A 56,743-nucleotide genomic window follows, 5' to 3' on the forward strand; every position below is an offset into this window, starting at 1 on the left:
GCTGCATGACCAACATCGGCCACTTCCGCGCTGCTGGAAAGGTCCTCGCCGGCAAGACCGACATCCCGACTCGGCTGTGGATCGCCCCGCCGACCAAGATGGACGCCATGATTCTCGCCGAAGAAGGCTACTACGCCGTACTCGGCAGCAGCGGCGCGCGCATGGAACCGCCGGGTTGCTCGCTGTGCATGGGCAACCAGGCGCAGATCAGGAAGGGGAGCACCGCGATCTCCACCTCGACACGCAACTTCCCGAACCGCCTGGGGCTGGAAACACAAGTGTTCCTGGGCTCGGCCGAACTGTCGGCGGTGTGTGCGCTGCTGGGCAAAATCCCGACCCCGGCCGAGTACATGGAGCGGGTCAGCGCCGTGAACGAGAAGGCCGCCGAGGTGTACCGCTACATGAACTTCGACCGGATTGCGGAGTTCAGCGAGGTGGCGGCGACGGTTTCGGTTTGAGGCTGGGACATGCGTGAAACAAAGCCCCCGGAAAATCCGGGGGTGTAAGCCTGTTTCCAGTGGCTTATTGGAGAGCGGCTGGTTTGGCTATCGCACGGTTCAGGATATCGAACGCGGGCAAAGCGAGGGCACGGTGAAGACCATGAACCAGATACTGGGAATTATCGGGCTGCGCCTTGGTGTCGTACCAAAACGCATCCCGAACCAGTCGGATAAAGAACCTGCCGACAATCCGTCATCCGCCAAAGGCCATTCTTGACCCGGTCATTAAACAGTCATGGGCCGCTTGGTGGTTGCAGGTTCTGCGCGAGCGCAAAGCCTATCGCAATGGCTACCGGGATTGATGCTGCACACTCGGCTGAGGTGCTGCATTTCGGCCAAAGCAGTCAGCTATATTCATGCGCAAAAATGGCGGATGTTCGTCTAGAAGCCGACATTGAGCTTCAGTCCATCACTCAGCAGTTCAACCGTGCCTGAGCATCAATTCCGAACGCCGAAACCGCAAAGTCTATGAAACTACGCAGTTTCGGTGTCATGCGCCGGTCGGGCGCGTAAAGGATATGGAAGGGGCGGGAAGGGACGGGGTATTCAGGCAGTACCTCGACCAGCCTGCCCGCAGCCAGATCATCTCTGACCAATTCACAGGGTTGTATCAACACCCCCATGCCTGCTCGTGCGGCCATCAGCAAAGCCTCTCCGCTATCGACCATCAACCTGCCGGAAACCGGCACAGTCATTTCGCCTTCCGGCCCTTCGAACGTCCAGCGAGTGCGCAACTCGGTATACGAAAATCCCAAGCATTCGTGCTGCGCCAGGTCGTTTGGATGCGTAATGGGCGGATGGCTTGCCAGATAGGATGGCGCTGCACACAGTCGCAGGCGATATGGCGCCAGCGCTCGGGCTATGAGTCCACTATCCGATAACTCCCCAACCCGGAAGGCGACATCGAAACCTTCGTCGACCAAGTCGACCAACCGATTAGATAGCGACATATCGACCGATACCTCCGGATAGGCCGCCATGTATTCAGGCAAGCGCTTCGACAAGGCATGAATGCCGAACGAGACCGGGGTGTTGATACGCAGCCGGCCCCGAGGCGTGCCGCCACTGATGGCGGCCATGCCTTCGGCTGCCTCGACTTCGGCAAGGATGATTTTTACGCGTTCGTAGAAGGCAAAGCCGGCCTCCGTCAGGTGGTGTCGTCGTGTGGTGCGGTTGATGAGACGCACCCCTAAGTGTTGCTCCAGCGTCTGGACGTGCTTGCCAACCAACTGCGAAGACATCCGCAAAACATCGCCTGCCGCCGAGAACGAACCCAACTCCACAGCCTTGGCGAAGACGCTCATGCTCAACAATCTATCCATTGCAAATATTCCGTTTCAAGTGATGGTCTATTTTCGCCATTTATCCGAATTGGTTTCAAGTTTTAAAGTAAGCGTACTCACAAACCAAACAGGAGAACACCATGAAAGTTGCAATCATCGGAACGGGCAATATGGGTGCAGGGCTGGCCGCAACGCTGGCCGGTGCGGGGCATGAAATCTGCATCGGCGCACGCGATCTGGTCAAGGCCGCTGCGTTGGCCGAAAAAATCGGTCGCGGCGCAATCGGGGGCGGGATTGCCGCCGCCGCCAAGCTGGCCGACGTTGTGATTCTGGCGCTGCCGTTCGGCGCGTCGGCAGAAGCCATCGAGCAAGCAGAAGACTTGACTGGCAAGGTGCTCGTCGACATTTCCAACCCCATCAGTCCGGACTACAAGGAACTCGTCATTGGCCACACCACTTCGGCCGCTGAGGAAATCCAGAAACTGGCCCCGCAAGCTCACGTGGTGAAAGCCTTCAACACGATTTTCGCCCAGTTGCTGGCGCCCGAGTCCCGTCAGGGCAAGACTCTGCAGGTTTTTGTGGCCAGTGACGATGCCGCAGCCAAAGCGTCTGTGAGTGAACTGGCAAAGTCCGCTGGTTTTGAGGCAGTCGATGCCGGCCCGCTCTCCAATAGCCGTTTTATCGAGCCTATCGGTGAGATGAACATTCACTTCGGCTATTTCCTCGGCAAGGGCCCGACCGTGGCTCCGGCTTGGGTTCAGGCATAAGTCGTTGGCTCCAAAGAAGTGGCTCGCTGCGAGCAGGCCACTTCCTCATCAAGGATGATCATGAAAACCTGCATCCGCACCGTGTTGTATTCATTGACGTTGTTCGTTTCCTCCGGCGTTGCCTGGGCAGCCCCTGCCATTGAAATACTGGGCAAGGACTACGCCTTTCCCAACAAGCTGGAAGGCCTGCCGGCCAGGCTGTCGGATTTCAAAGAGCTGCAGATCAACAGCTTCACCACCAGTGACGGTGTGAAGCTCAGTTATTGGGAAGCTGGCGCGGGCCAGCCACTGGTATTCATTCCTGGCTGGTCGGCCAATGGCGCCGAGTACATCAACGTGATGTACCTGCTCAGCAAGCATTACCACGTCTATGTGCTGGACCCCCGTAATCAGGGTCTGTCACAGCATGTCGATCACGGTAACCGCATCGCCCGTTTCTCTGCCGATCTCAAGGAATTTTCCGAGCATCTTGGACTGAAGTCGGCTGATTACGTGGGCTGGTCGATGGGCGCTGCTGTGCTGTGGGGCTATATAGATCTCTTCGGGACAAAAAGCATCCGCAAGGCCGTGTTCGTCGATGAGCCGGTGTCGATCTATTCGCACGCCAACTGGTCGGAGCAGGAGCGGCGCGAAGCGGGTGGCATGACGTCCTCGGCAGAGCGCATGGTCGCGGCATTTACCGAGGGCGTTCCGACGAACAGCTTGATTCTCGACATGAAGGTGGTTGAACGAGCGATGGCGAAAGATTCGCCGTACTACGTGAATTCGGAAGCCTTTGCCAATGCGTTTATAAAAACCGATCCGCAATACACCGCCAAAGTACTGTTCGACCACATCAGCAATGACTGGCGCGACGTGATTCGCCACAAAATCAATGTCCCCACCGCGATTTTCTCCGGCGAATACAGCAACAACCTGCCCAGCCAGCGCTGGATGGCTTCAGTCATCCCGAATGCAAGGCTGTATGCCTACAGCAAGGCCGAGCAGGGAGATCACTTCCTCATGTTCAAGAACCCGTTCAAGTTCGCGGCTGACCTGCGGGATTTTCTCGAACATTGATTTATCCATCTGAAGCCTGATGCAACAGCCCCCCTATTTTTCTAAGCAAGGAGATAAACATGCCCGTCGTACGCGTTACCTGGTTTGAAGGAAAAGACACCCCAACCAAGCAAGCGGTCGCCGCCGAAATTACCGAAAGCATCGTGCGCAATACCGGCACCGACCCGAAATACATCTATGTCATTTTCGAAGACGTAGCCCCATCGGATTGGGCAGGGGAAGGCAAGTTGTTTGGTGGTTAATGCCCGATATTTCGGGTGGATACCAAGCCGCTGAATAACTGTTCTGATTCACGAACCCGGCAGCCTGCACAAGGCTGCCGCTTGGAATAAGCATCATGACCACCACGATATTTGCAACCGTCGAAGCCAAATCAGAAGCCATCCAGCATGTGGAAGCGGCGCTGCGCGGGATGATCCAGCCAACGCGCAATGAGCCCGGTTGCGTTCGCTATGAGTTGTTCGCTTCGGAAGAAGCCCCAGGAACGTTCCACCTGTTGGAAACGTATGCCGATGACGATGCACTTAACCGTCATCACCAATCGCCGCACTTCGCCGAGCTGCTGGCGAGCCTTGCCAACAAACTTGCGCGAGACATTCAAATTTCGCGTTTCGTCTCAATTCTTGCTGAGTAAAACATCCGGTTAAACCAAACCAGCCACTCCAAGGAATCAACATGAATTCAATTCGATTTGCCTGCGCCTCCATTTTAATCGCCGCCACCCTGACTCCGTCCCTGGCCCATGCCAAGGATAGCGACGATGCCCAAGCGATCCGTCAGGTTCTTGCTCAATATGAACACGCGATTAACACTGCGGATACCAACACCATTGCCCAACTGTACACGGCGGATGGCGTTCAGATGGCCCCGGATGCACCTGCTGCAGTTGGTCGTGACTCTGTTGCTGCCGCTTACGTCGGCACATTCAAGGCGATTTCGCTCAATCTGAAGTTCACGGTCGATGAGATCAAAGTGCTGAGCAAGACCTCTGCGCTTTTGCGCAGCCACTCCATGGGCACGCTCAAGATCAATGGCACCGATCAACCCGCCGGCCCGGCTGCTTTCAAGGAACTCTTCATCCTGAACAAGCAGGCAAATGGTCAGTGGAAATTCTCGCACTACAGTTTTTCAACAGCTCCGCTTGCAAAGCGGTAACCCTGGAAGAGCATCATGAAGAAGCTAATATCTGCATTCATTGTTACATTGCTGATGGCGGGCACGGTCTCGGCTGAGACAATCAAATGGGAAGGGCGCGAGTTTTACGCAAAAAACGTTCATGCCTCTATTGTGAAATTGAATGGCGAGGAAGTACTCAAGGTTGAACGAAACCTCAAGGTTTTTCCATTCGATATCAATCGATTGAGCGAAACGGTAGATGAGCCTACCTATGTAAAGCTGAAAGATTTCGAATTCTCGGACGGAATTTTCGAGGTCAAAGTACTGGCTCGCGTACAACAACCAACGCCTTTCCCCGCATCGCAAGGGTTTATCGGCATACATTACAGGGTAAATGCGGACGATTCGGCCTTCGAATCCATTTACCTGCGCCCCAACGTCGGCCGTGCTGATAATCAAGCGTCCAGAAACCATGCCGTGCAGTATTTTGCCTATCCAGGTTATAAATTTGATCGGTTGCGCAAAGAGAGCAACGGTTTATATGAAACCTATGCGGATATTGGTCTGGATGAGTGGATTACCATGCGCATCCATGTAAAGGGCGAACGGGCTGAGCTGTACCTGAATAATGCAAAATATCCCTCGTTCATCGTTAACAAGATGAAAGGCACGTCGGCATCAGGCGGTATTGGCTTGTTTGTCGATATCGGCACGGAAGGCTATTTCAAGGACTTCAAGATTATCTCCTCCATGCATCCAAAGCTGAAAGGCGGGGCTTAGGAGTTGCTCAGTCATCGCAAATGACCCCGCGCCCCCATTCGCGTTGCCGCGCGCAGGGGCGCGGATATGCATTTTGGTATCCATGCAATCCTGTGCTGATTGACAGCTCTCCTGCCGATTACTCATTTGAACAAACACAGCAAGGGATGTGAATTCAGTTAATTTGATCAACCGGTGATTGAAGATTAATGCGCGATATCTGGAACCCTTGGCATGGCTGCCGAAAGATAAGCGAGGGGTGCAAGTACTGCTACATGTATGCGTTGGATGCGATGCGTGGCCGGCATGGTTCGGAAATCTATCGCACCAAAGATGGCTTTTCGTATCCCTTGCACCGGGATCGTCATGGCAACTACAAAATCAAAAGTGGCGAACAGATCCGCGTCTGCATGACATCAGATTTCTTCCTTGAGGAGGCGGATACGTGGCGCGATGAAGCCTGGTCCATCATTCGCATCCGGCGCGACGTGAAATTCTTTCTGTTGACCAAGCGCCCCCATCGAGTTGCTGCGTGCCTGCCTGCGGACTGGGGGGATGGCTGGGATAACGTCTTTTTCAATGTATCCTGCGAAAACCAGCAGCGAGCGGACGAACGGATTCCTTTTCTGCTTGATCTGCCATTCAAGCACAAGGGGATCATGACCGCGCCATTGATTGGGGCGATTGATCTTATCCCATATCTGCAATCCGGCCAGATCGAGCAAGTCATTGCTGGTGGTGAAAACTACGGTGGCATGCGGCCTTGCCATTTTGACTGGATTCTCGCTCTACGCATGGCTTGCAAACGGCACGGTGTGACGTTCTGCTTTATCGAAACGGGGGCCTATTTCGTCAAGGATGGAAAAAATTACCACTTGAAACAGAAGCAGCTCCAGAGTGAAATGGCTTGGAAATCCGGTGTCAGTTACCAAGGCCGACCCCAGCAGTTCAGATTAGTGGATGCCTTGGGTTTTGAGCTAACTGAGAAAGATTTACACCAACCAAGTTACCGCGAACACTGCGCATATTGTGGAAGCCGACCCATCTGTAATGGATGCAGTGCTTGTGGCCAATGCATAACGCTCTAAGCCCTGTCTCGCAGGTTCTACAAATATCAGCCCCCAATTCCCCATGAAGAATTCTCAGCCTCACCCTGTTCTAATGCTTGTCAGCCGCCAAGCCAAACTGGGCCATGAAGCCCGGTTCGAATGCTTGATGGCTGAATTCCTGGCCAAGGCAGATGCCTATCCCGGTTGCCTCGGCACCCAGTTAGTCCATCCTGGCGATGAAGAAGATGTCGACGACAAGCTCTATCACGCCTTGATCGCCTTTGAAAACGAAGCCTGCCGCCAAGCATGGCAAAGCTCACCTGAACGGGCGGCTAGCTTACTTGAAATTTCACCGTACATTGAAGGCAAAGCTTTCGTTCGTGGCATATCTGGTTTGGCGCACTGGTTCCTGCCGACACAATTGGCCAAGGCCGAACAGCCTCCCCGCTGGAAAGTGGCGATTGCGACATGGTTGGGGATATTCCCAACGGTTTACCTGTTGTTCGTTCTGCTGGGAGAACTACTTGCCCCATGGCCGTTGATTGGGCGTATTTTTCTGCTCACCATCCTCGTAGTCGCCATTATGACTTGGGGCGTCGCTCCGCGACTGACGCGACTTCTGAAACCTTGGTTGTACCCAAGTGAGTCGAACAAATAGTCCCACTGCGTTGCTTCGCTTCGATCGCCCAATTTGGTGCGGAATGGTCGTCCAGTTTCGGAGGATTATGCACATGGCAGCGCTGGCTGAGGATTTGCCTGCAGACCGTTATCATTAACGATCTCCGTTGTTGTATTTTGATTACCTACCATTAAACAAGTGTCAGTTCGAGGCGCTTGATGAGTATTGTGCTGCCCTGTGCATGTGAAGAACACGGCTGTTCGGGGCTCGCAGCCGGCTAACGACAGCAAATTGCACGACAGCAGCCATAGGAAGACTCCACCGTCAACGGCAGCAAAGGCCGAGAACCTGCCGCCAGTCCTAAACAACAAAAAGCCCACGGCATGCCGTGGGCTTCTTTGCGAACAAGGGCTTGCGTCGTGCCGGGATTACCAGTTCGTTTCGCGCTCCGGCGTGGCGGTGATCTGGTGGATCGAGAGGTCGGCGCCGTTGAATTCCTGTTCTTCGTCCAGGCGGATGCCGACGGTTTTCTTCAGGATGCCATAAACCGCGAAGCCGCCAGCCAGCGCGATGCCGACGCCCATCAGCGTGCCGACCAGTTGCGCGGTGAAGGTTACGCCGCCGATGCCGCCCAGCGCGGGCAGGCCGAAGATGCCGGCAGCGATGCCGCCCCAGGCACCGCACAGGCCGTGCAGCGGCCATACGCCGAGCACGTCGTCGATCTTCCAGCGGTTCTGCGTGATGGTGAACATCCAGACGAACAGGGCGCCAGCCACGCCGCCGACGACCAGTGCGCCAAGCGGGTGCATGATGTCCGAGCCGGCGCAAACGGCGACCAGGCCGGCCAGCGGGCCGTTGTGGATGAAGCCGGGGTCGTTCTTGCCGAGCTTCATGGCGACCAGCGTGCCGCCGACCATGGCCATCAGCGAATTCATCGCGACGAGGCCGGAAATGGCTTCGGTCTTCTGTGCGCTCATGACGTTGAAGCCGAACCAGCCGACGATCAGGATCCAGGCGCCCAGCGCCAGGAACGGGATGGATGACGGCGGGTGGGCGGCAACCGCGCCGTTTTTGCTGTAACGGCCGCGGCGCGCACCAAGAAGGAGCACGGCTGCCAGACCGATCCAGCCGCCGACGGCGTGCACGACGACCGAGCCGGCGAAATCATGGAATTCAGCGCCCAGCGCGGACTGGAACCAGGCCTGGATGCCATAGTTCTTGTTCCACATGATGCCTTCAAAGAAGGGATAGACCAGCGCAACCAGCAGGAAGGTGGCGATCGATTGCGGGTGGAACCTGGCGCGTTCGGCAATGCCGCCGGAAATGATGGCCGGGATCGCTGCGGCGAAAGTCAGCAGGAAGAAGAACTTGACCAGCTCGTAGCCACTCTTCTGGGCCAGTTCGGTTGCCGGGCCAAAAAAGTGCACGCCGTAGGCGAGGTAGTAGCCGACGAAGAAGTAGGCGATGGCGGAAACGGCGAAGTCGGTCAGGATCTTGACCAGTGCGTTCACCTGATTCTTCTTGCGAACCGTGCCCAGTTCCAGAAAGGCAAAGCCTGCATGCATGGCCAGAATCATGATGGCGCCGAGCAGGATAAACAGCGTATCACTGGCGATTTTGAATTGCTCCACGGGGTTCTCCGTTGCTTTGGGTGTTGATGGTGCCTGAAAAACGACCACGCACCGAAAGCAAGCAATGTGCCATTTGTTTTATGTTGTTGATATTAATGGATTAATATTTTTGCCGCGCTTTGTTTTGAAGCGATGCGATTCCAATGTTGTGCCAACGAGTGTGTTTTGTGCATTGTTGCGGTGCTTGATGTGCATCGATTGCCCTTGAATGGTGCGCGCGCCCGGCGTGGCAGAATTTGCGTGACTGAGTATCGGGCATGTTCCAGAATGCATTGATTGATGAAACTCATTCCGTGGGGTGTTGGCGATGGTTGCAAATGACCGCTTGGCGGTGTTGTCTGCGATGCTGGAGCAGGGGGTGATCCCGGTTTTTTACGATCCCGATCCGGAAGTTTGCGTGAACGTGATCCAGGCCTGCGTCAACGCGGGGGCGCGTTGCGTTGAATTTGCCAATCGCGGCGATTTCGCACCGCAGGTTTTCCTGGATGTGCGCCGGCACTTTGCCGGGCATGCCGTGCAGCCGTTGCTGGGTGTGGGGTCGGTGATCGATGCGCCGACGGCGGCCATGTACATCGCCCATGGTGCGAAGTTCGTCGTCGGTCCGCTGCTGAATGCCGATGTCGCGCGGCTGTGCAACCGCCGCATGGTGGCCTATATCCCCGGTTGTGCAACGACGACGGAAATTGGCAATGCCCAGGAGTTGGGCTGCGAGATCGTCAAGCTCTTTCCCGGCGGCGCGGTCGGCGGGCCGGAGTATGTCAAAAGCATCATGGCGCCGATGCCATGGACACGCCTGATGCCGACGGGCGACGTGGAGCCGACCGAAGCATCGCTGCGCGACTGGTTCGAATCCGGTATTGCCGTTTGCGGGATCGGCAGCAAGCTGATTTCGCGGGAACTGGTTCTGGCCAGGGATTATCGCGGCATCGAAGAAAAAGTCGGCCAGGCGTTGCAGCTTGCCAGAAGAATTCGTATGGAGCTGGCTGAGCAGAAGCGCTCCTGATCGGGTTGGGACATGACGGCGATGCTGATCGATACCCACTGCCACCTGGATGCGCCCGAATTCGCCGCCGACCGTGCGGCGGTGGCCGAACGTGCGCGAGCAGCCGGGGTGGGCGCTATCGTGAACCCGTCGATTGCGGCGCGCACCTTTGCCGATACGGTGGCTGTGCGCGAAGCGTTTGGCTGCCTGCCGGCATTCGGGATGCATCCCATGTATCTGGCCGAGCATCGCGATGAACACCTCGACCTGCTGCGCGAAACGCTGGTGCGTCAACAGGCTGTGGCGGTGGGTGAAATCGGGCTGGATTTCTTCGTGCCGGGGCTGGATGCCGAGCGCCAGATTGCCTTGCTCGATGCGCAACTGCGGATTGCGCGCGAACTCGACCTGCCGGTGCTGCTGCACGTGCGCCGGGCGGTGGATGCGGTGCTGAAATGTCTGCGCCGGCAGCGCGTCCGGGGCGGAATTGCCCACGCCTTCAACGGCAGCGCCCAGCAGGCGCAAGCCTTCATCGATCTCGGCTTCAAGCTGGGGTTCGGCGGGGCGATGACTTACCCGCGCGCGCTCAACCTGCGGCGGCTGGCGGCGGATTTGCCGCTGGAATCCATCGTGCTGGAAACCGATGCCCCGGACATGCCGCCGGAGTGGCTCAACAGGGGGCGCAACGAACCCGCCGAATTGCCGCGCATCGCCCGTTTGCTGGCGGATTTGCGCGGTTTGCCTTTTGAGGAAGTGGTGGCGGCTACGACCGCCAATGCTTTGTCGGTACTGAACATTCACCAATCTGAAAATCTTGGGGGAACCTCAGAGGCGCCGAGCCTGAGTCTCCCTCCACTTCTTCGGCGCTAGCCAAGGGGAAAGGAAGGTCGTCTGCCATGGTTGCGATGGCACTGGTTCTGCAGTTTTGTAGCCCCGGATGGAGGCTGCAGGCCGGAATCCGGGATCAGTATTTGCGAGGGACGTTGCCCCGGATTCCGCTTCTCTGCTCCGGGCTACTCGCTGAGGCTCAGTAACCCTTCCCATTTCCGCGCGTAGGCCGGACAAGCGCGCAGGCGCCATCCGACGCATAAACCGCAATCGTCGGAAGGCGCTTTGCTTTTCCGATTTACTAGGTTCTGTTGACGTTGGTTACAAAACTGCGTTTGGGGTAGTTCGAGATGGATTTCAAGGCGCAAAGCGCGCCGCAATACGGGTATTGCAAGCGGTTTGCAACGCAGAAAGCCGCTCGAAATACCCCAAACCCGAAGGGCTGGGCCGGAAAAACGCCATTCACCGCGTTATGCGCCTTGAAAATAACCGGTTATTGTCTGCGTCGCATGCCTTGTGACTGGCATTTTCCCGACCCAGCGCAGATTTGTAACCAACGTCAACAGAACCTAGCCTTAGCCGCCCTTCGCGGATTACATCCGCTCCCGCATATCCTCGCCATGGCAGACGACTTTTTTATCCCCTCTGCCAGCGCCGAGGAAGCGGAGCGAGACCCGGGCTCGCGACCGACCGAGGGTAGCCCGGAGGGCCGCAAGGCGGGGTCGCTTTCTTTTGGTTTCTTTTCTTGGTGAAGCAAGAAAAGAAACTCGGCCGCCGGGGCGAGCTCCCGGCATCAAGCACGACGCGCCGCAGGTGCTTAAACACAACCAAGCCGCTCATGCTTCGACAAACTCGGCACGAACGGTTTGATTTGACTTGTGTGCATGCAAGCCTTGTGAGGGAGAGGGGGCAACGGCAGTGTGGTAGCCTGCTCCCGAATATTCACATTCAAAAGCTTTTGTTTTGCTGGGTGAAGGCGAGTAGACTGGACAGTCTAGTCTATTTGGTTTTTGCAATGAGCGCTGATACCGGTTCCCCTCCCAGTTGTCTTGATCGCCTGCTTGCCGCTGCGCTGGACGTGTTTCGCGAGTCCGGCTACCGGGGCAGCATCGATGCGGTTGCCAAGCGCGCCGGTGTGGCGCGGCAAACGATCTACAATCATTTCGAAAGCAAGGATGCCTTGTTTCTGGCCGCGCTGGACCAGGCTGTGGGCGAGGTCTTTGCCCCGCTGGAATCCGAAGAGGGCGATTGCTGCTCCCGCCTGATGCAGTTCTCCCTGCTGTTCCGCGAGCGGGTCTTGTCCCCCGAGGCAATCAACCTGCATCGCGTACTGGTGGCCGAAGCGCCGCGCTTCCCCGAGTTGGCGCAGGCGTTTTACCAGCGCGTCATCATCCATTCCAGGCAACGTCTGGCCAGGATGATCGAAGCGGGCATGCAGGAAGGCTATCTTCGCCAAGACGATCCCATGGAAGCTGCCTCCCTGTATATCGATATTCTGGCGGCACCCGAACACGAGAGTTTGCTGTTCATGTCCGGAACCATCGACTCCGCCGAAGAAGAGAAGAAAGTGCAGCGTGTCATGGAGCTGTTTGGCCGCCTCTACGTCAACCCCGATTTGCCGTGTGCGTTGAAAAGCGCCACCCAAGAACAAAAAAACTGAAAGGATTTGATCATGCCAAAAATCAAGATGGTGTCTTTGATTGTGTCTTCCGCCTTGTTACTGGCGGCATGCGGCAAGGGCGACAAGCAGGGGCCAGGAGGCATGCAGATGCCGCCTTCCGAAGTCAGCGTGGTGACGGTGAGCAAGGATCAGGCTCCGGTCACGTTCGATCTTTCCGGTCGCGTGGTAGCCGTGCGTGCAGCGGAAGTTCGGGCGCGCGTGGAAGGCATTCTGGAAAAACGCCTGTTTGCCGAAGGCGGCGAGGTCAAGGCCGGGCAGTCACTGTTCCGTATCGACCCGCGCACGCTGGAAGCGAATTTGGCCTCGGCCAAGGCGGCGCTCGCCAAGGCCGAAGCCAATGCGCTGATCGCGAGCCAGACCGTGGCCCGCTACCGGGTGCTCGCCAAGGAGCAGGGCGTGTCGAAGCAGGAACTCGATCAGGCCGAAGCGCAGTTCAAGCAGACCGAGGCTGAAGTTGCCGCGCAGAAAGCGGCTGTCACCAACGCCAGCATCAACCTCTCGCATGCCAGCGTGATCGCTCCGATCTCCGGGCGTATCGGCCGGGCACTGGTGACCGAAGGCGCGCTGGTGGGCAAGGGCGAAGCCACCCATCTGGCGACCATCGAACAGCTCGATCCGATCCATGTGAACTTCACGCAGTCGAGCGGCGAATTGCTGAACCTCAAGCAGATGCTCAAGGCCGGCCAACTCAAGAAGGCCGATAGCGTTCCGGTGGAGCTGACGCTGGAAAACGGCACCGCCTACCCGCAGCGCGGCAAGTTGCTGTTCTCCGAGCAGACTGTCGATCCGGCTACCGGCACGGTCACGCTGCGCGCCGAGTTCCCGAACCCGGACCGCCTGCTGTTGCCAGGCATGTTCGCGACGATCCGCGTGGCGCTGGGCAAGGTGGAAAACGCCGTGCGCGTGCCGCAACGCGCCGTGACGCTGTCGCCGCAGGGCGCTTCGGTGTACGTGGTCGACAAGGAAGGCAAGGTCGCGCCCGTTGCGGTCAAGACAGGCGGATTGTCCGGCAAGGATTGGCTGGTGACCGGCGGGCTGGAAGGCGGCGAGCAGGTCGTGGTCGAAGGCTTGCAGAAAGTGCGCCCCGGCGCCGTGGTCAAGCCGGTTCCGTTCAATGCATCGGCTGCAGCGGCTTCGGCGCCCGCAGCCTCTGCGCCTGCTGCTTCGGCCGCATCTGCCGCAGCGGCTTCCAAGCCGGCAGCCAAGTAAGGAGAAGCATCCATGTTGCCCCGTTTTTTCATTGATCGCCCGATTTTTGCCTGGGTGATCGCCATCATCATCGTGCTGTCCGGCCTGATGGCCTTGCGGCAGTTGCCGGTGGCCCAGTATCCGGAAGTCGCGCCGCCGGCGCTGACCATTTCCACCAGCTATCCGGGCGCCAGCGCCAGCGTGGTGGAAGACAGCGTGACCAAGCTGATCGAACAGGAGATGAACGGCATCGAACATCTCCAGTACATGAGCGCCAGCAGCGACAGCAGCGGCAACATGTCGATCACGCTGACTTTTGCGCCGGGTACCAACCTCGACATCGCCTCCGTGGAAGCACAGAACCGCGTCAAGCGTGTGGAAACCCGCCTGCCCGATACCGTGCGCAGTCAGGGCGTGCAGGTGGTGAAGTCGCGCAGCAACTACCTGATGTTCATCATGCTCAACTCGCCGGAAGGCAGCTTCAACAGCGTCGACCTGGGGGCCTATGCCAACGCCAGCGTGCTCGATGCGATCCGTCGCGTTCCGGGCGTGGGCGAAGCCAACGTATTTGGTACCGACTACGCCATGCGGGTCTGGTTGAAGCCGGAAAAGCTTGTCGGGTTCAACATGACCCCGGCCGAAGCCGTGGCGGCGATCCAGGCGCAGAACGTGCTGCTTTCGACCGGCGAACTCGGTCAGCAACCAGCCAAACCCGGGCAGGAAATCGCCGCGACCGTGGTATCGCGCGGGCGGCTCAATACGCCGGAAGAGTTCGGCAATATTGTGCTGCGCAACGGCGGCAACGGCGCGATGGTACGGCTGCGCGACGTGGCGCGCATCGAGCTGGGGGGGAACGACTATCTGGTTTCTGCCCGGTTGAACGGCAAGCAGGCCGCGGGTATCGGTATCAAGCTCTCGCCGGACGGCAACGCCGTCAATACCGCGACGGCGATCCGCGCCAAGATGCAGGAACTCTCGCAGTTCTTCCCCAAGGGCGTGGGCTACGAGATTCCCTACGATACGTCCAAGTTCGTGAAGGTATCGATTTCCGAGGTGCTGCAGACGCTGGCTGAAGCCATCGTGCTGGTGTTCCTGGTGATGTATCTCTTCATGGAAAACTTCCGCGCCACGCTGATCCCGACCATCGTGGTGCCGATTGCACTGGTCGGCTCGTTGCTGGGGCTGTACCTGCTGGGATACTCGATCAATGTGCTGACGCTGTTCGCGATGGTGCTGGCGATCGGGATTCTGGTCGACGATGCCATCGTGGTCGTGGAGAACGTCGAACGTATCATGTCGGAAGAAGGTCTGGCCCCGCGTGAGGCCACGCAGAAAGCCATGGTGCAGATCACCGGCGCGGTGATTGCGATCACGCTGGTGCTGACGGCCGTGTTCATCCCGATGGCGTTCTTCAGCGGCTCGGTCGGCGCGATCTATCGTCAGTTCTCGGTCACGCTGATTCTGTCGATGGCGTTCTCGGCCTTGATGGCGCTGACCCTCACCCCTGCCTTGTGCGCTACGCTGCTCAAGCCGGTAAAAAAGGGCGAGCTGCACCACCAGACAGGTTTCTTCGGCTGGTTCAACCGTTTCTTCGCCGCAACAACCCATCGCTATGGTGAAGGCGTGACGCGCATACTGCGCAAGACTTCGCTGGTGATGGCGCTGTTCGGCGTGTTGCTGGTATTGACTGCGGGCTTGTTCACCAAGCTGCCGACCTCGTTCCTGCCTTCCGAAGACCAAGGCTATTTCATCTCGGTGGCGCAATTGCCGGCCGGGGCCAGCCGCGAGCGCACGATCAAGGTGCTGGAGCAGATCGAAGGCTATTACATGGCGCAACCGGCGGTAGATCGGGTGATCAGTATTGCCGGCTTCAGCTTCTTCGGTCGCGGGCAGAACAACGCGCTGATCTTCGTTCCGCTCAAGGACTGGAAGGAGCGCAAGCAGGCTCCAGTCGATTCGGTCGTGGGCAAGGCGCTGGGCTTCCTGTTCAGCCTGAAGGAGGCGTTTGCCTTCGCCACCAACGTGCCGCCGATTCCGGAACTGGGTGCGATGGGCGGTTTTGACTTCCGCCTGGAAGATCGGGGCGGCGTGGGGCGCGAGGCGCTGATCAACGCCCGCAACATGATGCTGGGCATGGCCGGGCAGAACAAGGCGCTGGCAGGGGTTCGTCCGGAAGGCCAGGAACCCGGCCCGCAACTCTTCCTCGACGTGGATCGCGTCAAGGCCAGCCAGTTGGGAATCGGTTCGGCCGAACTCAACAGCACCCTGCAGATCGCGCTGGGCTCGTCGTATGCCAACGACTTCGTGCGCAATGGCCGCGTGCTGCGTGTCTGGGCGCAGGCCGAGCCGGAAAGTCGCGGCACCCCCGAGGACATCCTGCGTCTGCAGGTGCGCAACGGCAAGGGCCAGATGGTGCCGCTGTCCGAAATCGCCACGGCAAGCTGGGTGGTCGGCGCGCCTGCGCTTGATCGCTACAACGGCTTTGCTGCGATGAAGATTTCCGGCAACCCGGCCCCGGGCCACAGCTCGGGCGAGGCGATGCAGGCCATGGAGGAAATGGCATCCAAACTGCCGCCGGGCATCGGTTTCGAATGGTCGGGTACGTCGTTCGAAGAGCGCGTATCGGGCAGCCAGGCGCCGATGCTGTTCGGTCTGTCGATCCTCGTCGTGTTCCTGTGTCTTGCTGCGCTGTATGAAAGCTGGTCGATCCCGTTCGCGGTGCTCTTGGTCGTTCCGCTCGGCGTGCTCGGTTCCACGGTGGCGATGTGGCTGCGTTTCTTGCCCAACGACGTGTACTTCAAGGTTGGCTTGATTGCGATCATCGGGCTGTCGGCCAAGAACGCGATTCTGATCATCGAGTTCGCCCGCGAGTTGCAGCAGCAGGGGCATGACCTGATCGAAGCGACCATTGGCGCATGCCGCCTGCGTTTCCGCCCGATCCTGATGACCTCGATTGCCTTCATCGCCGGGGTGTTTCCGCTGGTGATCAGTTCCGGCGCCGGGGCGGCCAGCCGCCATGCGCTGGGTACCGGTGTGGTTGGCGGCATGCTGGCCGCGACGGTGCTGGCGGTGTTCTTCGTCCCGGTGTTCTTCGTCGTGGTGCGGCGCCTGTTCCCGGAAAAGAACATCACGCGCACCGAAGCCGAACCTGCCGATGACCACCGCTGAGCCATGGAGAGAACAAGCATGAAACAAACTATCATCGCCGCTGCGCTGGCCGTCGTGTTCCTGTCCGGCTGCAGCCTGGCGCCTACCTTCAGCCGCCCGGCAGTACCCGTTCCAGCGACCGTCGGCGCGGCCTCTGCGCCGGCCGCCGCGGATTTCCGCTTGCCCGAGTGGCGCGCTTACTTTACTGATGCCGCGGTGCAGTCCGTGATCGACAAGGCGCTCGCCAACAACCGCGACATGCGCATTGCCATTGCGCGGGTCGAAGAAGCGCGCGCGCAGTACGGCGTGCAGCGGGCCGACCGCCTGCCCAACCTGAGCGCCAACGGCACAGGTAGCGTGAGCAAAATCCCGGCCGATCTTTCGTCAACCGGCAAGGAAGTCATTTCCCGCCGCTACGACGTGAACCTCGGCCTGCTGAGTTTCGAGCTGGATTTCTGGGGCCGGGTCAAGAGCCTTTCCGATGCAGCGCGGGCGAACTACCTCGCCAGCGAGGAAGCACAACGCTCGTTCCAGTTGTCCCTGATCGCCGAAGCCGCCAATGCCTGGTACAGCGCCCGCGCGCTCGACGAGCAGGCCGCTTTCAGTCGCAAGACGGTCAAGGCGCGCGAAGAGAACCTGCGTGTGGTCAACCGTCGCGTCGAAGCCGGCACTGCCGGCCGGCTGGAGCAGTTGCAGGCAGAAGCCGCGCTCGACAGTGCGCGTGCCGATGCCGCGAGCTATGCGCGCCGTGCCGAAAACGCCCGCAATGCGCTCAACCTGACAGTCGGCGAAACGGTGGTCTTGCCCGAAGCCAAGGGTGAGGCGCTGGCCGATCTGCCGCTGGCCCCGGCGTTACCGGAAGGCTTGCCGTCGAGCGTATTGCTCAACCGCCCGGACGTGCGCCAAGCCGAACAGACCCTGATTGCCGCCAATGCCAATATCGGCGCAGCGCGCGCGGCCTTCTTCCCGAAGATTTCCCTCGTGGGCAGCGCCGGCGTAGCCAGCAACGAGCTTGAAGGCATCTTCAGCGGCGGGCATCAAGCCTGGAGCTTCGCGCCGAGCATCTCGTTGCCGATCTTCCATGGCTGGCGCAACAAGTCCAACCTGGATCTGGCCGAAGCGCGCAAGAACATCGCCGTGGCGCAGTACGAAAAAACCATCCAGACCGCATTCCAGGATGTCGCCAACGTGCTCGCCGACCAGAAGTGGTTGACAGAGCAATACGCTGCGCAGGAAAAACTCGCAGCCCGCCAGTCCGAACGGCTGCGCCTGGCTGATCTGCGTTACCAGACCGGGCTGGTCGGCTATCTCGACCTGCTTGATGCCCAGCGCGAGCACTATGCCGCGCAGCTTGCGTTCATCGAAGCGAAGCGGGCGCGGCTGGCTGCCGCCGCGCAGGCCTTCAAGGCTTTGGGCGGGGCAGGGCAGTAAGTCCCTGGTTTGGGCAAGCATCCGCTGAAATGACAAAGGCCGGGGATCCCGGCCTTTGTCATTTCGATCATCCTGTAAATTACATGCGCGGTGTGACTTCCATGCGCACGTTTACCGGCAGTTGTTGGCCAGGGTCGTTCGGCAGAACGGTCTGGTAGGATTGCCCTTTGTATTCGTAGCGGACGTCGTAGCCAGAGAGGCGGCGCTCCAGATGGTTGCTTGTCTTGCAGCGCTCTACCGGACGGCGTGCCGGTTCTTGATAGTCATCGTTGCTGCCGGTTGTCTGTACACGGCTGCCGATGATGGCGCCTGCAATCGCTCCGCCCGCCGTTGCTACGGTTCGGCCGTTGCCCCCGCCTACCTGGTTGCCGAGCAGGCCGCCGACCACGCCGCCCACGATGGCGCCGCCGATGTTGTTGTCGCTGCCGCGGGTCTGCCGCTGCGGTACATCGCGGTATTCGGTCCAGCATTCGCGCTTGGGCGTATTCACTTCTTCGTACATCGGGGTGGAAGAGATGACGCGGGCATAATCGCTGTATTCGCGAGCGCTGGCGGCTCCGGCAACAAGCAGCAAACCTGCGATGATCAACTTCTTCATGGTAAAGCTCCTTTCTGTAAGTGCGCGATAATAACGCACCAGCTCGCAGGATGGATGACGACTTTTACCTGAGCAAACCTGCTGTTACACAAATGTACATGGGTCAAGCCGGGGGCAATCTGGTATCTTCGGGAAAAGGACAAGCATGCCGCGCGCATGCCGATTTTGCGAACAGGAGTTTTGCTGAGATGACACGGGTTTACAATTTTTCCGCCGGTCCGTCGGTGTTGCCGGAGTCGGTGTTGCACAAAGCCGCTGCCGAGATGCTCGATTATCAGGGAACCGGCATGTCGGTCATGGAGATGTCGCACCGCTCCAAGCCTTACGAGGGCATCATCTACGGGGCGGAAGCCTTGCTGCGCGAGATTCTCGGTATCTCGGACGATTACCATGTGCTGTTCCTGCAGGGCGGCGCCAGCCTGCAGTTCTACATGCTGCCGCTCAACTTCATGACCCTCAACAAGAAGGCCGATTTCACCCTGACCGGCAACTGGCCGGCGCGTGCAATCGAGCAGGCGCAAACGCTGGGGACGGTCAATATCGTCGGCTCGTCCAAGGACAAGAACTACTGGTACCTCCCAGAAATCAAGGGTGCGGACAAGGACGCCGACTACTTCCACATCTGTTACAACAATACCACCGAAGGTACCCAGTACCACCAGTTGCCGGACGTGGGCGACGTGCCGCTGATCGGCGACATTTCGTCGGGCATCCTGTCGGAACCGCTCGACGTGAACAAGTTCGCCGTGCTGTATGCCGGCGCGCAGAAGAACCTCGGCCCGGCTGGCGTGACGCTGGCGATCATCCGCAAGGACATGATGGAGCGCATTCCGGCCAACTTGCCGACCATGCTGAGCTATCGCACGCATGTCGAAGCCCGCTCCATGTACAACACCCCGACGTGCTACCCGATCTACGTCATGAAACTGGTGCTGGAATGGATCAAGGAAACGGGGCGCGAGAATCTCTTCAAGCGCAATGCCGAAAAGGCCGCGCTCCTTTACGATTGCCTCGACAGCTCTGCCATGTTCTACAACCCGGTGGAAAAGTCGGTGCGCTCCCTGATGAACGTGCCGTTCCTGCCGCGCGAAACCGACAAAACCAAGGCCGATGCCATCACGGACAAATTCGTGAAAGAGGCGGCTGCCGCCGGGTTGGTCAGTCTGGCCGGCCACCGCACCACGGGCGGCATGCGCGCCTCGATCTACAACGCCATGCCGGTCGAAGGCGTCAAGGCGCTGGTGGCGTTCATGAAGGATTTCGAAGCTAAAAACGCCTGATTGTCTCTCTTCAAAATTGTCAGTACGCGAAGACGAGCCGCAGACAGTGCAAATGCACGGCAAGGCGAAGTCGACAAAGTTACTGGCGATTTTGGAGTGGAATTAATCCTGCACCCCAGCCCGCATGACGCTACAATGCGGGCTGTTTTTCATGGGGCTTTTTTGCCATGCACACCGCCGATTTTGTTGAATGGTTCCGCCAAGCCTCGCCGTATATCCATGCCTTTCGCGGACGTACTTTCGTCATTGCGCTGGGTGGCGATGTGGTGCGCGACGGCAAGTTTTTCCAGTTGACCTATGACATCAACCTGCTGACAAGTCTGGGCGTACGGCTAGTCGTTGTGCATGGCGCGCGTCCGCAGATCGAAGCCCGCCTGGCCGAGAAAGGGCTGGACACGCGCTACCACCATGGCCTGCGCGTGACAGGCGCCGATGCGCTGGAATGCGTGATCCAGGCAGTGGGACAGGTGCGCGTCGAGATCGAGGCGCTGCTGTCGATGGGGATGCCCAATTCGCCGATGGCCAATGCGGACATCCGCGTTTCCGCGGGCAACTTCATCACCGCCCAGCCGATGGGGGTGCGCGAAGGCGTGGACATGATGTACACCGGCGAAGTGCGCAAGGTGGATACCACCGCCATCCGCTACCGCCTGGACGACGGCGAAATGGTGCTGCTGTCCACCATCGGCTATTCCCCGACCGGCGAGATTTTCAACCTCCCGCTGGAAGACGTGGCGACCAGTGCCGCCATCGCGCTCAAGGCTGACAAGCTCCTGTTCCTGCTCGACCAGCCTGGCGTGGTTTCGGAAGACGGCGAGTTGCTGACCGATCTGACGGCCCTGGAAGCCGAGCAGTTGCTGGCCAAACATTCACATCCGCATGAAGACATCAAACTCTACCTGCCGTGCGCGATCCGTTCCGTGCGCCAGGGGGTGAAGCGGGCGCATTTGATCAGTCACCATGTCGACGGTTCGCTGATGATGGAGCTGTTTACCCATGACGGGATCGGCACCATGATCTCGCACGAGTCGCTGGAAACCTTGCGCGAGGCGACCATCGACGATGTGGGCGGCATGCTGGCGCTGATCGAGCCGCTTGAAGACGAGGGCGTGTTGGTCAAGCGCGGTCGCGAGCTGATCGAACGCGAAATCCACCGTTATTCGGTGCTGGAATATGACAGCCGCATCATCGGTTGCGTGGCCATGCACCCGTTCCTGGAAAACAAGATGGCCGAGATGGCTTGCCTGGTGGTCGATCCTGCTTACCGGGAAGAAGACCGCGGCGAACAACTGCTCAAGCATATCGAGCAGCAGGCGCGCAGCCTGGGTGTGCGCAAGCTCTTTGCCCTGACCACCCGCACCGCGCACTGGTTCATTGAGCACGGCTTTGCTCCGGCAACAGTGGACGATCTGCCGATCGAGCGCAAGCAGCTCTACAACTACCAGCGGCGCTCCAAGGTGTTCATCAAGCAGATTGCAGTTTGAACGTGCATGCTCCAAAAAAATCGCCCGGCTTGATATCCGGGCGATTTTTTTGGAGCGGAGATTGCGATGAATTATTGAGCTTGTTGGCTTATCAATCTTTTGTAATTGGCACTTGCCTTGACTGTTTTTATGGCGGCGTTGATTTTTTTCAGTGTTTCTCCGCCAACCTCTTTGCTGCACAGAATATATCGCCGGTTTCCCGCTGGAGCATCGGCCACCTTGACGATCGATAGTTTTTCGGCAAATTCACGATTGTTGTTGATGACGTATTTTGCCTCTTCGGCGACGGCGAACATGTAGTCGATTCTGTCCCCGGCAATCATCTTGTGCATTCTTTCCGTATCGTCGCCGATATTGATTTTCTGCAATCTTGGTTTGTATCTGGCGATGCTTCCATCAAGCCAGCTTCCGTAGACATGGCCGTCGATGACGCCCAGCCTGAGTTCGCTCTCCAAGATCTGCCGTACGGTTGGATTCTCCGGCAAGAGGGTCTTTTTTTCGGACTGGATGATGATCCGGAATGGCTGATCCTGATAGATGAAATCGTCCGAATAGGCATACAGGGTTTCCCTTTCCGTTGTTTTCAAGGCGCCAATCGTGCAGGCGTATTCCCGTTCCTTGAGCGATTCCAGCAATCGCCTCACCGGAACTTCAACGTATTTGTGCCTGATCTTGGCTTGGTCAAATATCATTCTTGATATGTCAATCAAGATGCCGGCTTCCTTGCCGCTGTTGTTTCCGAAAAACGGCATTCTTTCGTAGTGGTATATCGTGAGCTCCGGGAGGGGCTCAGCGGAAAAAGTTGCATTTGACAGTGCCATCAGCACGAATGCCAATGAGTGGATTCTCATTTCTTTTTCCGGCGAAAAAATAAAACGGCGTTATAGAAATCGCGGGTTTGTGTCCGTGCTTATTAACTACTATAGACCGTTGAGCGACTGCCAAGTTCTGCAAATATTGCAAGCACAGCCGCAACGCAATCCGTGCAGCTACAGATGATGTCGAATCCTGGAAGCTGTATCGTCTGCCATCCATGAGACATCGCCCGGTCTGTGCCGGGCGATGTTGTTTGCTACGGGCATTGCAATCAGGCCAAGCGGGGTCGCAGCACAAACAAGCCCACCATCGACACCAGCAGCAGGCCGCCGAATCCCGCTACCATCTGTCCCGGTGTCAAGAGGGTGTTGGCACCGCCGTACAGGCTCGCGAGCAGGAACATGATCAGGTTCTCGGCGAAATTCTGTACCGCGATGGCGTGGCCCGCGCCGACAGAATGATGGCCGCGCTCCTGCAGGATGGCATTGAGCGGCACGACAAAGAAGCCGCCCGCTGCACCCATCACCACCAGCAATCCGGCGGCAATCCACAGATTGGTTACGCCCGCGAGCAACAGAACCGGTAGCCCCAGCAGCAGTCCACCGCCGAGCGCACGTCCGACCGTGTCGAGCGAAACCCATTTGGCCGCCAGTGCGGCGCCGACCACGATGCCGATGGAAACCGCGCCCATGAGGTTGCCCGGCGTCTGGGCATCGGTGTATCCGAGTGCAAACGGCACCCAGGCGAACAGCAAGAGGCGCAGCGTGGCGCCGCTACCCCAGAACAGGCTGGTGCCGATCAGCGACAGGCGCGCCCACGGTTCGCGGAACAGCGTGGCGAGCGCCTTGATGAAGTCATTCAGCAGGATGCCGGGGTTGAAGTGATCCAGCGGGTGTTCTGCCGGCAGCCTGGGGATCAGCAGGGTCAAGCCGGCAGCGATGGCATAACTCACGGTGATTGCAACCAGCGCGCCGGAAAGCGAGTGGTCGGCTAGCCACGCTCCGGCCAGCACCCCGGTAAGAATGGCGACGATGGTCGAGGCTTCCATCAGGCCGTTGGCCTTGACCAGCATTTGCGCACCGAACAGTTGGGTGAGAATGCCGTACTTGGCGGGGGAATAGATCGCGGCGCCCACGCCGGCCAGCGCATAGGCGGCCAGTACCATCCAGGCCGAAGCGCCGTTTTGCAGCGCGCAGCCAGCGATGACGAGCCCCGCGACGACCTTGACCGCATTGGCGATCAGCATCACGCGCCCTTTGGGCTGGCTGTCGGCAAACGGGCCGACCAGTGCGGCAAAGAGTACGAAGGGCAGTACGAAGCCGGCCTGCAGCCAGGGAACCATGTGGTCGGTTCCGGTCAGGGTTTTGACGAGTTGGATGGAGGCGATCAGCAGGGCATTGTCGGCAAACGCGGAGAGGAATTGCGCTGCGAGCACGGCCTGCATCGTCGGGGTGAGCAGCCGGGTTTCGGTTGTGGTTGAGGCGCTCATGCGGGAACTCCGGTCTCGGCCGGCTGTTCGGCCCATTTTTTGAGGGTGACGTAATCGGTCTTGCCGGTGCCCAGCAGCGGCAGTTCCTTGACCACGCGGATATCGCGCGGCGTGGCGAGCGGCGGCAGGCTTTGCTCGCGCGCGATGGCGGCAAGCCGGTCAAAGGTGAGCTGCGGGTTGGTGGTGAAGAGCACCAGCGCTTCGCCCTTCATGGCATCGGTGCGCGAGCTGCTGGCGTGCTGCCCGGCCGGGTCGGCCAGGAAGGCGAGCTTTTCGGCAGTTTCCAGCGAAACCATTTCCCCGGCAATCTTGGCAAAACGTTTGAGCCGGCCCTTGATCGTGACGAAGCCTTCGGTGTCGATGCTGACAATGTCGCCGGTCGAGTACCAGCCTTGGCCGTGTTCCGATGCCGTGATTTCCAGAATGCCGGGGTTATTGATGCGCAGGTAGCCGGCCATGACGTTCGGGCCTTTCACGTGCAGCAACCCGCCGTCCTCGATGCCCGGGACGGGCTCCAGCCACCATTCCACGCCGGGCAGGAACTGGCCGACGGTACCGGTCTTGTAGGCCATCGGCGTGTTGACTGCGAGCACCGGCGCGGTTTCGGTCGCGCCGTAACCTTCGAGCAGGCGGATGCCGAATTTCTCGACCCACAGATCGCGCACGGCCGACGACAGCCGCTCAGCCCCGGCGACCACATAACGGATGCGGTAGAAATCGTAGGGGTGGGCAAAGCGTGCATAGTTGGCCAGGAAGGTGCTGGTGCCGAACAGCACGGTGCAGTTGCGGTCGTAGGCCACTTCCGGGATCACGCGGTAGTGCAGCGGCGAGGGGTAGATGAAGAGTTTCGTGCCGGTCATGAGCGGCAGCAGTGCGCCCGCGGTCAGGCCGAAAGCGTGGAAGATCGGCAGGGCGTTGAGGAATTTGTCGGTCGCGGCGAAGTCGATCACGGCACGAATCTGCGCCATGTTGGTCAGGAGGTTCTGGTGGGTGAGGACCACGCCCTTGGGTACGCCTTCGGAACCCGATGTGAACAACACCACTGCCGGATCCTGCGGTCTGCCCTTGGGCACGAAAGCGCGCGGCTTGCTGAGTGCGGCCAGCAGCCAGAGCTTGTCGCCAAGGGTCAGGCCGGCGCGGAGGTCTTCGAGGTAGACCACCCGGTATTTTTCGGCGAGCCCGGTTACGACGCTGTCCAGTTGGGCCGCAGCCACGAACGCGCGCGAGGTGATGACGGTCTTGAGCGTGGCGACCTGACAGGCCGAATCCAGCCCCGCCAAGCCGGCCGTATAGTTGAGCATGGCCGGGATGCGGCGCTGCACGGTACAACCCAGCATCAGTGCCAGCGACGGTGCCATGTTTGGCATCAACAGGCCAACGCGCTCGCCTTCCGTGGTGATCTTGGCGACCAGCCGGCCCAGCGCCAGCGTCATCTTGAGAATGTCGCCGTAGGAGTATTCCTCCTGGCGCATGTCTTCAAGCAGCCGGTACGAGCGCCCCCAGACCGCCGCGGCATCGAGCAACGCGTCGAACAGCGTACCGATGGGGCGTGAGGCGAACAGCATGTGCTGCATGATCTTGCGCAGCGCCTCGCCCGCAAGCCGCCGCCGCTCGCGGGATTTACCGCCCTGCGGCATGGCGATGGTTTCCAGCGGCATGACCGTGAGCTGAATCTCCGGAAACCAGCGGCGCGGGTAATTGCCCCCCATGCGGCTGAAATAACTGCGGCTTGGGCCTTCCAGGCGGACCGGCAGAATATCCGCCCCGGTGCGCGCGGCGACAAAAGCCGGGCCGTCGTAGACCTTCATCAGCGATCCGGTCTCCGTGATGCGCCCCTCGGGGAAAATTACGACCGGCTGGCCGGATTCCACGAGCTTGACCACATGCTTGATCGCCATCGGGCTGGTCGGATCGACCGGCAGGTAATCGACGAGTTTCAGCACCTGCCGGAACAGCCACTTCTGCGGCACGGTGGTATGCACCACGAACACTGCCCGTACCGGCAGGAACAGGCCCAGCAACATGCCGTCGAGGAACGATTCATGGTTGGCGATGATCAGCGTGCGCCGCTGCGCGAACTGCGGCCACTGACCCTTGATGTGGACCCGGAACAAGACCCGGAAGAGGGCGCGCAGCAGCAAGGCGATCAGAGGTTTCATGAGGATTTTCCACAAAGGCTGAGTTCAAGGATTTTATGCGAGGCTTGCCGCATTTTGACCAGTAAATTTTGTGCGGACAGGTATAGTCACCGCTGATGCATCAGTTGCTGATCGAGCCGCTGCAGGTCACCAAGTTGCCCGTGGGATTTTCATGTTCGATCCGCAAGAAGCAGGTTGACTGTCTTTCCTTTGGCGATGAAGGCTTTCTGCAGGAAAGCTATCTTTTCTGCATGTGCCCTAGTAGTCAGTCACACAGATTCTGCTATGTTCGTCACGCCCTGCATCCCCATGCGCTTTGTCGCTCATCCTCGCCATAGCCCTGCTATGGCTGCGGTTCACTTCGTGCGCATGGGGCGCAGATGCGCGCCTCGGCATCCACGCGATTCACTGCGTGACTGACTACTGGCGTGGTGTCGGATTTTAACCTGTTCAAGAAAACCATTCAGGAGCATGCGCTGCATCACGCCATCAGTGTGGCCAATCGCCTGTTGGGAAGCGCGGTATCGCGCAGGCCCGTTACTTTCACGGCATCTACGCAGATGAGGATGTGGCCGCCTCAAATGTGAATTTCGTGGACAACATGGATAGCGGGATGCTGGCGATTGAAGAGTGTGGTCTGGGGGGGTGTTGTGCAGAATCATCCAGTGCCAGCCAAAATAAATGGTGGGGGGATTTGTGGGGTGCCAAAAAGAAACGCCATGATTTTTTCAATAAAATCATGGCGTTGCTTGATATTTGTGGCGGAAAGGGGGGGATTCGAACCCCCGATAGGCTATTAACCTATACACGCTTTCCAGGCGTGCGACTTAAGCCACTCATCCACCTTTCCGCGAGAGAGGCCGGATAATACCCAATTCGCCGGGGGCTGGCAAGTGTATTGGGCGGTTTTTGTTTGAGAATTTGGGCATAATCTTGCTGCGGGGTCTCGTCATGGCTCATGCGCCCCCCTTCACTCTGCGGGGGGCTCATCGCGCCGCAGGCTTTGAACGGATTCTGACAGCCGGGGAGATTTTCCGGATGGATGGGCTAGACTGATCTTGTTTGGACCGCCAGATGGCGTATATTAGAAATTTCTAATATATCAAGTGTCCGAGACCATAGAAATGCGTTTTTCAGGTGCACTCATGAGCGAGGAATACAAGGCTGGCGACTCAACTGGGCCGGCTGCTGCGACCTCTTCCGGTGTCAGAGGGGCGATCGACCCCAAGCTGGTTGCTTGCCGTGATATGGCGTTGCAGTTGCTGATGCAGTCCTTCGAGGGGGTGTTCAGCAAGCTGGACGAGGATTTTCTTGAGCGTGCCGACAAGGCGACCGACCGGGTGTTGCGGGAAAGTTTCCTGCTGGCTCGCGCGGAAACCCAGGCCAAACGCAGCCTGATTACAGCTGAATTCCGTCAGCGTTTTCTTGAGTCGTTCAATAATCGTTTGCGGGAACTGGATGGCGGCAAAGGCGAGATCAATTACTACCAGCCCGTTTCAGGAGTCGCCGAGCTTTCCCTTGTGGCAAACGACGAATATGAGGAAAGTCTTGCCGCAAGCCATGTGACCAATGCGTTCAAACAGAAAAGCTGGGACGACTTGCAGCAATTGGAGTCCCGGTTGGCGCGACTGCTGCCCATGCGGGAAGAGGGTAGTGAAGAGGGTGGGAATCCCATCAGTCCGGAGGCGATTTGTGAGGCGGTGCTTGCAGCCTGCCGGCAGATCGAGTGCGGTGTAGACGCTCGGATCGTTGCGTTGCGGGCTTTCGAGCGTCAGCTGGCCAGCCAGGTCGCGGCCGTTTACAAGCAGGTGAACGAATTTCTTGTGCAGCAGAATGTCCAGCCGGTTGTAATGAAGCTGCGCCCCCGTGGAGCGGGGGGGCGCGCGAGTGGGGGTGAACGGGAAAGCGGAGGGCAGGATATTCTTTCAGGCGGAGCTGTCGTATCTGGCGCTGATGCCGGAGCCCCTTCCGAAGACGCCCAACTCCCGCCCGGCATGGTGAATGTGGCCGTGCCCGCGGTTCTGGCCGCGCATCTGGAGCAACTGTTGAGCGGCAATTTCAGTGCGCCGTCTACTGCGCCGGCAACTGTTCGCCTTTCTTCGGAACTCGGATTCCTTGATCAGCTCCAGCGCAGATTGCCGGATGATGTTGCCGTGGTGGAAGGGGTGACCATGCATCCGGCGCGCGACAACCTGGTCGCGCTTTTGCAGAACACGCAATGGGCCCAGAACCTGGCGCAGATGGATGCCATGACGCTCAATCTGGTTGCGCTGCTGTTTGATCGCATGTTCGAAGACCCGCGGTTGCCTGATGCCGTCAAGGGCTTGATCGGTCGATTGCAGATTCCGGTTCTCAAGGTCGCGTTGCTGGATAGCACCTTTTTTGCCCGCAAGGGGCATCCGGCCCGGCAGTTGCTGGATCGGCTGGCCGAGTCGGCGGTGGACTGGAACGAAGGGTCGGATTCCGGCAAAAAGCGCATCGACAAGTTTTCGGCAATTGTCTCCTGGGTTGTGGTGAATTTCGAAAACGATGTCAGCATCTTCGAGCATGCGCTCGCCGATCTGGAGTCGTTCTTGCTGGACGAGGCCGATGCTGCGGCCAATCAGGTACTGGAGGATGCCGAAGAGCTGGCGGCGACCGAGCAGTCCGAGCTGGCGGTTGCTACGGCGGAAGCCGTGATCGGCGGGCGTTTGTTCCGGCGGGAAGTGCCACCGCTGGTGGACGAGTTTGTGCGGCAGTGTTGGCAGCCGGTGCTGGTCAGGGCTTACGGTGCTGCAGGGGAAAACGAGCCCCGTTTCGTGGCTTATGTGGCTGCGCTGGATGACCTGCTCTGGAGTGTGGAGCCCAAACGGGGCGCGGAAGAGCGTCTGCTGCTGGTGAACCGGCTGCCTGGCATGCTCAAGACACTGGAGGAGGGGGCCGATTACGCAGGCATGGATGCCGAAGCCAGGCAGTTGTTCTTCTCCGAGCTCGTGCATTGCCATGCCGCGGCGATCCGTAACGGTATGCGCCCCGTGGCGGCCGTGCCGGTTGTTGCGCCTCCTCCAGAGCCGATCAAGCCGCTTCCCCGATCCGAGGCAGAGCCTGTTTATGAAATGGCCTTGCCGCCCAGTGCGCTGCCCGAGCGCTGGGACTGGGTGGATTTGCAGGAGGTGGACGGCATGATTCGCCGGTTGCGCCTGACTTGGGTTAGCCCGCAAGGTACGCGCTTCCTGTTCACGAATCGCGAAGGCGAGAATGGACATACTTTTGTGCGCTCGGAAGTCGAGCAATTGTTGCAGCAGGGAAAAATGCGCCGCGCCGATCTCTCCGAAAGCCTCACCGACAAGGTGTTCAATATCCTGCGCCAATCGCTGGTGGCCTGATCTAATTACGTACTCTGGCGAGTGCATAATTGCCATTGATGCATACCCATTGGGGGTATATTCTGGAAGTGTTCTCTTTTGCGAGGTCCCATCATGACCTGGCTTCTGCAAGTCCCCATATCCGGAATGACCTGTGCGGCCTGTGCCGCACGCTTGGAAAAACAGCTTAATCGCCAGCATGGCGTCGCGGCGAGCGTCAATTTCGCGACCGAGAGTGCGGAGATTCGGCTGGAAAAAGACGCCGTGCCTGTTGAGGCGGTGTTTCACGTCATCGAAAAAACCGGCTTTTCCGTCCCTGCGATTTCCCAAAGTTTCAAGATATCCGGCATGACCTGCGCTGCCTGTGCGGCGCGCATCGAGAAAGTGCTGAATGCCCTGCCGGCAACCCATGCCGAAGTCAACCTGACGGCCGAGACGGTTCGCGTTACCTCGCCTCAAGGCTTGTTGAGCCCGGAGGATGTCATTGCCTCGATCCAGCAGGCCGGTTATGACGCCGCATTGCTGCCGGAAGATGCCCCACTGTATTCCGAAGAAGCCGAAACCGTGCGCCATGCGGCGCGCCGCGACCTCATCCTCGGCGTGCTGCTTTCCGCTCCGCTGGTGCTGGGCATGATTCCGATGCTGCAGGGGCAGCACGAGGAGTGGCTGCCGCGCTGGCTGCAATGGATGCTGGCCACGCCGGTGCAGTTCATTCTCGGCTGGCGTTTTTATCGCGGTGCCTGGAAGAGCCTGCGTTCCGGAGGCGCCAACATGGATGTGCTGATTGCCTTGGGCACCACCATGGCGTGGGCGCTCAGCACTGTGGTCTGGTTGCGCGGCGACCATCAGCATCATGTCTATTTCGAGGCCGCAGCGGTCGTCATCACGCTGGTGCTGGCCGGCAAGCACCTTGAAGCGAGGGCGCGCAGTAGGACCAACACCGCGCTGGCCGAGATGATGCGCTTGCAACCGCGCAATGCGCGCGTGGAGCTGCACGGGAAACTGGTGGAAGTGCCCGTGACCATGCTGCATCCCGGCGACATTCTCTACATTCCACAGGGCGAGCCCATTCCGGTCGATGGCGTGGTGAGCTGGGGGCAGGCTTCGGTGGATGAAAGTCTGCTGACCGGCGAATCGGCCGCCATTACCAAACAGAAGGGCGACAAGCTGTACGCGGGCACTACCGTGCTCGAGGGGACGCTCAAGTGCCGGGCGGATGGCGTGGGCAGCAAAACCTACCTGGCCGAGATCATCCGCCTGGTGGCGCGGGCGCAAGGCTCCAAGGCGCCCATCCAGCATCTTGCGGACAAGATTGCCGGCGTTTTTGTTCCCGTGGTGGTGGCGATCGCCGTCGTCACGTTCATTGCCACCTGGTGGTGGCTGGGCGATTTTCAGCCTGCGCTGATGCATGCGGTGGCGGTGCTGGTCATCGCTTGTCCCTGCGCGCTGGGTTTGGCAACGCCGGCGGCAGTGACGGTGGGTGTTGGCGTGGCAGCAAAAAACGGCATCCTGTTCCGCAACGCCGCTGCGCTGGAAGCTGCGGAACGAGCTACGGCCATCGTGCTCGACAAGACCGGAACCCTGACCTACGGCAAGCCGGAAGTGCAGGCTATCTGGCCTTGCGAAGGCTGGGACGAAACGAAGCTGCTGCAGTTTGCGGCCAGTATGGAAGCGGGCTCGGAACACCCGCTGGCGCGTGCGGTGCTGGCGCGTGCGGGCGGGCTGCTTCGTTTTCCGGTTGAGGCGTTTCGTGTCGAACCCGGTTTGGGTGTGTCGGGTGTCATTGATGGGCGGGCCGTCAAGGTTGGTGCTCCGCACTGGGTTGCGCCGGATTGGCGATGGGAGTCAATGATGCCCGAACATGCGGCGAGCACCATGCTGGCGGTGACCGTGGCGGGCGAGCCTGCCGGGCTGATTGCCTGTGCCGATGCGGTTCGTCCCAGCGCCAAGGCGCTGGTTGCCGGTTTGGCGGAAATGGGCATCGAAACCGTCATGCTGACCGGTGACAATCTGGCAGCCGCGGCGGCGCTGGCATCTGCTGTGGGAGTGACGCGTTTCGAGGCGGGGGTTTCGCCAGCCGACAAGGCGCGCGTCGTCGGTGAACTGAAGGCCGCCGGGCATTTTGTCGTCATGGTTGGCGACGGCGTGAACGACGCGCCGGCACTGGCCGCAGCGGATGTCAGTTTTGCGATGGGGGCGGGCAGCAATGCGGCGATTGCCACGGCCGACATCACGCTGATGTATAACGACCCGGTGCATATCGCCACGGCCATTCGTCTGTCGCGGCATACCCTGCGCAAAATCAGGCAGAACCTGTTTTTTGCCTTTTTCTATAACGTGCTCGGCATTCCGCTGGCCGCGCTCGGGATGCTCAATCCGGTCATCGCCGGGGCTGCGATGGCGATGAGTTCGGTTTCGGTGGTGACCAATGCGTTATTGCTGCGCCGCTGGCATGAGTAGCGCCTATTTTCATTAAGCGGCTGCGCCTTCGCATCTGGCGGTCGGGTGGTGCTCGGAATCCTCATGTACTTGCGTGTACATTCCGGTTCCTGCGCTCCATCCTCTCGCCACCTGCTTTGGCTCGCTCGCTTACTGAAATAGGCATGTGGATTCGCAGGGTGCGCCGTGCGCACCGTTCATTCAAATGCTGTTCCCGCGTGCGCACGCTGCAGGCTTGGATGATTCGGAAATCTTTTATCGGGAGGTATGTATGGAAACGATTGAAATTCGCATCGAAGGCATGAGCTGCGAAGGGTGCTCCGGCAGCGTTACGCGGCGCCTGCAGGCTGTGCCGGGCGTGGCCAGCGTAGAAGTCATGTTGAAGCCGGGGGCGGCGCGGATCGATTTTGATCCGGAGAAGACCGGCGTGGCAGCCCTGGAGGCGGTGATCGAAGAGGCGGGTTTCGATGTCGTCCGCTGATTGCTGTGGCGTCGAAAGCGAGCGCCGGGTTGAGCGTCAGAACAAGGATGCGCTAACCAAGCGCCTCAATCGTATCGAAGGCCAGGTGCGCGGCATCAACCGGATGGTCGAAGAAGACCGGTATTGTATCGATATCCTGACGCAGGTCGCTGCCGCGAAATCGGCGCTGGATGCCATTGCGCTGCAATTACTGGAAAGCCATGCTCACGGTTGCGTGAAGCAGGCAATTGAATCCGGAGAGGGGGAAGCCGCAATCGGGGAACTGGTGACGGTCGTGAAGCGGATGGTGGGCGGGTAATCCCCATTTAAAAATCGCCAGCGACTTTGTCGATTTCGCCTGCCGCATTTTTTGCGTGTTTCTTCCGCGTCTGGGGCCGGAATTTCAAAAATGGAATAACGCATTGTCCGGAAGCAGAAACAAAAAAACCGGCCAATGTGCCGGTTCATGTTTTTGTGCAAACCATCCTCGATGCATGAAAGCAAGGAAACTGGCGGAGCGGACGGGACTCGAACCCGCGACCCCCGGCGTGACAGGCCGGTATTCTAACCAACTGAACTACCGCTCCGCAGCGGTATTGCCTTTCGATTTTGGTGGGTGGTGACGGGATCGAACCGCCGACATTCTGCTTGTAAGGCAGACGCTCTACCAACTGAGCTAACCACCCGCCGTCGAAAGAGGGCGCATTAAACCATTCCCGGTTTGGGGTGTCAACACTTCGGTGCAAAATTTTCTGTTTTGCCTGGAAAATATTTTCCGGCAAGCGGGTGGCGGTTAAAAAAGTCGTTGTGCTGTGCCATGATCGAACTTGAAGAAATTGCAGGAAGGCGTGGCGAACAGAGATGGGCAGGTCAAGACAGGATCAGCGTAGTGCGCGGCGGGTGCCGGTCAGCTTTCGTGCCAAGATCAGGGTGGAGGGGGGGAGCTACGCGTTCTACGGTGAATGCACCGATCTCAGTGTGGGGGGCATGACGTTGCGTACCAGCTATGTGCCCCGCCCCAACGAGGAGTTCGAGGTCTACCTGCTGCCGCCGCAGATCGGCAAATCGGTTCGCCCTTTTTCTGCTCGCGTGCGGGTGATGCGCTGCCATGAGATCGAACGCAATCGCCTGTATGAAATAGGCCTTGCCACGTTGGAGGTGCTGGCGTGAGTATTTCTCGTCTGTGGATCTTGTGCCTGTTTTGGTTGCCGTTGCGTGCGATGGCCGTTGCGCTTGATCCCGTTGTCGTGAATGTCGAGGACGAGGCCGACCATGTTGTCCTGTCGGCCAGCTTCAGCGTGCCCGTCCCCCGCGATCAAGCGTGGGCAGTCATGGTGGATTTCGAAAACATGCCTCGCTTCATGCCGTTTTTGAAGTCCAGCAGGGTGCTCTCCCGTAACGGAAACACCTTGCGGGTATTGCAGACCGGCACCGCGCCGGTTGTATTCCTGAATATCTCCTATGAATCGGTGCGGGAAATAGACTTGCAGCCGTTTTCTGAAATTCGTGCGCATTCGGTCGGCGGTAACGCCGGGATGCTGAAAAGTGTTGCCAAGCTAACTGCCCGCGATCAGCGGACCGAGGTAAGTTATCGGGCGGACTGGTGGCCGACGAGTGCGCTGGCGGCCGGGTTCGGGGGAAACACCATGCGCGATTTGCTCGGCAAGCAATTTACCGCCATGCGCCAGGAAATGATCCGCAGGCAGCCGCGTCTGTGATTTGCCCCAGGGCATTGCAGACGAACATGCCTCCCGGCATCATTGCGCCTTTGCTCCTGATCGTTTCCCGTCATGAAGACCATTGTTCTCAAGGTTGATGTCGATACGTTCCGCGGTACGCGCGAGGGTGTGCCGCGTCTCGTCGAATTGTTCCGCTCTCGCGGGGTCAACGCCACTTTTCTGTTCAGTCTGGGGCCGGACCATACCGGCCGCGCCATCAAGCGCGTGTTTCGTCGCGGCTTCATGAAAAAGGTATCCCGCACCTCGGTGCTGGAGCATTACGGGCTGAAAACCCTGATGTATGGCACCTTGCTGCCGGGGCCGGACATCGGCCGGCGCTGGGGCGACATTCTGCGCGGCGTGGAGGCGTCGGGTTTCGAGGTGGGTATTCACTGTTGGGACCACATCCGCTGGCAAGATGGCGTTGCCAAGGCCGACGAGGGATGGACAAAGGAAGAGCTCGACCGTGCAGCCGAACGTTTCGAGGAAATTTTCGGGCACCCGGCCAGGACTCATGGCGCTGCAGGCTGGCAGATGAACCGTGCAGCCTACCGCCTTGAGCAGCGCATGGGGTTGGCTTATGCCTCCGATACGCGCGGCACGCATCCGTTCTGGCCCATCGTCGAGGGTGAACCGGTACGTTGCTTGCAGATTCCCACCACCTTGCCGACGCTTGACGAGCTGCTCGGCTTCGAAGATATCACGCCGGATACGGTTCACAATCGCCTGATCCGCGCCACGGTGGAAGTGCCCGAATACGGGCACGTCTTCACCCTGCACGCCGAGCTGGAAGGGATGAAGTTGTTGCCGGCGATGGAGCGCATGCTCGATGGCTGGGCCGAGCAGGGATACCGCATGATCTCTCTAGCCGATTATTACGGCATGCTGAATCCGGCCAGCCTGCCCTACCATGCCGTCGAGATGGGGGAAGTAGAAGGCAGGGCCGGTTTGCTGGCGGTGCAGGGCACGAGTTTTTCCTTCTGATCCCCTCCATCTGTTGCGGGGCGCGGTCTGTAAAATATGAACGGGCCAGTGTTGTATTTGTGCCCCGCAACACCCTCGGTAGACGTTCCCGGTTTGTATTCTTTCTGCCATCGGGTAACATGCGAAGTATAGCTATGTTGCGCCGCAGCAATGCGGCAAAAGGTTGTCATGCCTCTTTCCGAACTGTTTCCTTCGATGCTCTGGCGGCACTTCGCCACGATCTGTTCCTTCCCTCACGGCTCCGGCCAAGAAACGGCACTGCGTGATCAGATCAAAAGCTGGGCTGAAGCCCGCGGCTTGGCCGCCCGCCTCGATGCTGCCGGCAACCTGATCCTGAGCAAGCCAGCGACAGCGGGTTGCGAGAATCGAGTCGGCGTGATCCTGCAGGCACATCTCGACATGGTGTGCCAGAAGAACCAAGGAAATCCGCATGATTTTCTGGCTGATCCGATTGTCCCTGTAGTTGAAAATGGCTGGGTACATGCCCAAGGCACCACGCTTGGTGCCGACAACGGGATCGGTGTGGCAGCCGCGTTGGCGGCTCTGGAATCGTCGGATATTGCGCATGGCCCGCTCGAAGTTTTGCTGACTCTCGATGAAGAGGCCGGCATGACCGGCGCGCGCGCACTTGAAACAGGAGATCTGCATGGCAAGCTCCTGTTCAATCTGGATACGGAAGACTGGGGCGAGCTCTATGTAGGCTGTGCCGGCGGGCTGGACATGACCGTGCATCGCCATGTGGTCCGCGAGGCCATTTCCGCAGCCTTCGTGCAGCGCAAGATCTCGATTTCTGGCCTGGTGGGCGGACATTCCGGTTGCGACATCCATCTGCAGCGCGCCAACGCGATTCGCTTGCTGGCGCGTCTGCTTCAGGATATCCGCAAGCAGACCGACCTGCGCCTGGTCAAAATGAACGGCGGAACCGTGCGCAATGCCTTGCCGCGTGAAGCGTTTGCCGTGGTCGCGGTGCCGGCGTGCGACGCGAATATCCTCGATCTGCTGGCGCAAGTGACGCAAGACCAGTTCCGCATGGAGTACGCCGGAGTGGATGAGAGTATCCGCGTCGAGGTTTCAGAGGGCGGTAATGGCTCCATGCTGCGCGCAGCGGATACACAAACCGTGATTGATCTGCTGCTGGCTTTGCCCTACGGTGTGCGGCGCTGGAACCATGCCATGCCCGATGTCGTGGAAACGTCGAACAATATTGGCGTGGTCAATCTGAACGGCGAATTCGAAACCATCCTGATGGTGCGTTCGCTGACAGATGCCGGATGCAACGAACTGGCCGCAGCCATTGAGGCTTGCTCGCGTCTGGGGGGGGCGCAGGTGGCGCGGGGCAATGCCTATCCCGGCTGGAATCCCGATCTGTATTCCCGCGCGCTGAAAGTGGCTCAGACGGTATACCGTGAGCAATACGGCGAAGAAGCCAAGGTAAAAGTCATCCATGCCGGACTGGAGTGCGGTCTGATCGGAGACAAATATCCGCGCCTGGAAATGGTTTCTTTCGGCCCGACCATCCGCAATGCCCACTCGCCAGCCGAAAAGGTCGAGATCGAATCGGTGGGGAAGTTCTGGGAGTTTCTCAAGGCATGCCTGAAGGCCGTGCCTGTGGCTGCGTGAAAATTACATAAATATTCATGTCTGACGAAATGGCTTCTAAGCTGTAAAGATTAACCTTTTATTTTCATGGAGTTGCAACATGAGTCTGTACATCGAAGACATCCAGGTCGGCATGACCGCCGATTACCGCAAGACCCTGACCGAGACGGATGTGGTTCTGTTCGCCGGTCTGACGGGCGACAACAACCCCATGCACATCGACGAAGAATTTGCCTCCGAAACCCGCTTTGGCGGGCGGATCGTGCATGGTTTGCTGACCTCCAGTCTGCTGTCTTCGGTGATCGGGATGAAGATGCCGGGGCCGGGCTGTATCTACATGAGCCAGAACCTGCGCTTCCTCAAGCCGGTCAAGATCGGCGACACCGTTACGGCACGCACCACGGTGGTGGAAGTGGTTGCGGAAAAACAGCGCGTACGCATGGCGACCGAATGCCTGGTGCGCGGCGAAAAGGTGCTCGATGGCGAAGCCACGGTCTGGGTGCCGAAAAAGCCGGCCTGAATTTGACGGGCATGAACGCCAAGCCTTGGTTGCCTCACAGCAGCCAGGGCTTTTTTGTGTGCGCGTGCCGTGCAATCGATCCGTAGGGGGCTGTTGAGCAAAGCGAAACGCACCACTGCTTTTGCATTTACAATTCCTGTTTTTCAAGCGGATTGACCATGCTTGCCCATCTTGAACAACTCGGGGTTGCACAGGTTCCCTCCGCGGCGCTGTATCCGGCGTGGCATGAAGCGGCCGATCCGGGGTTACCGTTGCTGGAAATCAACAATCGTCACGGCCGGGCCGTAGTGGCCTTGCAGGGGGCTCAGGTGTTGTCCTGGCAGCCGGCGGGGAGGGAAGAGATGCTGTGGTTGTCTCCGCGTAGCCGCATGCAGACCGGCAAGGCGATTCGCGGCGGGATTCCGCTCTGTCTGCCGTGGTTCGGTCTGGCGGCGGATGGCAGTATGCAGCATGGCTTTGCCCGAATTTCGGACTGGGCTTTGACCGAGGCGCACTCGCAGTCCGATGGTTCGACCCGGCTGCTGCTGGAGCTCGCCGGGCAGTCGCCGCAGCCGGTCTGGCCGCATGCGTTCCGCTTCCGGATGGAAATCGTGCTGGCAGAACGGTTGACCCTGACCCTGAGCGCCGAAAACCGCAGCAACGCCCCCGCGCCGCTGGCCGCGCTATTCCACACCTACTTTGCGGTGTCCGATGTGCGCAGCGCCCGCGTCACCGGGCTGGAACAGACCCGCTATATCGACAAGCTCGATGCTTCGCGCCTCAAGCGCCAGACGGGCGCCGTGACCATCGAAGCCGAAACCGACCGTATCTATCTCGACGTGCCCGCCGAGCAGATTCTGCACAGTCTGGCTGGCACCATGCGTATCGAATCGGATGCCAAGAGTTGCGTCGTGTGGAATGCTTGGGATAATGACAGGAATATCGCCGATCTGGGCGCGGGCAACCATGCCGGTTACCTGTGCGTCGAGCGCGGCAACGTGGCCGATCATGCCGTGACCCTGCAACCGGGCGCGAAGCATGAAATCCGGATGACACTGAGTGAATTGGGGACACATGCATTACGAGGATCTGCGCGATTTCATCGCCAGGCTTGAAGCGCAAGGCGAGCTCAAACGCATTGCCGTGCCGGTTTCGCCGCATCTGGAGATGACCGAAGTCTGCGACCGGGTGCTGCGCACGCAAGGCCCGGCTTTGCTGTTCGAGAACGTGCCGGGCCACACCCTGCCGGTGCTGGGCAACCTGTTCGGTACACCGCGCCGCGTCGCGCTGGGTATGGGGGCGGAAGACGTCGGCGCGCTGCGCGAAGTCGGCAAGCTCTTGGCCTACCTCAAGGAGCCGGAGCCGCCCAAGGGCCTGCGCGATGCATGGGAGAAATGGCCGGTATTGAAGCAGGTGCTGAACATGGCGCCGAAAACGGTGCGCAAGGCGCCTTGTCAGGAGATCGTGATCGAAGGGCCGGATATCGATCTGGCCAAATTGCCGATCCAGCATTGCTGGCCGGGCGATGTTGCGCCGCTGATTACCTGGGGGCTGGTGGTCACGCGCGGCCCCGGCAAAGCGCGTCAGAACCTCGGCATCTACCGCCAGCAGGTGATCGGCCACAACAAGGTCATCATGCGCTGGCTGGCGCACCGCGGCGGCGCGCTGGATTTTCGCGAACATGCGCGCTTAAATCCGGGCCAGCCGTACCCGGTGGCGGTGGTGCTGGGCTGCGATCCGGCCACGATCCTCGCCGCGGTGACGCCCGTGCCGGATAGCTTGTCCGAATACCAGTTCGCCGGTTTGCTGCGCGGCGCCAAGACCGAACTCGTCCAATGTATCGGCTCCGACCTGCAGGTGCCGGCCCGCGCCGAAATCGTGCTGGAAGGCCACATCTACCCCGATGCTGATTCGCCGACGGGGTACGAGCAAGCGCTGGAAGGTCCCTATGGTGACCACACCGGCTACTACAACGAGCAGGACTGGTTCCCGGTGTTCACCCTCGACCGCATCACGATGCGCGAGAACGCCATTTACCACAGCACCTACACCGGCAAGCCACCCGACGAACCGGCCGTGCTCGGCGTGGCGCTGAATGAAGTGTTCGTGCCGATCCTGCAAAAGCAGTTTCCGGAAATCGTCGATTTCTACCTGCCGCCAGAAGGGTGCAGCTATCGCATGGCGGTGGTGTCGATCCGCAAACAGTATCCGGGCCACGCCAAGCGCGTGATGTTCGGTATCTGGTCGTTCCTGCGCCAGTTCATGTACACCAAGTTCATCGTGGTCGTCGATGACGACGTGGATGTGCGGGATTGGAAGGAAGTGATCTGGGCCATTACCACGCGCATGGATCCTGCCCGAGACACCACACTTGTGGAAAGCACGCCGATCGACTACCTCGATTTCGCCTCGCCGGTCAGCGGGCTGGGCGGCAAGATGGGGCTCGATGCCACCAACAAGTGGCCGGGTGAAACGGCCCGCGAATGGGGACGGCCGATTGTGCGGGATGAAGCGGTCAAAGCCAGAATCGACACCATCTGGGACGACTTGGGGCTGTAGCCATGTGGTTCATGGCGCAACTGGCCGAAAAACGCATCGAGGAAGCCCGCGACCGCGGCGATCTTGACAACCTGCCGGGCGCCGGCCAGCCCTTGCAGCTCGACGACGATCCGTTGGTCCCTGAACATCAGCGCATGGCCTATCGCATCCTGAAAAACAGTGGTTATTTACCGCCGGAGCTGGAAATGCACAAGGAGGCGGTCGAGATTGTGCTGCAACTGGCGAAGATTGATGCCGGAGCGGAGAAGGTTCAGTTGCTCGACCGACTGGCCCGCATCAATCTCTGGCTGGCGGAAACCGGCAAGCGCCAGTTGGTTGTCGATGAAGGTTATGCAGAACGTGTCGCGCAGCGCGTAAGCGCTCCCAATGCTGCTTGTGATAGGCTATCCTGAGCAAAGAAAGCACCAAATAATTAGAAGGAATACCGAGTTATGCTCACCCCGACGCCGTCGCGTGAATTTCACTTTACCGAGCAGGATTTCGAAAAGGTCCGCAAGCTGATTTACGACTATGCAGGCATCGCCCTGTCGCCGACCAAGCATGACATGGTCTACGGCCGGCTGGCACGCCGCCTGCGCGCGCTGGGGCTGACCACGTTCCAGCAATACCTGCAGATCCTGGAGCGTGGCGACAGCAAGGAATTCGAACTCTTTACCAATTCGCTCACGACCAATCTCACCTCACTGTTCCGCGAGTCGCACCATTTCGATGTGTTGCGCCAGCACTTGCAAGAACACAAGTCGCAGGGACTGTTCTCGATCTGGTGTGCGGCATCCAGCACCGGCGAAGAACCGTACTCCATCGCCATTACGGCCTGCGAAGCCTTTGACAGCCTGCGTCCTCCGGTGAAGATCATCGCCACCGATCTCGATACCAACGTGTTGGAAACGGCCAAGACGGCAATCTACAGCGGCGAGGAAGTGCAGAAGCTGACCCCGGCGCGCGTGCAGCGCTTTTTCAACAAGCTTCCGGATGGCCGCTATCAGGTCAAGCAGGAACTGCGCGACATGATCGTGTTCCGCCGTCTCAACCTTATCGAGCCCAACTGGATGATCCGCGGCCCCTTCGATTCGATTTTCTGCCGCAACGTGATGATCTATTTCGACAAGCCGACCCAGCTCAAGATCCTGCAGCGCTTCGCCCCCTTGTTGCGCGGCAACGGCTTGCTGTTCGTCGGCCATTCCGAGAACCTTTACCACGCCAATGACCTGTTCAAGCTCAAGGGCAAGACAGTTTACGAGCTGGTGAGTCCTTCGCTGGGGATGCCGAACGGGCGTTGAGATTTGCCGTGGTCCAGATGCAGCGCGCCCCTCGAAGAGGGGCGTTTTTCATGCGCAAGCGGTATGGGCTACTGCCGGAAGCGGTACCAGAGGCTTCCGGTGAGCTCCCGCAATGCGGTGCTGCTGGTGCGAAAGGCGCTGGCGCGTGGCAGGAACGCCAGGTAGTTCAGCGGTTCACGGCTGGCGTAGTCGGTCGGGGCCAAGGTGACCTTGAAACCTGCTGCTTCGAATGCACGGCGGGCGCGGGACAGGTGGTAAGCGCTGCTGACGAGCAGGATATGCCGGTGTTTCGGCTGCAGCAGGGCGGCGCTCATCGTGGCGTTGTCGCGTGTGTCGTTGGAGCCGGCCTCAATCCATTGCACGGGCACGTTGAATTCGCGGGTCAGGATTTCGCGCATCAGCTCGGCCTCGGCGATGCCGCCTGCGGGCGATCCGCCGCTGACGAGCAACGGCTTGCCAGTCTGACGCTGCAGACGGGCGGCGTGGCGCAGGCGGGCCAGCGTTTCGTCGTTGACCGTTTCTCCACGCGGTTGGTCAAAGGCAGAGAAGCGTTTTCCGCCCCCAAGGCAGACAATCGCGTCAATCTGCTTGAGAGGAGCGTTGGCGGGAAGGGGCGGTGCTTCGACCTGCGTCATCAGCCAGCCGGCCATGATCGGCGAGCTCAAGAGGTAGAGCAGGGCGGTCGAGAGCCCCGCCAGCCGTCTGCCGTAGGGGTGTTGCCAGCGCCACAGTCCGATGGTCAGCAGCAACACCAGACACCCTGGCGGCATGAAGAGTGCACGCAGCGTTTCCTTGGCAAGCCATTCCGAGGCCAGGTCCATGGCGATTCTCCATAAAAAACGGGCTGCAATAGGATTGCAGCCCGGCGTCGAGACGACAAGTCGTTGCGTAAACTGTTACTCGCCGAGATAGGCTTCCTGAATCTTGGTGTTGGCCAGCAGGTTCTCTGCCGTGTCGGAGAGCGTAATGCTGCCGGATTCCATCACATAGCCGCGGTTGGCGGTTTGCAGTGCCAGCTTGGCGTTCTGTTCGACCAGCAGCATGGTTACGCCTTCGGCGGCGATCATGCGGATGATCTCGAAGATTTTCTGCACGATGATCGGTGCCAGACCCATGGACGGCTCGTCCAGCAGCAGGAGCTTGGGGCGGCTCAACAGCGCGCGGCCAATGGCGACCATCTGCTGTTCGCCGCCCGAAAGCGTACCGGCGAGCTGCTTCATGCGCTCCTTCAGGCGCGGGAACAGTTCGTAGACCCGTTCCAGGTCCTGCTTGATCGCGGCCTTGTCGTTGCGCACGTAGGCACCCATGAGCAGGTTTTCTTCCACCGTGAGGCGACTGAAAATGCCACGCCCTTCCGGAACCATGACCAGACCGTGGTTGACGTGCTCGTGCGCCGGCATACGGGTGATCGACTGGCCGTTGAAGAGGATGTCGCCCTCAGCCGGCTTGACCATGCCGACCAGCGTTTTCAGTGTGGTGGTCTTGCCGGCTCCGTTGGCGCCGATCAGGGCAACCAGTTCGCCTTGCTTGATTTCGAGATCGATGCCCTTGACGGCGTGAATGCCACCGTAGGCTACCTTGAGGTTCTTGACTTGCAGCATGTTGCAGCCTTCCTTATTCCGGAGCGACGCCTAGATAGGCTTCGATCACGCGCGGGTTGCTCTTGACTTCTTCCGGGCGGCCTTCGGCAATCTTCTTGCCGTAATCCAGCACCGCGATGCGGTCACAGAGCCCCATCATCAGTTTCACGTCGTGTTCGATCAGCAGGATGGTCACGCCATCGTTGCGGATCTTTTGCATGAGTTCCTTGAGGTCTTCAGTTTCCTTCGGGTTCATGCCGGCTGCCGGTTCGTCGAGCGCCAGCAGTTGCGGATCGGTTGCGAGTGCACGGGCGATTTCCAGGCGACGCTGGTCGCCGTAGGAAAGGTTGCACGCGAGCTCCTCTGCATGGTGCGGAATGCCGACGTATTCCAGCAGTTCCATAGCCCGGGCGCGGATCGCTGCTTCTTCGTTCTTGACCTGCGGCGGGCGGAAAATCGCACCGAACACGCTGGCTTTGGTGCGCACATGGCGGCCGACCATGACGTTTTCCAGTGCCGACATGTTGGCGAACAGGCGGATGTTCTGGAAGGTACGGGCAATGCCGGAACCGACCACGATGTAGGGCTTCTGGCAGAACAGATCCTTGCCGTTGAAGGTGAACTTGCCTTCGTCGGGCTGGTAAAGGCCGGTCAGCACGTTGAACAGGGTGGTCTTGCCTGCGCCGTTCGGACCGATCAGACCGTAGATTTCGCCTTGGTTGATGGTGAGGGCGACATCGTTCAGGGCATGCAGACCGCCAAAGCGTTTGTGGATGCCGGAAATTTCAAGCAGTACTTTAGTCATGGTTACGCTCCGCATCCTGCAGGTCGTCTTTTTCCTGCAGGGCAATACCCTTGGTAGCCGGGCGCAGTTCGGCGCGACGGCGCTTGGAGGGCCACAGTCCTTCCGGACGGACCAGCATGACGATGATCATGGCAGCGCCGAAAATCAGCATGCGCAGGGTTTCCGGATCGACGACCTTGCGGCCGACAACGGCCATTTGCAGCGGGTTGATGACATCGCGCAGGACTTCCGGAGTGATGGACACGATGATGGCGCCAAGAATGACGCCGGGGATGTGACCCATGCCGCCCAGAACCACCATGGAGAGCACCATGATCGATTCCATCAGGATGAAGGATTCCGGCGAGATGAAGCCTTGCAGGCTGGCGAACAGTGCGCCGGATACGCCGCCGAAGGTGGCGCCCATGGCAAAGGCCAGCAGCTTCACGTTGCGGGTGTTGATCCCCATCGCGTTGGCGGCGATTTCATCTTCGCGGATTGCAACCCAGGCACGGCCGAGACGCGAATTTTGCAAGCGGATCGACACAACGATGATCAGCGCGCAGAAGAACAGGATCAGATAATAGAACAGGTGCACCGGCTCGAACTGCAGGCCGAACCATTCGATGGGCTTGCCGAGGTTGTAGCCCAGGAACTGCGGCGGCAGGATGTTGTTGATACCCTGCGGGCCATTGGTCAGGTTGATCGGGCGATCCAAGTTGGTCATGAAGATGCGTACGATCTGGCCGAAGCCCAGCGTCACGATGGCGAGATAGTCGCCGCGCAGCTTGAGCGTCGGCGCGCCGAGCATGATGCCGAACACGCAGGCGACGATCGCACAGATCACGATCGAGACGACGAAGGGCGGGTACATCATCCAGGACGGCAGCATTGCCTGCAGGTGCGGCGAATTGAGCAGCGCATAGGTGTAGGCGCCGACCGCGTAGAAGGCGATGTAGCCGAAATCGAGCAGACCGGCATAACCGACCACGATGTTGAGGCCCAGCGCCAGCATGATGAAGAGCAACGCCATGTCCAGCGCGCGCAGGTAAGAGCTGCCGCTCTGGAAGCCGGAACTGATCATCCACGGCAGAACCAGGAGCAGCAGGCAGAAGGCAATCAGCGTGCCTTTCTTGCGGGGAAGGGAATTGATGAGATTCATTCGATTTTCTCCAGGCATCAGGCGCGTTCGGCAACCCGTTCGCCCATCAGGCCGGACGGACGGAAGATCAGAACGAGGATGAGGACGAGGAAGGCGAAGATGTCCTTGTACTGGCTGCCGAGGAAGCCGCCGGTCAAATCGCCCAGGTAGCCGGAACCGATACTTTCGATCAGTCCGAGCAGAATGCCGCCCAGAACCGCTCCGCCGAGGTTGCCGATGCCGCCCAGAACGGCTGCGGTGAAGGCTTTCAGGCCGATCATGAAGCCCATGTAGGCGTGCGCCTGGTCATAGTTGGCAGCCACCAGTACGCCGGCAACCGCGCCGAGCGCCGAGCCGATCATGAAGGTGAGGGAAATGATGTTGTTGACGTTAACGCCCATCAGACGGGCTACGTCCGGGCTTTGCGCGGTGGCGCGCATGGCGCGACCCATCTTGGTTCGCTCGATCAGCAGGAACAAGCCGATCAGCAGGACGATCGACAGAGCGATGATGGCGATTTGCAGTGTGGTGATGGAGGCTCCGCCGAATTCAACGACGTCCGAAGGGAGGATGGCCGGGAACGCGCGGTAGTTGCGGCCCCAGATCATCATGGCAGCCTGCTGCAGCACGATGGAAACACCGATGGCCGTGATCAGCGGCGCCAGACGCGGGGCCTTGCGCAGCGGACGGTAGGCGATGCGTTCGATCAGGTAGCCAAGCAGCATTGTGACCGGGATCGCCATGGCCAAGCCAAGGGCCAGCAACAGCGGGCCGGGCAGGTTGACGTTGTGTCCGATCAGGAAATTGATGCAGGTGATGGTGACCATCGCGCCGATCATCACGATTTCGCCGTGGGCGAAGTTGATGAGCTGCAGGATGCCATACACCATGGTGTAGCCCAGCGCGATCAGTGCGTAGACGCTGCCGACGACCAGGCCGTTGATGATTTGCTGAAGAAAGATGTCCACTTCTCTGAATCCTGTGAAGTATGCAGTTGCGGGGAAATTCTACCGTAACAGTTTTTTGCTTGCGGGAAGTTACACTTTCGCGTGTCAGGAAGATACTTGCGATTATCCCCAACTCATGAGGGGGCGACTCAATATGAAAACAGGGTGGCAGCGCCACCCTGTCTGTATTGCGTGAAAAGCTGGAATTACTTCTTGGCTGCGCCGCCAACAACTTCCATGATTTCCCACTTGCCGTTCTTCACCTGGTAGATGGTGATGGCGCCGTCCTTGATGTCGCCCTTGGCGTCGAAGGAGATCGGGCCGGTTACGCCGCCAGAATAGCTAACCTTGGCGAGTTCCGGCAGGTACTTGGCCGGTTCGCTGGAGCCTGCCTTCTTCATGGCTTCGACCATGACCAGAACGGCATCGTAGCTGTTCGGGGCGTAGAGCTGAACTTCGGTGTTGAACTTCTGCTTGAACTTGGCGAGGAATTCCTTGCTGCCCGGCATGCGCTCCTTTGGTTGACCCGGGATCGAGGCGTAAGCACCTTCGGCATCGGCTCCGGCGAGCTTGATGAATTCCGGAGTTTGCCATGCATCGGCGCCCATCAGGGTGGCCTTGATGCCGAGTTTCTTCGCCTGCTTCTTCAGCGGAGCGCCTTGTGCATCCAGGCCACCGTAGAAGATCAGGTCAGGCTGCGTACCCTTGATCGAAGTCAGGATGGAGTTGAAGTCGGTTTCCTTGTCGTTGGTGAATTCGCGCTTGACCACGGTGGCGCCGGCAGCCTTGGCTGCTTTTTCGAATTCATCAGCCAAGCCTTGGCCGTAAGCGGTACGGTCGTCAATGATGGCAACCTTCTTGGCCTTGAGGGTCTTGACCGCATATTCAGCCAGTACCTTGCCCTGTTGCGCATCGTTGGCAATCAGACGGAAAGTGGTTTTGTAACCTTGCGCGGTGTAGGCGATCGCGGTCGACGACGGGGTGATTTGCGGAATGCCGGCGTCCGAGTAGATCTTGGAGGCAGGAATCGAGGTGCCCGATTGCAGGTGGCCCACCACACCGACGACCTTCTGGTCGACAAAGCGTTGTGCGACGGTAGTGGCGGTCTTCGGATCGCCCTGATCGTCTTCGGCAACCAGAACCAGCTTCATCTTCTTGCCGGCAAGCTCAACGCCACCAGCTTCGTTGAAGGTGTCCACGGCCAGACGCGCGCCGTATTCCAGATCCTTGCCGATGTGGGCAATGTTGCCGGTCAGAGGGCCGGCGTAGCCGATCTTGATGGTGTCGCCAGCTGCGGCGGGGGCCGAGGCCGGGGCAGAGGCGGGTTTGGTTTCGGCCTTCTTGGCTGGTTCCTGCTTGCCGCAGGCAGTGATGGCCAGCACGGCGGCGGCGATCATGCTGTAACGTGCGATGCTCATGGGTGGGGTTCCTGTCTTTTTGTGGTGGTTGAGGCAGACCCTTTATGAGTTGCCTTATGGTGATTAGAGGTCTGCATTAGGGTTTGTAGCAATTAGTACAAACCCCAATGGGTAAGGAAAAGCCGGGAAGAGCGATCCTCCCGGCTTCATCGGCATGTGCAGTATTGACTTATTTGCCGCCGCCTACGGTTTCAACGATCTCCCATTTGCCCTTCTTGACCTGGTAGATAGTGATGGCGCCGTTCTTGAGGTCGCCCTTTTCGTCGAAAGCAATCTTCCCGGTCACGCCCGAGTAATCGACCTTGCTCAGTGCTGGCAGGTATTTGGCCGGTTCGGTCGAGCCGGCCTTCTTCATGGCTTCAAGCATGACCATGACAGCGTCGTAGCAGTTCGGGGCGTAAAGCTGGACTTCGGTGTTGAATTTCTGCTTGAACTTGGCGAGGAATTCCTTGCCGCCCGGCAGTTGCTCCTTGGGCAGTCCCGGGATCGAAGCGTAGGTGCCTTCGGCATCGGCGCCGGCCAGTTTGATGAATTCGGGAGTCTGAGCGCCGTCAGCACTCATGACCGGAGCCTTGATGCCCAGCTTGCGGGCTTGCTTGGTCAGCGGTGCAGCCTGGGCATCCATGCCGCCGTAGAAAATCAGCTCCGGCTTGACGCCCTTGATTGTGGTCAGGATCGAGTTGAAGTCGGTTTCCTGGTTGGTGGTGAACTCGCGCTTGACGATTTCCGCGCCAGCCGCTTTGGCGGCCTTCTCGAATTCGTCAGCCAAGCCTTGGCCATAGGCGGTACGGTCGTCGACGATGGCAACCTTCTTGGCCTTGAGTTTGTTCACTGCAAACTGGCCCAGCACCTTGCCTTGCTGCGCATCGTTGGCCATGACGCGGAAGGTGGTCTTGAAGCCTTGCGCGGTGTAGGCCACGGCGGTGGCGGACGGGGAGATTTGCGGGATGCCGGCATCGGAATAGATCTTCGAAGCCGGGATGGTTGTGCCGGAATTCAGGTGGCCGATCACGCCAGACACTTTTTGATCGACGAAACGCTGGGCGACTGTGGTAGCGGTTTTCGGGTCGGCCTGATCGTCTTCCGAGATCAACTCGATCTTGAGCTTCTTGCCGGCGATTTCCACGCCACCGGCCGCGTTGATTTCGTCCACGGCCATGCGCACGCCGTTTTCGTTGTCCTTGCCGAGGTGGGCGATGTTGCCGGTCAGCGGAGCGGCGTGGCCGATCTTGATGATGTTCGCGGACTTGGCAGGCGCAGAGGCATCGGATTTGGCTGCCGGCTGCGAGGCCTGTTTGGTGGGTTCCTGTTTGCCGCATGCGGTCATGGCCAACACAGCGGCTGCTATCAGGCTGTAACGAGCGATAGTCATTTTTGTTTCCCTGTCTAATGTGTCGATGTAGTTTGAATGCCCAATGGCCTTGCCGTCCTGCCGGTTGTTGCAGATTTCTGCTGATGCTCTTGTCTTGGGGCGGCGGGCTGCACACCCGCCATTGGACCCGTTCATTAATAAAGCATCGGTGGGTAGATTGCAATGCGGGAAAGCGGAATGAAAAAGGCCGTAGCGGAACTGCTACAGCCGGGCGCGAAAACGTAAGGGATAACCCGTAGATGCGGACTCGTTCAGCGCTTCCCAGGGGGTATGCCAGTTCCATCCGGAAACGGGATGAGGAAGTGGCGCGCAGACGGCACGGGTGGCACGGCAAGCGCCGATGACGAAGTATCGTTTTTATTTGAAACTGGAATCATACGGCCAGATCGATCTGTTGTACCGTGCCGCCGCTGCCGTCTTCGTTGAGGTAAATGCCGGCAGCGCGGGCTTGGCCGAGCTCTTGGTTCTGGGCGTTATTCAGGCTGAAATCTGCCTTGGCATTGCCGAGGTAGATCGCGCCTATGCCCTGCGATTGCAGATTGACCAGTTTATCGGTGCCGCTGGCATCCTTGATCCACAATCGGAGCTGTGCAAACGCGGCATCGTTTTCGTCGATCCAGCGGTTGCCGTCGCCGTCGAGGTTGGCCAGATCGGCAAAGCCGTCGCCGCTCTGCGGGCCGAACAGCTCGCGCCCGTCGTTGACTTTCCCGTCGCCGTTGCGGTCGAGCACGAGGAAAGCGCTGCCCGCGTTGAGCAGGCTGATGTTGTCTTTCTGGCCGTCGGCATCGAGGTCGAAAGCGAAGGTTTGCTCGGACAGGGTGGCTGCCGGGGCGTTGTAATTGATCACCAGGGGGTCTTTCTTCGGTCGAGCCAGGCTGCCGCTGGCAGCGCTGAAACTGAGCTCCTCGCGGAAGCTGCGGCTCATGACGAGTTCGGCGCTGAATTCGATCTCCTTCCCGTCGGAGGTCTTGATGATGCCGGCAGCCTGGAATTGCACGGATTCGCTTTCCTCGTAGACCTCGCGGTAATCGATGGCAATACCACCTTCGGGCGTGGCTTCAACAGCCTGGGGGGAGGCTTGAGTCGGCGCGGCAGTTCCCTTGGCGATGCCGAGCCTGCCGTGGAACAGCTTCATTTCCTTGCCGGTCAGGAATTCCACCAGAATTTTGACTAACTGATAGCGCGGGTCGTTCTCCAGCGCCTCTTCCGGATCAACAGCTTGCGCGGCCTTGGCCTTGCCGGTTTCGGACAGGCTCACTTCCGGACGCGGTGCGGCGGTTCCTGCTTCTTCGATCTGGATGTTGAGTTCGGTCTGGTGTTGCGAGCTGTAGCTGCGCTGCGTGGCAAGCGCCACGGTGCTTTCGGCGATTTTCATGGTGGTGCGACTCCGGCTGCATACCTCCGATATATCGGCTGCTCCGGAGCAGAATTCAGATCGTGCCGCTTTCCGCCAGCGAGACAATCCGATGGGCGGCAACAATGAAGTGGTCAAGCAGTTTTACGTCGATCAGCTCCAGCGTGGATTGCAACTGGCGGGTCAGCGCGATGTCGGCTGCCGAGGCTTCTGCGCGCCCGGATGGATGGTTGTGGGCGACGATCAGCGCCGCCGCATTGTGCTGCAGGGCACGGCGGGCGAGTTCGCGCGGGTAGACCCGGGTTTCGTTGAGGCTGCCGCGAAACAACACTTCTGCTGCGATCAGCCGGTGTCCGGAATCAAGAAACAATGCGTGGAACTCTTCGGCGGCGAGGCCGCGCAAGCGCAGTTGCAGGAATTGACGTACCGCTTCTGGCGAGCTGAAGGCGTCGCGTTCCTGCAACTCTTCGACCAGCGCGCGGCGGGCCATTTCCAGCACTGCCTGCAACTGGGCATATTTGGCTTCGCCCATGCCGTTGATGGCGGCAAAATCCTTCAGTGGCGCGTGAAACAGCGCTTCGAGCGAACCGAAATGGCCAAGCAGCTCTTGCGCCAGATCGACGGCGCTCTTGCCCGGCAAGCCGACGCGCAGGAAGATCGCCAGCAGTTCAGCGTCGGTCAGGGCTTCGGCGCCTTTGGCGAGGAGCTTTTCACGCGGGCGGGCCTCGGCGGGCCAATCGGTAATGGGCATGGAGGACGGGTTTCCGGTTAAACTTGTCCCGTTCAGGATAGTCGGTACGGAACCAACATGAATCAGAAAAAAATCCTGCTGGGTGTGACGGGCGGTATCGCGGTCTACAAGTCGGCGGAACTGGTGCGCCAGCTCGTCAAGGCCGGGCATGAAGTGCAGGTGGTGATGACGCGTTCGGCCACGGAATTCGTCGGCCCCGTGACCTTCCAGGCGCTGACCGGGCGTGATGTGTTCGTCGATATGTGGGACAAGCAGCGCGGCGACAGCATGGCGCACATCAGTCTCACGCGCTGGGCCGATGCTTTTGTTGTGGCGCCGGCGACGGCCAACTTCTTGGCCAAGCTGGCCAACGGTATCGCCGACGACCTGTTGTCGACGCTCGCCGCGGCGCGCGAGTGCCCGCTGCTGGTCGCTCCAGCGATGAACAAGCAGATGTGGGGCAACCCGGCCAATCAGCGCAATATCGTCCAGCTCAAGGCCGATGGTGTGGCCATTCTCGGGCCGGCTTCGGGTTTCCAGGCTTGCGGCGAAGTGGGCGAAGGCCGGATGCTGGAGGCGGAAGAAATCGCCCTGCATGTGGATGCGGCCCTGCAACCGAAACCGTTGGCCGGCAAGAAAGTGCTGATTACCGCCGGCCCGACCTTCGAGCGTATCGACGCCGTGCGCGGTATCACCAACCCCAGCTCGGGGAAAATGGGCTACGCCGTGGCGCGAGCCGCATGGGAAGCGGGCGCGGAAGTGACGCTGGTTTCCGGCCAGGTCAGCCTGACGCCGCCGCCGGGGTGCCGGCGCATCGACGTTGTTTCGGCCCAGGATATGCTCAATGCGGTCAACGCCGAAGTGGACGCTGCGGATATTTTCATCGGCGTGGCGGCGGTGGCCGACTACTATGTACTCAACCAGTCCGAGCAGAAGATCAAGAAGGATGCGCATATCCTGACGCTGGAACTGGCGCCGAATCCGGATATCCTCGCCAATGTCACGGCGCGCGACAATCCTCCGTTCTGCGTGGGCTTCGCCGCCGAATCGGAAAACCTGCTGGAATATGCCGAAGCCAAGCGCCGGCGCAAGAAACTGCCGTTGTTGGCCGCCAATCTGGTACAGACCGCGATTGGCGCGGACGATAACGAAATCATCCTCCTGGATGACGAAGGCGAGCATCGCCTGCCGCGCGCGGACAAGCTGGAACTGGCTCGCAAGCTGGTGGCACATGCCGCGCGCCTGTATGCCCGGCAAAACAAGGTTTGATTGACACTGGAGAATGACGATGGCAACGATCGATTTACGGATTCTGGACGAACGCCTGCGGGATAACCTGCCGGGCTATGCCACGCCCGGCGCTGCCGGGCTGGATCTGCGCGCCTGCCTGGATGCGCCGCTGGTGCTGGCACCGGGCACCACAGCGCTGGTGCCGACCGGTATGGCCATCCATATCGGCGATCCGGGGCTTGCCGCGATAATCCTGCCGCGCTCAGGGCTGGGGCACAAGCACGGCATCGTGCTGGGCAACCTCGTCGGCTTGATCGACTCTGACTATCAGGGGCAGTTGTTCGTCTCGGTATGGAACCGCGGACATGCTGCGTTTACCCTCCAACCGATGGAACGCATGGCTCAACTGGTCGTGGTGCCGGTGGTGCAGGCCACGTTCAACGTCGTGGAAACATTTGAGGAAAGCGACCGCGGCGAGGGCGGCTTCGGGAGCACCGGCAAGCATTGAGCTAGGCAGGTCATGCTCTCGCATGGCTGATCAGGCGCTCAAGATCTACCACTGCGTTGCGGGCCGTGGCCTGCCGTGCAGCATATAGCGCAGGTGCGCGCAGCGGCGTTCGCTCGTAGAGCATGTCCAGATCGTGCAGTTCTCCGAGGGCGGCTTGGCATTGTTTCAGTGGTGGATGTAGTTTGCCCCATGTTCGGGGTAGCCATTCGCCACCGTGCTCGATGAGGTAACGCAAGTGCTTGATGGTCAGGCGCAAGGCATGCCAATCGCGGGCATGGGTTTCCGGGCCGAGAACTGCGATTTGCTCGCGGATCGAATCCAGTAGATTGTCGGCACGTTTTTGTGCCCGCTTGCGCAGGGTGGGTGTTTCAGGAATGTTTTTCGGCGTTACCACCAGTTTCCGGCTGGCTTGCAATAGCAGGGGAAATTCGGCAGAGGCCAGCATCCGGAAAAGTTCGCGGCGTGCAATGACTTCTTCGGCCGCAAGTCGAATGCGGACGTTGCCGGTTTCTGCAGGAATATGGTCGAGCAATTCGATCAGGACTTCGAGATCCCGTACTGGGCTGGTGGCATGAGCGATAGATTTCCATTGATCGCGCAGGGCCTTGACCGGCTTTCTTTTGCCCAACAAGGGTAGAATGGCACGCAAGGCCCGGATGGCCACCCGCAGATCGTGCAAGCCTTCCGGATTCTCGTTTTCCCGTGTTCGTCGCCGGGCTGCAGCAATGCCGGAAAGGTGTTGCGACAAGCTGTTTTGCAGGATGGTCCTGCCTGGCATGAAGGCTCTCCGGTGCGGCCTGAGTGTCCACAGAAGCTAGTTTATATCTCCAGACTTTTCAAGGAGTTCCAGCGCGTCGTGCAGGGACTCGACAATCGGAATGCCCAATTTTCGTGTTTCAGAGGTCGGGGTCTTGATGTCCGGAACCATGATGACCCGGCAACCTGCTGCATGGGCTGCCTGTACGCCGAAATCCGAATCTTCCAGGACAATGCAGTTGTCTGCTGCAATACCAAGCTTCGTGAGCGCAGCCAGATAGATGTCCGGAGCCGGTTTGGGGTGGGAGATTTCATCGCCGCAAACGATAAACTGAAAACGTTTCAGCAAGCCGGCATGTTCAAGATGATGCAGGGCGATGTGGCGGCGGGTGGAGGTGGCTACGGCCTTGGGAACGTGGTTCGTTTCCAGCCATTCCAGCAGTTCGAGTACACCTGTCTTGAGCGGGATGGGCGCGGCGTGGGAGCGCTCCAGATAAATTTCGTGACACAGGCTGTGAATGTGCTCGGATGGATAGTCCGGGCCGAAGCGTTCGGTCAGCCAGGCTTGGGTTTTGCTGGAGTGCATGCCAACCATGCCGAGAATGGCCTCTTCATGAAGCGGTGCCCCCAACCGGCCGGCGGCTTCTTTCCAGCAATCCAGCGCCAGGCGCTCACTGTCCAGCATCAAACCGTCCATATCGAAAATGGCGGCCAGAATCGGGGCCGAGGGGCTTGCAGTTTTGCTCCGGGGTTGTTGCAATGTACTCAAGACGAATTTTCCTGCAAAAAACATGAAAAAAAAGTTCACCAAAGACAATGCGTGTCCCTGTGGCAGCGGCAAGCCCTATGCTGCATGTTGCGAGCCGTATCATGTCGGCACTGTACCTCAGGATGCGGTCACGCTGATGCGGTCCCGTTACACAGCATATGTATTTCAACTGGAAGCATACCTGTTGGCTACATGGCATGCGAGCACGCGACCGGCATCTCTGGACTTGGCTGATGATGCGGGGATCAAATGGATCAGCCTGCAAGTGGAGGGCGCTGGCAGCTCTGAAAATTCAGCCTGGGTTCAATTTACCGCGCGCTACAAGGTGAACGGCAAGGCCGGGAAAATGACTGAAAAAAGCCGTTTCGTGAGGGAAGAGGCGCGCTGGTATTACGTCGATGGTGATGTGACTTGACGCCAGTTATGTAGTCCGTGTGAAAAAATACCCATCGATATTGCGTAGTAATCCTACATTTTTGTTGATTTGTATTCTCCCGTTTGATACATTGACTCCATCGCCCACCTGCAAGGGTGGGTGTACTGATAGTTAGCTTTGTGGTTGCCACAAATCCAACTCTCTTCTCCTCCTAATTGAGCCCGGTTCGCAAAACGAATCGGGTTTTTTTTGTCCGAAAGATCGGCGCATGATGCTCGGAAAATAGTCAATGGCTATTGCCGAAATGAAAACTATTGATTTGACTCTATGTGGCGGCCGTCTAAACTTGGCACTGTTCCCATCCAATAAACCACAGGAGATTCATCATGGGCGTACTCGTAGGCAAACCGGCACCGGATTTCACCGCAGCAGCTGTTCTCGGCAATGGGCAGATCGTTGAGAGTTTCAACCTGAAAACGGCGATCAAGGATAAATATGCGGTCCTGTTCTTTTATCCCCTGGATTTCACATTTGTGTGCCCGTCTGAACTGATTGCTTTCGATCATCGCATGGCGGATTTCAAGAAACACAATGTCGAGGTGATCGGTGTTTCGGTCGATAGCCACTATACCCACAATGCCTGGCGCAATACCCCTGTGGAAAAAGGCGGCATCGGCCCGGTCGGGTACACGCTGGTCGCCGACATCAAGCATGAGATTGCCCAAGCCTATGATGTTGAGGCCGCCGCTGGCGTGGCTTTCCGTGCAACATTCCTGATCGACCGCAGCGGTATCGTGCAGCACCAGTATGTGAACAACCTGCCGCTCGGTCGCAATGTCGACGAAACCCTGCGTCTGGTAGATGCGCTGCAGTTTACGGAAGATCACGGCGAGGTTTGCCCGGCCGGTTGGCAGAAGGGCAAGGCCGGGATGAAGGCTTCGCCGGAAGGTGTGGCCAAGTACCTGGCGCAGAACGCAGGAGAGCTTTGATTGCGGTGAGCCCCATCACTGTTTCCATGTAACGAAAAACGGCAACCACTCGGTTGCCGTTTTTTTGAATCATGAATCAGTTCCAGAGCTCAAACACCGAGCTCTTCAACCCAAGCCAGTGCTTGGACATGTGCGCGGTTCAGGATTTCCGGAGTGACCAGAAGCTGTTCGCACAGACGCGGCACTTCTGTCATGTCCGGGTCCTCGCATGCTTCTGCAAGTTCCAGATACGGTCCGTACATGCCGGTACGTTCAAGAAGTGCATCGCAGACGGGCTCCGGAAGAATCAGTGTTTCCAGAATCTTGTCCATGGGCATGTCGAGCAGGACATCCAGCAGCGAGAACATCCCGACAATGAACAGGTTGTCTTTTTCGTGTCCATCGAGGAAGTGCCCACCCAAGAGCTCGACCAGACGCCCGCGCGTGACCGCAGTCTTGAGCAAAGCTGGTGCGGTGCCGGTTTCCGCTCCGGCTGTCACTAGCAAGAGAGTCAGCCAGCGATACAGCTTCTGGTAGCCCAAGATGGTTACTGCATGGCGGAACGACTGAATTTCGCAAGAAAGCCCGAACCCGGCCGAGTTGATGTAGCGCAGCAGCTTGAAGGAGAGTGCCACATCTCGCTTGAGGGCATTCTCGATATCGCGAATTTCCGCATTGTTCCGCAACATGTTGAGCAGGTTGAGGATATTGGCATAGCTCGGATTGATGACCTTGGCTGACAGCGTTTCGGGGTGCGCAAAGTAGAAGCCCTGGAAACAATCAAAGCCGATATCAAGACACTGCTTGAACTCGTCTTTGGTTTCCACCTTTTCGGCAACCTGCAGGACGGGAAATTTGCGCAGTTCCCGGGAAATGGCAGGAATCTGGGACAGGCCGACTTGCTGGATATCGAGCTTGATGTAGTTTGCAAATTCCAGAAATTCTGCCGACTGAGGTGTCAGTACAAAATCGTCGAGCGCAATGCTAAAACCTTGCGCGCGCAAATCTTTGAGGCGCTCCAGTAGTTCGGGCGACGGTTTTGTCGTTTCAACGATTTCCAGAACGACGCGTTGCGGTTGCAGCAATTCCAGGAAATTGCTTTCCAGCATGGATTCGGCAACGTTCACGAAGGCCAGTTTGCCGCCGACCAGCCAGTCCGCCCCCATGTTGGAGAGCGTATTGACCAGCACATTCGTACCAGCCTGAATGTCGCTTGAAAACTCGGCCGACACGGCGTCACCCGATAGCCGGAACAACAACTCATAACCGATGATTTGTTGTTGGCGGTTCAAAATGGGCTGGCGGCCGATAAATGCAGTTTCTTGCGTCATTCTGTCGACATGGGAGGCTTTGCCTCCCCATGCTCCGATTTGTTGAAAGAATATTTATACCGGGGATGTTTTCATTCCGGTACGAATTTCAGGCAATTTTTTCTGTCAAAAAGCGCCCGGTCTTGATGGCGGAGCTGTCCGCATTGGTTGAAGCGAGCAGATCCTCCATGTCGAGCACCAGAACGATGGAGCCGTCGCCAGAAAGTGTTGCGCCCGCAACTCCCTTGGGCCGGATATTCTGCAACGGTTTGATAACCACATCATCCCGTCCGACAAAACTGTCTACAGCCAGAATGAAGGAATGTTCTGCAGTCTGCATCAACACGCCAAAGCTGGGCAGATGATCTTCCGGCCAACCCAGCAATCCGGCCAGCGACCGAACAGAGAGTATCTCGTCGCGTACCACAATGGTGGCGCGCCCGGAAACTTCCTGAATGCTGTCTGATCGGACCGGGATGATTTCCCGGACCATGGCTAGCGGTACGGCAAAGGGCTGGTCCATGACCTTGACCACCAAGACTGGCAGGATAGCCAGTGTGAGCGGCAGGGAAATGGTGAAGCGCGAACCTTCCCCGGATACGGACTGAATGTCGATCCGGCCATTGAGTTTCTGGATGTTGGTGCGAACCACATCCATGCCAACACCTCGGCCCGAGATGCTGGAAATCTGATCCTTGGTCGAGAAACCCGGCATGAAAATGAGCTGCAGGCTTTGCTTGTCATCCAGGCTGTTTGCGGCTTCAAGATCAATAAGT

General features: G+C 59.1%; 53 protein-coding genes, 3 tRNA genes and 2 pseudogenes (1 of these 58 cut by a window edge). 36 read left to right on the forward strand and 22 right to left on the reverse strand.

From position 1 onward, the window contains the following. The coding region (locus BMZ36_RS10145) for an aconitase family protein (protein ID WP_245747885.1) at positions 1-458 on the forward strand (458 nt) is incomplete at its 5' end. Positions 459-471: 13 nt separating this feature from the next. Continuing rightward, a complete protein-coding gene (locus tag BMZ36_RS10150; protein ID WP_143086031.1) occupies positions 472-717 on the forward strand; it encodes a hypothetical protein in 246 nt (81 codons plus the stop codon). Between the two features lie 196 nt (positions 718-913). Here the strand turns inward: BMZ36_RS10150 and BMZ36_RS10155 are convergent, their stop codons facing one another. Further along, positions 914-1,822 carry a LysR family transcriptional regulator gene (locus BMZ36_RS10155; RefSeq protein WP_091195606.1) on the reverse strand — a complete coding sequence of 303 codons (909 nt, stop codon included), beginning with the start codon at positions 1,820-1,822 and terminating at the stop codon, positions 914-916. Between the two features lie 95 nt (positions 1,823-1,917). Here BMZ36_RS10155 and BMZ36_RS10160 point away from each other — a divergent pair. The 8 genes and pseudogenes from BMZ36_RS10160 to BMZ36_RS10195 all read left to right on the forward strand — a co-directional run. Continuing rightward, positions 1,918-2,550, forward strand: a pseudogene (locus BMZ36_RS10160) (NADPH-dependent F420 reductase); the annotation flags it as partial. A 60-nt stretch (positions 2,551-2,610) separates the two neighbouring features. Next, positions 2,611-3,609: an alpha/beta fold hydrolase gene (locus BMZ36_RS10165; RefSeq protein ID WP_091195896.1), complete on the forward strand. Its 999-nt coding sequence runs from the start codon at positions 2,611-2,613 to the stop codon at positions 3,607-3,609. A 59-nt stretch (positions 3,610-3,668) separates the two neighbouring features. Further along, complete coding sequence (locus BMZ36_RS10170) at positions 3,669-3,851, forward strand: tautomerase family protein (RefSeq protein WP_091195610.1); 183 nt, start codon at positions 3,669-3,671, stop codon at positions 3,849-3,851. A 95-nt stretch (positions 3,852-3,946) separates the two neighbouring features. After that, positions 3,947-4,243: a putative quinol monooxygenase gene (locus tag BMZ36_RS10175; RefSeq protein WP_091195612.1), complete on the forward strand. Its 297-nt coding sequence runs from the start codon at positions 3,947-3,949 to the stop codon at positions 4,241-4,243. A gap of 41 nt (positions 4,244-4,284) precedes the next feature. After that, a complete protein-coding gene (locus BMZ36_RS10180) occupies positions 4,285-4,764 on the forward strand; it encodes a YybH family protein (protein ID WP_091195615.1) in 480 nt (159 codons plus the stop codon). Between the two features lie 15 nt (positions 4,765-4,779). Continuing rightward, complete coding sequence (locus BMZ36_RS10185) at positions 4,780-5,505, forward strand: 3-keto-alpha-glucoside-1,2-lyase-like domain-containing protein (protein ID WP_218142699.1); 726 nt, start codon at positions 4,780-4,782, stop codon at positions 5,503-5,505. Positions 5,506-5,693: 188 nt separating this feature from the next. Next, complete coding sequence (locus BMZ36_RS10190; protein ID WP_091195620.1) at positions 5,694-6,572, forward strand: DUF5131 family protein; 879 nt, start codon at positions 5,694-5,696, stop codon at positions 6,570-6,572. Positions 6,573-6,645: 73 nt separating this feature from the next. Beyond that, positions 6,646-7,191, forward strand: coding sequence for an antibiotic biosynthesis monooxygenase (locus BMZ36_RS10195; protein WP_091195622.1), 546 nt, complete (start codon positions 6,646-6,648; stop codon positions 7,189-7,191). Positions 7,192-7,580: 389 nt separating this feature from the next. Here BMZ36_RS10195 and BMZ36_RS10200 read toward each other — a convergent pair whose 3' ends face one another. Beyond that, positions 7,581-8,783, reverse strand: coding sequence for an ammonium transporter (locus BMZ36_RS10200; RefSeq protein WP_091195623.1), 1,203 nt, complete (start codon positions 8,781-8,783; stop codon positions 7,581-7,583). Positions 8,784-9,090: 307 nt separating this feature from the next. Between BMZ36_RS10200 and BMZ36_RS10205 the strand changes: the two genes are divergently transcribed. From BMZ36_RS10205 to BMZ36_RS10235, 7 genes are all read left to right on the forward strand, one after another. Then, a complete protein-coding gene (locus BMZ36_RS10205; protein ID WP_091195626.1) occupies positions 9,091-9,786 on the forward strand; it encodes a bifunctional 4-hydroxy-2-oxoglutarate aldolase/2-dehydro-3-deoxy-phosphogluconate aldolase in 696 nt (231 codons plus the stop codon). Positions 9,787-9,798: 12 nt separating this feature from the next. After that, the gene (locus tag BMZ36_RS10210; RefSeq protein ID WP_308417371.1) at positions 9,799-10,632 is read left to right on the forward strand and encodes a TatD family hydrolase; all 834 of its coding nucleotides are present in this window, start codon (positions 9,799-9,801) and stop codon (positions 10,630-10,632) included. A gap of 308 nt (positions 10,633-10,940) precedes the next feature. Further along, positions 10,941-11,342, forward strand: coding sequence for a hypothetical protein (locus BMZ36_RS10215; protein WP_091195628.1), 402 nt, complete (start codon positions 10,941-10,943; stop codon positions 11,340-11,342). 263 nt (positions 11,343-11,605) lie between these two features. Next, a complete protein-coding gene (locus tag BMZ36_RS10220; RefSeq protein WP_177187851.1) occupies positions 11,606-12,250 on the forward strand; it encodes a TetR/AcrR family transcriptional regulator in 645 nt (214 codons plus the stop codon). A gap of 12 nt (positions 12,251-12,262) precedes the next feature. Then, complete coding sequence (locus BMZ36_RS10225) at positions 12,263-13,480, forward strand: efflux RND transporter periplasmic adaptor subunit (RefSeq protein WP_091195637.1); 1,218 nt, start codon at positions 12,263-12,265, stop codon at positions 13,478-13,480. A 15-nt stretch (positions 13,481-13,495) separates the two neighbouring features. Then, complete coding sequence (locus tag BMZ36_RS10230; protein ID WP_091195902.1) at positions 13,496-16,627, forward strand: efflux RND transporter permease subunit; 3,132 nt, start codon at positions 13,496-13,498, stop codon at positions 16,625-16,627. An 18-nt stretch (positions 16,628-16,645) separates the two neighbouring features. Continuing rightward, the gene (locus BMZ36_RS10235; RefSeq protein ID WP_091195640.1) at positions 16,646-18,037 is read left to right on the forward strand and encodes an efflux transporter outer membrane subunit; all 1,392 of its coding nucleotides are present in this window, start codon (positions 16,646-16,648) and stop codon (positions 18,035-18,037) included. A gap of 79 nt (positions 18,038-18,116) precedes the next feature. Here BMZ36_RS10235 and BMZ36_RS10240 read toward each other — a convergent pair whose 3' ends face one another. Continuing rightward, positions 18,117-18,635, reverse strand: a complete 519-nt coding sequence (locus BMZ36_RS10240) for a glycine zipper 2TM domain-containing protein (RefSeq protein WP_091195642.1) — start codon at positions 18,633-18,635, stop codon at positions 18,117-18,119. Positions 18,636-18,823: 188 nt separating this feature from the next. On the opposite strand from BMZ36_RS10240, the gene serC reads away from it, so the two are divergent. Together serC and argA are read left to right on the forward strand one after the other, a co-directional pair. After that, entirely contained in the window at positions 18,824-19,915 is a 1,092-nt protein-coding gene (serC, locus tag BMZ36_RS10245) for a 3-phosphoserine/phosphohydroxythreonine transaminase (protein ID WP_091195905.1), read from the forward strand. Between the two features lie 167 nt (positions 19,916-20,082). Continuing rightward, complete coding sequence (gene argA, locus BMZ36_RS10250; protein ID WP_091195645.1) at positions 20,083-21,399, forward strand: amino-acid N-acetyltransferase; 1,317 nt, start codon at positions 20,083-20,085, stop codon at positions 21,397-21,399. 71 nt (positions 21,400-21,470) lie between these two features. Here the strand turns inward: argA and BMZ36_RS10255 are convergent, their stop codons facing one another. The 4 genes from BMZ36_RS10255 to BMZ36_RS10270 form a co-directional block, all read right to left on the reverse strand. Further along, positions 21,471-22,220: a substrate-binding periplasmic protein gene (locus BMZ36_RS10255; RefSeq protein ID WP_245747894.1), complete on the reverse strand. Its 750-nt coding sequence runs from the start codon at positions 22,218-22,220 to the stop codon at positions 21,471-21,473. 266 nt (positions 22,221-22,486) lie between these two features. Beyond that, positions 22,487-23,704, reverse strand: coding sequence for a lysophospholipid transporter LplT (gene lplT, locus BMZ36_RS10260; RefSeq protein WP_091195652.1), 1,218 nt, complete (start codon positions 23,702-23,704; stop codon positions 22,487-22,489). Further along, positions 23,701-25,863, reverse strand: a complete 2,163-nt coding sequence (gene aas / locus BMZ36_RS10265) for a bifunctional acyl-ACP--phospholipid O-acyltransferase/long-chain-fatty-acid--ACP ligase (protein ID WP_091195655.1) — start codon at positions 25,861-25,863, stop codon at positions 23,701-23,703. The genes lplT and aas overlap by 4 nt, the downstream gene beginning before the upstream one ends. Positions 25,864-26,601: 738 nt before the next feature. Beyond that, positions 26,602-26,692, reverse strand: a tRNA-Ser gene (locus BMZ36_RS10270). 295 nt (positions 26,693-26,987) lie between these two features. On the opposite strand from BMZ36_RS10270, the gene BMZ36_RS10275 reads away from it, so the two are divergent. The 4 genes from BMZ36_RS10275 to BMZ36_RS10290 all read left to right on the forward strand — a co-directional run bounded on the left by BMZ36_RS10275 (position 26,988) and on the right by BMZ36_RS10290 (position 32,404). After that, positions 26,988-29,207 (forward strand): DUF1631 family protein, encoded by a 2,220-nt coding sequence (locus BMZ36_RS10275; protein WP_177187853.1) that lies wholly within the window; start codon positions 26,988-26,990, stop codon positions 29,205-29,207. A gap of 93 nt (positions 29,208-29,300) precedes the next feature. Further along, complete coding sequence (locus tag BMZ36_RS10280; protein WP_091195663.1) at positions 29,301-31,646, forward strand: heavy metal translocating P-type ATPase; 2,346 nt, start codon at positions 29,301-29,303, stop codon at positions 31,644-31,646. Positions 31,647-31,896: 250 nt separating this feature from the next. Next, the gene (locus BMZ36_RS10285) at positions 31,897-32,106 is read left to right on the forward strand and encodes a heavy-metal-associated domain-containing protein (protein WP_091195909.1); all 210 of its coding nucleotides are present in this window, start codon (positions 31,897-31,899) and stop codon (positions 32,104-32,106) included. Next, positions 32,093-32,404: a metal-sensitive transcriptional regulator gene (locus BMZ36_RS10290; RefSeq protein ID WP_091195666.1), complete on the forward strand. Its 312-nt coding sequence runs from the start codon at positions 32,093-32,095 to the stop codon at positions 32,402-32,404. Before BMZ36_RS10285 ends, BMZ36_RS10290 begins: the two co-directional genes overlap by 14 nt. A gap of 191 nt (positions 32,405-32,595) precedes the next feature. Here BMZ36_RS10290 and BMZ36_RS10295 read toward each other — a convergent pair. Both BMZ36_RS10295 and BMZ36_RS10300 read right to left on the reverse strand, forming a co-directional pair. Then, positions 32,596-32,672, reverse strand: a tRNA-Asp gene (locus tag BMZ36_RS10295). 23 nt (positions 32,673-32,695) lie between these two features. Beyond that, a tRNA-Val gene (locus tag BMZ36_RS10300) sits at positions 32,696-32,771 on the reverse strand. Between the two features lie 175 nt (positions 32,772-32,946). On the opposite strand from BMZ36_RS10300, the gene BMZ36_RS10305 reads away from it, so the two are divergent. The 9 genes from BMZ36_RS10305 to BMZ36_RS10345 all read left to right on the forward strand — a co-directional run bounded on the left by BMZ36_RS10305 (position 32,947) and on the right by BMZ36_RS10345 (position 40,724). Beyond that, positions 32,947-33,255, forward strand: coding sequence for a PilZ domain-containing protein (locus BMZ36_RS10305; protein ID WP_091195669.1), 309 nt, complete (start codon positions 32,947-32,949; stop codon positions 33,253-33,255). A 50-nt stretch (positions 33,256-33,305) separates the two neighbouring features. After that, the gene (locus BMZ36_RS10310) at positions 33,306-33,803 is read left to right on the forward strand and encodes an SRPBCC family protein (protein ID WP_091195672.1); all 498 of its coding nucleotides are present in this window, start codon (positions 33,306-33,308) and stop codon (positions 33,801-33,803) included. Between the two features lie 72 nt (positions 33,804-33,875). After that, positions 33,876-34,787, forward strand: a complete 912-nt coding sequence (locus tag BMZ36_RS10315; RefSeq protein ID WP_091195675.1) for a polysaccharide deacetylase family protein — start codon at positions 33,876-33,878, stop codon at positions 34,785-34,787. A gap of 168 nt (positions 34,788-34,955) precedes the next feature. After that, positions 34,956-36,407 (forward strand): aminoacyl-histidine dipeptidase, encoded by a 1,452-nt coding sequence (locus BMZ36_RS10320; protein ID WP_091195914.1) that lies wholly within the window; start codon positions 34,956-34,958, stop codon positions 36,405-36,407. Positions 36,408-36,486: 79 nt separating this feature from the next. After that, positions 36,487-36,906, forward strand: a complete 420-nt coding sequence (locus BMZ36_RS10325; RefSeq protein WP_091195678.1) for a MaoC family dehydratase — start codon at positions 36,487-36,489, stop codon at positions 36,904-36,906. Positions 36,907-37,064: 158 nt separating this feature from the next. After that, positions 37,065-38,000: a D-hexose-6-phosphate mutarotase gene (locus tag BMZ36_RS10330; RefSeq protein ID WP_091195682.1), complete on the forward strand. Its 936-nt coding sequence runs from the start codon at positions 37,065-37,067 to the stop codon at positions 37,998-38,000. Next, the gene (gene ubiD / locus BMZ36_RS10335; protein ID WP_091195685.1) at positions 37,960-39,444 is read left to right on the forward strand and encodes a 4-hydroxy-3-polyprenylbenzoate decarboxylase; all 1,485 of its coding nucleotides are present in this window, start codon (positions 37,960-37,962) and stop codon (positions 39,442-39,444) included. The genes BMZ36_RS10330 and ubiD overlap by 41 nt, the downstream gene beginning before the upstream one ends. 2 nt (positions 39,445-39,446) lie before the next feature. Continuing rightward, positions 39,447-39,836 carry a DnaJ family domain-containing protein gene (locus BMZ36_RS10340; protein WP_091195688.1) on the forward strand — a complete coding sequence of 130 codons (390 nt, stop codon included), beginning with the start codon at positions 39,447-39,449 and terminating at the stop codon, positions 39,834-39,836. A gap of 39 nt (positions 39,837-39,875) precedes the next feature. Next, entirely contained in the window at positions 39,876-40,724 is an 849-nt protein-coding gene (locus tag BMZ36_RS10345; protein WP_091195695.1) for a CheR family methyltransferase, read from the forward strand. Positions 40,725-40,792: 68 nt separating this feature from the next. Here BMZ36_RS10345 and BMZ36_RS10350 read toward each other — a convergent pair whose 3' ends face one another. The 9 genes from BMZ36_RS10350 to radC form a co-directional block, all read right to left on the reverse strand. Further along, the gene (locus tag BMZ36_RS10350; protein ID WP_091195699.1) at positions 40,793-41,545 is read right to left on the reverse strand and encodes a YdcF family protein; all 753 of its coding nucleotides are present in this window, start codon (positions 41,543-41,545) and stop codon (positions 40,793-40,795) included. A 75-nt stretch (positions 41,546-41,620) separates the two neighbouring features. Further along, complete coding sequence (locus tag BMZ36_RS10355) at positions 41,621-42,325, reverse strand: ABC transporter ATP-binding protein (RefSeq protein ID WP_091195703.1); 705 nt, start codon at positions 42,323-42,325, stop codon at positions 41,621-41,623. A 13-nt stretch (positions 42,326-42,338) separates the two neighbouring features. After that, a complete protein-coding gene (locus tag BMZ36_RS10360) occupies positions 42,339-43,109 on the reverse strand; it encodes an ABC transporter ATP-binding protein (RefSeq protein WP_091195706.1) in 771 nt (256 codons plus the stop codon). Next, positions 43,102-44,250, reverse strand: coding sequence for a branched-chain amino acid ABC transporter permease (locus BMZ36_RS10365; protein WP_091195710.1), 1,149 nt, complete (start codon positions 44,248-44,250; stop codon positions 43,102-43,104). Before BMZ36_RS10365 ends, BMZ36_RS10360 begins: the two co-directional genes overlap by 8 nt. Positions 44,251-44,267: 17 nt before the next feature. Next, a complete protein-coding gene (locus BMZ36_RS10370) occupies positions 44,268-45,197 on the reverse strand; it encodes a branched-chain amino acid ABC transporter permease (RefSeq protein WP_091195715.1) in 930 nt (309 codons plus the stop codon). Between the two features lie 185 nt (positions 45,198-45,382). Beyond that, on the reverse strand, positions 45,383-46,594 hold the full coding sequence (locus tag BMZ36_RS10375) for a branched-chain amino acid ABC transporter substrate-binding protein (RefSeq protein ID WP_091195719.1): 1,212 nt from the start codon (positions 46,592-46,594) through the stop codon (positions 45,383-45,385). A gap of 169 nt (positions 46,595-46,763) precedes the next feature. Then, on the reverse strand, positions 46,764-47,966 hold the full coding sequence (locus BMZ36_RS10380; protein WP_091195723.1) for a branched-chain amino acid ABC transporter substrate-binding protein: 1,203 nt from the start codon (positions 47,964-47,966) through the stop codon (positions 46,764-46,766). Positions 47,967-48,339: 373 nt separating this feature from the next. After that, entirely contained in the window at positions 48,340-49,341 is a 1,002-nt protein-coding gene (locus tag BMZ36_RS10385) for an SPM autocatalytic domain-containing protein (protein WP_091195727.1), read from the reverse strand. A gap of 55 nt (positions 49,342-49,396) precedes the next feature. Then, on the reverse strand, positions 49,397-50,071 hold the full coding sequence (radC, locus tag BMZ36_RS10390) for a RadC family protein (protein WP_091195730.1): 675 nt from the start codon (positions 50,069-50,071) through the stop codon (positions 49,397-49,399). Positions 50,072-50,125: 54 nt separating this feature from the next. Here radC and coaBC point away from each other — a divergent pair. Together coaBC and dut are read left to right on the forward strand one after the other, a co-directional pair. Continuing rightward, positions 50,126-51,319, forward strand: a pseudogene (coaBC, locus tag BMZ36_RS10395) (bifunctional phosphopantothenoylcysteine decarboxylase/phosphopantothenate--cysteine ligase CoaBC); the annotation flags it as partial. A gap of 19 nt (positions 51,320-51,338) precedes the next feature. Continuing rightward, positions 51,339-51,788 (forward strand): dUTP diphosphatase, encoded by a 450-nt coding sequence (gene dut, locus BMZ36_RS10400; RefSeq protein WP_177187854.1) that lies wholly within the window; start codon positions 51,339-51,341, stop codon positions 51,786-51,788. Between the two features lie 10 nt (positions 51,789-51,798). Here the strand turns inward: dut and BMZ36_RS10405 are convergent, their stop codons facing one another. Together BMZ36_RS10405 and BMZ36_RS10410 are read right to left on the reverse strand one after the other, a co-directional pair. Next, positions 51,799-52,566, reverse strand: a complete 768-nt coding sequence (locus BMZ36_RS10405; protein WP_091195743.1) for a CHAD domain-containing protein — start codon at positions 52,564-52,566, stop codon at positions 51,799-51,801. A gap of 36 nt (positions 52,567-52,602) precedes the next feature. Then, entirely contained in the window at positions 52,603-53,313 is a 711-nt protein-coding gene (locus tag BMZ36_RS10410; protein WP_177187855.1) for an HAD family hydrolase, read from the reverse strand. A 22-nt stretch (positions 53,314-53,335) separates the two neighbouring features. Here BMZ36_RS10410 and BMZ36_RS10415 point away from each other — a divergent pair, with 22 nt between their 5' ends. Together BMZ36_RS10415 and BMZ36_RS10420 are read left to right on the forward strand one after the other, a co-directional pair. Continuing rightward, the gene (locus BMZ36_RS10415; protein WP_091195751.1) at positions 53,336-53,728 is read left to right on the forward strand and encodes a YchJ family protein; all 393 of its coding nucleotides are present in this window, start codon (positions 53,336-53,338) and stop codon (positions 53,726-53,728) included. A 347-nt stretch (positions 53,729-54,075) separates the two neighbouring features. Further along, complete coding sequence (locus tag BMZ36_RS10420) at positions 54,076-54,678, forward strand: peroxiredoxin (protein WP_091195754.1); 603 nt, start codon at positions 54,076-54,078, stop codon at positions 54,676-54,678. Between the two features lie 89 nt (positions 54,679-54,767). Here the strand turns inward: BMZ36_RS10420 and BMZ36_RS10425 are convergent, their stop codons facing one another. Continuing rightward, positions 54,768-55,988, reverse strand: a complete 1,221-nt coding sequence (locus BMZ36_RS10425; RefSeq protein WP_091195758.1) for an EAL and HDOD domain-containing protein — start codon at positions 55,986-55,988, stop codon at positions 54,768-54,770. A gap of 88 nt (positions 55,989-56,076) precedes the next feature. Next, positions 56,077-56,743 carry the final stretch of a chemotaxis protein CheA gene (locus BMZ36_RS10430; protein WP_091195762.1) on the reverse strand. Its footprint extends 1,280 nt past the window's final position, so 667 of the gene's 1,947 nt are visible here — the last part of the coding sequence; its start codon lies beyond the right edge, outside the window; its stop codon occupies positions 56,077-56,079.

Origin of the sequence: Formivibrio citricus (genome assembly GCF_900115065.1) — a bacterium.
Taxonomy (GTDB): Bacteria; Pseudomonadota; Gammaproteobacteria; order Burkholderiales; family Chitinibacteraceae; genus Formivibrio; species Formivibrio citricus.

Bases quoted from the DNA above. Each gene is read 5' to 3' on its own strand.
- radC (WP_091195730.1), bottom strand. From the start codon at position 50,071: ATGCCCATTACCGATTGGCCCGCCGAGGCCCGCCCGCGTGAAAAGCTC.
- BMZ36_RS10320 (WP_091195914.1), top strand. From the start codon at position 34,956: ATGCCTCTTTCCGAACTGTTTCCTTCGATGCTCTGGCGGCACTTCGCC.
- BMZ36_RS10365 (WP_091195710.1), bottom strand. From the start codon at position 44,250: ATGAATCTCATCAATTCCCTTCCCCGCAAGAAAGGCACGCTGATTGCC.
- BMZ36_RS10345 (WP_091195695.1), top strand. From the start codon at position 39,876: ATGCTCACCCCGACGCCGTCGCGTGAATTTCACTTTACCGAGCAGGAT.
- BMZ36_RS10175 (WP_091195612.1), top strand. From the start codon at position 3,947: ATGACCACCACGATATTTGCAACCGTCGAAGCCAAATCAGAAGCCATC.
- BMZ36_RS10210 (WP_308417371.1), top strand. From the start codon at position 9,799: ATGACGGCGATGCTGATCGATACCCACTGCCACCTGGATGCGCCCGAA.
- dut (WP_177187854.1), top strand. From the start codon at position 51,339: ATGGCAACGATCGATTTACGGATTCTGGACGAACGCCTGCGGGATAAC.
- BMZ36_RS10225 (WP_091195637.1), top strand. From the start codon at position 12,263: ATGCCAAAAATCAAGATGGTGTCTTTGATTGTGTCTTCCGCCTTGTTA.
- BMZ36_RS10195 (WP_091195622.1), top strand. From the start codon at position 6,646: ATGCTTGTCAGCCGCCAAGCCAAACTGGGCCATGAAGCCCGGTTCGAA.
- BMZ36_RS10235 (WP_091195640.1), top strand. From the start codon at position 16,646: ATGAAACAAACTATCATCGCCGCTGCGCTGGCCGTCGTGTTCCTGTCC.
- BMZ36_RS10290 (WP_091195666.1), top strand. From the start codon at position 32,093: ATGTCGTCCGCTGATTGCTGTGGCGTCGAAAGCGAGCGCCGGGTTGAG.
- serC (WP_091195905.1), top strand. From the start codon at position 18,824: ATGACACGGGTTTACAATTTTTCCGCCGGTCCGTCGGTGTTGCCGGAG.
- BMZ36_RS10170 (WP_091195610.1), top strand. From the start codon at position 3,669: ATGCCCGTCGTACGCGTTACCTGGTTTGAAGGAAAAGACACCCCAACC.
- BMZ36_RS10305 (WP_091195669.1), top strand. From the start codon at position 32,947: ATGGGCAGGTCAAGACAGGATCAGCGTAGTGCGCGGCGGGTGCCGGTC.
- BMZ36_RS10425 (WP_091195758.1), bottom strand. From the start codon at position 55,988: ATGACGCAAGAAACTGCATTTATCGGCCGCCAGCCCATTTTGAACCGC.
- BMZ36_RS10350 (WP_091195699.1), bottom strand. From the start codon at position 41,545: ATGGACCTGGCCTCGGAATGGCTTGCCAAGGAAACGCTGCGTGCACTC.
- BMZ36_RS10340 (WP_091195688.1), top strand. From the start codon at position 39,447: ATGTGGTTCATGGCGCAACTGGCCGAAAAACGCATCGAGGAAGCCCGC.
- BMZ36_RS10205 (WP_091195626.1), top strand. From the start codon at position 9,091: ATGGTTGCAAATGACCGCTTGGCGGTGTTGTCTGCGATGCTGGAGCAG.
- aas (WP_091195655.1), bottom strand. From the start codon at position 25,863: ATGAAACCTCTGATCGCCTTGCTGCTGCGCGCCCTCTTCCGGGTCTTG.
- BMZ36_RS10155 (WP_091195606.1), bottom strand. From the start codon at position 1,822: ATGGATAGATTGTTGAGCATGAGCGTCTTCGCCAAGGCTGTGGAGTTG.
- lplT (WP_091195652.1), bottom strand. From the start codon at position 23,704: ATGAGCGCCTCAACCACAACCGAAACCCGGCTGCTCACCCCGACGATG.
- BMZ36_RS10190 (WP_091195620.1), top strand. From the start codon at position 5,694: ATGCGCGATATCTGGAACCCTTGGCATGGCTGCCGAAAGATAAGCGAG.
- BMZ36_RS10180 (WP_091195615.1), top strand. From the start codon at position 4,285: ATGAATTCAATTCGATTTGCCTGCGCCTCCATTTTAATCGCCGCCACC.
- BMZ36_RS10185 (WP_218142699.1), top strand. From the start codon at position 4,780: ATGAAGAAGCTAATATCTGCATTCATTGTTACATTGCTGATGGCGGGC.
- BMZ36_RS10220 (WP_177187851.1), top strand. From the start codon at position 11,606: ATGAGCGCTGATACCGGTTCCCCTCCCAGTTGTCTTGATCGCCTGCTT.
- BMZ36_RS10285 (WP_091195909.1), top strand. From the start codon at position 31,897: ATGGAAACGATTGAAATTCGCATCGAAGGCATGAGCTGCGAAGGGTGC.
- BMZ36_RS10240 (WP_091195642.1), bottom strand. From the start codon at position 18,635: ATGAAGAAGTTGATCATCGCAGGTTTGCTGCTTGTTGCCGGAGCCGCC.
- BMZ36_RS10215 (WP_091195628.1), top strand. From the start codon at position 10,941: ATGGATTTCAAGGCGCAAAGCGCGCCGCAATACGGGTATTGCAAGCGG.
- BMZ36_RS10310 (WP_091195672.1), top strand. From the start codon at position 33,306: ATGGCCGTTGCGCTTGATCCCGTTGTCGTGAATGTCGAGGACGAGGCC.
- BMZ36_RS10315 (WP_091195675.1), top strand. From the start codon at position 33,876: ATGAAGACCATTGTTCTCAAGGTTGATGTCGATACGTTCCGCGGTACG.
- BMZ36_RS10325 (WP_091195678.1), top strand. From the start codon at position 36,487: ATGAGTCTGTACATCGAAGACATCCAGGTCGGCATGACCGCCGATTAC.
- BMZ36_RS10380 (WP_091195723.1), bottom strand. From the start codon at position 47,966: ATGACTATCGCTCGTTACAGCCTGATAGCAGCCGCTGTGTTGGCCATG.
- BMZ36_RS10360 (WP_091195706.1), bottom strand. From the start codon at position 43,109: ATGACTAAAGTACTGCTTGAAATTTCCGGCATCCACAAACGCTTTGGC.
- BMZ36_RS10165 (WP_091195896.1), top strand. From the start codon at position 2,611: ATGAAAACCTGCATCCGCACCGTGTTGTATTCATTGACGTTGTTCGTT.
- ubiD (WP_091195685.1), top strand. From the start codon at position 37,960: ATGCATTACGAGGATCTGCGCGATTTCATCGCCAGGCTTGAAGCGCAA.
- BMZ36_RS10330 (WP_091195682.1), top strand. From the start codon at position 37,065: ATGCTTGCCCATCTTGAACAACTCGGGGTTGCACAGGTTCCCTCCGCG.
- BMZ36_RS10405 (WP_091195743.1), bottom strand. From the start codon at position 52,566: ATGCCAGGCAGGACCATCCTGCAAAACAGCTTGTCGCAACACCTTTCC.
- BMZ36_RS10255 (WP_245747894.1), bottom strand. From the start codon at position 22,220: ATGGCACTGTCAAATGCAACTTTTTCCGCTGAGCCCCTCCCGGAGCTC.
- BMZ36_RS10375 (WP_091195719.1), bottom strand. From the start codon at position 46,594: ATGAGCATCGCACGTTACAGCATGATCGCCGCCGCCGTGCTGGCCATC.
- BMZ36_RS10385 (WP_091195727.1), bottom strand. From the start codon at position 49,341: ATGAAAATCGCCGAAAGCACCGTGGCGCTTGCCACGCAGCGCAGCTAC.
- BMZ36_RS10420 (WP_091195754.1), top strand. From the start codon at position 54,076: ATGGGCGTACTCGTAGGCAAACCGGCACCGGATTTCACCGCAGCAGCT.
- BMZ36_RS10355 (WP_091195703.1), bottom strand. From the start codon at position 42,325: ATGCTGCAAGTCAAGAACCTCAAGGTAGCCTACGGTGGCATTCACGCC.
- BMZ36_RS10280 (WP_091195663.1), top strand. From the start codon at position 29,301: ATGACCTGGCTTCTGCAAGTCCCCATATCCGGAATGACCTGTGCGGCC.
- BMZ36_RS10415 (WP_091195751.1), top strand. From the start codon at position 53,336: ATGAAAAAAAAGTTCACCAAAGACAATGCGTGTCCCTGTGGCAGCGGC.
- BMZ36_RS10275 (WP_177187853.1), top strand. From the start codon at position 26,988: ATGAGCGAGGAATACAAGGCTGGCGACTCAACTGGGCCGGCTGCTGCG.
- argA (WP_091195645.1), top strand. From the start codon at position 20,083: ATGCACACCGCCGATTTTGTTGAATGGTTCCGCCAAGCCTCGCCGTAT.